Raw genomic sequence first — 51,743 nt, 5'->3', positions numbered from 1 at the left:
GCGTTCGAGCACTGCGGCACTGTGCACCGCGCGGGCCTCCCGCAGTGCCGCGGCGTGAGCGCCGTCGAGCAGTCCGCGGCGTGCGTCCTCGCGCGCCGGGACACGCCATACCGCCTCGGCGATCGTCGCGAGGACCGTGCCGGCCCGGCCCGTCACGCCGGTGGCGACCACGATGCCGGTCACGATCCCGTCGACGGGGCTCACCACGTCGACCGTGGTACCGGACGCGTCGACCCGCGCCACCGTGTCACCCTCGCGGACGGTGTCTCCGGGCCTGACCAGCCACTCCTGCACAGCGACGGCGGTCCCGTCCGCGCCCGGCATCATGAGCTCGATCATGACCACCCACCGCCTCACGCCCCCATGGACAACTCCACAATAGTCGCCGTGCGAGTGTTCCGCGGCGCACGCGCCCCGCCGCCCCGGTGGGCCACGGCCCGGCGCGGACAACGGCCGCTCACGGCACCAGCACCGCCCGCCCCCGCACCTGTCCCTTGTCGAGGCGGGCGAACGCCTCCGGCCCCTCCGCCAGGGAGTACCGCTCCACCTCGATCCGCAGCCGCCCGGCCTGCGCCAGTGCCAGCGACTCGATGAGGTCGGATTTGGTGCCGCCCAGCGATTTCCGCACCGTGGCACCCCAGGGCCATCCGGGGCCGCCCGCCGGACCCGCGGTCAGTTCGGGTGCGCCACCGCCGATCCCGACCATCCGGTAGGCACCGTTGGGGGCCACGGTCTCGACCGCGAGTTTCGCGGTGGCGTCGATCCCCACGAAATCGAAGACGGCCTCCGCGCCACGGCCGCCGGTCCGGTCGAGAATCTCGGCCGCGGTCTCCGCACCGGCGATCAGGCCCAGGTCGGCCCCGCAGGCGGCGGCCAGTTCCAGTTTGTCCTCGGCGACATCGACCGCGATCACGCGCGCACCGCTCACCGCGCGCAGGATCTGCACCGCGACATGGCCGAGGCCGCCGATACCGATGGCGACCGCCGTGGCGCCCGGACGCAGTTGCTCGCGGGCGCCGCGGATGGCGTGATAGGGGGTCAGCGCCGCGTCCGCCACCGGCGCCGCCTGCAGGAAATCCAGGTCACCGATCGGAACGAACGAATCTGCCGGAATCCGAACGTATTCCGCCATCCCGCCGTCCGGCCCCAGCCCCGGGCACGGTGGATACGCCGCGCGCCCCGCCGCGACGCAGACGTTCTGGTTGCCGCTCGCGCACTCGCGGCAGGTCCCGCAGGTCCAGAACAGGTAGACCACCCCGCGTTCGCCTACCTGACGCCCGGACACCTCGGCACCGACCGCCTCGATGGTCCCGGCGAATTCGTGCCCGAGCGTGAGCGGCTCCTCGCGCAGTTGCATGGGGAAGTTCACCAGTGTCAGGTCGGAATGACAGACTCCCGCGGCGCCGACCCGCAGGAGGAGGTCGGACGGGCCTATCTCGGGCACCGGAACCTCCCGGACCTCAACGGTTTCCGGCCCGGTGTACTGCAGAGCTCGCATCGCACATCCTTTACAGCTGTGATGTGGCGCACACTGTAACAGTTCGCTGGACATCATGTCTATTGAATGACTTAGCGTCTAATATCAGGGTGCGAGACGGGAGCGTAGCGATGAGTCCCACCGAATCCAGGCAGCCGCGCGTCGCCGTCGTGGGCGCGGGAATCTCGGGCATCTGCCTGGGAATCTTCCTGCGGCGCGCCGGTTTTCACGACTTCACCATCTTCGAGAAGGCGTCCGGCTTCGGCGGGACCTGGCGCGACAACAGCTATCCCGGGCTGGTCTGCGACGTGCCGTCGCGGTACTACCAGTTCAGCTTCGCCAAGAATCCGGACTGGACGCGGCTCTACGCCACCGGGCCACAGATCAACAGCTATCTCACCGATGTGGCACGCGCCCACGACCTGCACCGCCACACCCGGTGGAACAGCGAGGTCACCGCCGCCGAATTCGACGGCCGCGCATGGCATCTCACCACCGCGGCGGGCGCGCGCGAGCGTTTCGACTTCGTGGTCTGCGCGACCGGGTTCCTGCATCGCCCGCGGACGCCGGATATCCCGGGCCTGGACACGTTCGCCGGCGCCGCGTTCCACTCCGCCCGCTGGGATCACGCTATCGACCTGGGCGGCAAGCGAATCGGGGTGATCGGGACCGGTTCGACCGGCACCCAGCTGGTGCGCGCGCTGGCCGGGCAGGTGCCGCGGGTGGTGTTGTTCCAGCGTAGCGCCCAATGGATCCTGCCCACGGTGAACCGGCCGTTCACCCGGTTGTCCCGCGTGCTGTATCGGCGATGGCCGGTCCTGAACACCCTCTCGTACCGGCTCAACGCGATGACCTTCGCGCTGTTCTCCCGGGGGCTGGTGCGTCCGGGGCCGGTGCGCCGAGTCATCACCGCGATCTGCGCGGCACACCTGCGCACGGTGCGGGATCCGGACCTGCGGCGGGCCCTCACCCCGGACTATCCGCCGATGTGCAAGCGGCTGGTGGTCTCGGACGGCTTCTACGCCGCGGTCCAGCGTCCCGATGTCGACCTGGTCACCGCGGCCATCGATCACGTCGATCCGCGCGGCGTCGTCACCGCCGACGGCCGCCGTCACGACCTCGACATCCTGGTGCTGGCAACGGGATTCGACTCACACGCCTATATGCGTCCGATGTCGATCACCGGCACCGGCGGCCACACCCTCGATCGCAGCTGGGCCGAGGGGCCGCACGCGTTCGAGGCCATGATGCTGCCGGAATTCCCCAACCTGTTCATGCTCATCGGACCGCACAGCCCGGTCGCCAACCACCCGCTCACCGCCGTCGCGGAGGCGCAGTCCCGCCGGATCGTCGGCTGGCTGCGCCGGTGGTGCGACGGCGATTTCACCACCGTCGAGCCGACCGCCGCCGCCACGGCGGCCTACAACGAGCGCCTGCGCGCGGCCATGCCCGGCACCGTCTGGGCAGCCGGTTGCCACAGCTGGTATCTGGGGCGCAACGGGGTCCCGGAGGTGTGGCCGTCCAGCCCGGCGCGCTTCGACGAACTCATGCGGCGCACTCCCGATCTCGCCGACTATCACCTCGACCGCCGGGTCGTGACCCGGTAGTACCACCTGGATTCCGCCGCAACACAATACAATCCGAAACCCGCAAACCCCCTTTTCGGTATACCCTCGCATCGGCAACCGCAGAGCACGAAAATAGTATGAACAGTTCATCGAGTCCCGAAGCGCGGCTCGCCGGTTACGCCGGGCAGTCCGGCGAGAGCCCAGCGACTCCGGAGAGCGCCATGACCGACGACACACGGAGCACACCGCCGCCGCATACCGGCGGCGTCCGGCCACCGTACGTATTCCTCGACCCCGCTCCTCGACCCGCCGAGGTCGACAGCGAGGTCGCCGTCGCCACCGATCGGCTGGTCCGGCACCTGTTCGATGTCGGGCTGCAGCTGCACACGCTGCAGGCGGTGTTCGACAATCCGGGCACCACCAGGGCCGAGATCCGCGCCGCCGGCGCGGCGGTGGGCGCGATCATCGATGATCTCGATCTGCTCATCCGAGACGCGGGCCTGGCCATGCTCAGCTTCACCACCGAACGCATCCCGACCCACAGCTCCCAGCGCCGCAGGCAGGGCGCACGACGTCCGCGCGGGTGACCTAACCGAGCACTCGGTCAGTGTTGTTATCTTCCCGTGATACGATTCGGCCATGTCGACACCCGGGCGTCCGCGCGGTGCGGCCCGTAAGGAGCGGATCCTGGACGTCGCACTGAAGACGTTCGCCGACAACGGTTTCCGCGGCGCCTCCATAGCCGAGATCGCCGAACGCTGTGGCCTCTCGCAACCGGGGCTGCTGCACCACTTCCCCACCAAGGCCGCGCTGCTGACCGCCGTGCTCGAGCACCGCGATCGCGTCGATCTGGAGCGGCTCGGCTTCGACGAGCAACTGCGCGGACCGGCCGCGCTCGACCGGCTGGCGCGGCTGGTCGAGTACAACGTGCACGTCCCCGGTCTGGTCCAGCTGTTCACCGTGGTCAGCGGCGAAGCCGTGACCGCCGACCACCCCGCGCACGGCTGGGCCGTCGACCGCTATCGCCGCCTGCAGCAGTGGCTGGTGCGGGCCCTCGACGGCGGCATCGCGGCGGGCACCGTCGCCGCCGGGGTCGACACCGCCGCGGTCGCGCGACAGGTGACGGCGATGATGGACGGGTTGCAGCTGCAGTGGCTGCTGGATCCCGAAAACGTCGATATGGCAGCGCTTTTCCGCGACTACATCGATGAGCTCATCGTGCGTGTATCGGCAGCACCCGTCGGCTGAGGGTGTTCTTCACCACCACTGAGGGTTCTCGGGCTCGCCCGGGCACCCGGCGACTCACTAGTGTCGACACTCGTCGCCGACGCGGCCCGTCGGCACGTGCGCAGATGAGGAGTTGCAGTGGGTTCGTTGTTCGCGGTGTTCCTGCCGCTCGCCCTGGCCCTGGTGATGTTCGGCCTCGGGCTCACCTTGACGGTGGACGATTTCGCGCGGGTGCTGCGCTATCCGAAGGCGGCCGCGGTGGCCCTGGTGTGCCAGATGCTGCTGCTGCCCGCGGTCTGCCTGGGCCTGATCTACCTGTTCGGGCTCGACGGCGCGGTGGCGGCGGGCATGCTGCTGCTGGCCGCCTCGCCCGGCGGACCGTCGGCGAACCTGTTCAGCCACATCGCCGGGGGCAATGTGGCGCTCAACATCACGCTCACCGCGGTCAATTCGGTACTGGCCGTGTTCACCCTGCCGCTGGTGGTCGGGCTCTCCTACACGCTGTTCCTCGACGGGGACGCCGGGATCGGATTGCGGCCGGATAAGTTCGCGCAGGTCTTCGCGATCGTGCTGATACCCGTCGCACTCGGCATGTGGGTGCACCACCGGTTCCCGGACTGGTCGCGGCGGGCGCGGGGCGCGGTGAAGGTGCTGTCGATCGTGGTGCTGGCGCTGGTGGTGGTCGCGGCCGTGGCCCGCGATTTCGACACTCTCACCGACAATGTCGGCGCGCTGGCGGCGGTGTGCCTGCTGCTGGCCACGGTCGGCATTCTGGTGGGCTTCTACGTATCGCGGCTGTTCGGCATCGAGGCCGATCAGGCGGTCGCCGCGGCCATGGAGATCGGCATCCACAACGGCGCGCTGGCCATCGCGGTGGCGACCTCGGTCCTGCACAACTCGGCGATGGCGGTGCCACCGGCGGTCTACGGCGTCCTGATGAACGTGCCCGCCGCGGTGGCCGCGGCGCTGTTCGCCCGGCGCGCCCGCGCCGCCGGGCTGGAGACGACCGCGGCCTGATACCGGCCCCGAACGCGCGACACGCCGCCCGCCACCCCGGATTTCAGCAATCGTCCAGCTACGCTTGCTGGAATGCGACAGTCGAATCGCCGACACGCGCTGGCGGCCTGTGCCGCCGCGGTAGCGACCCTGGTCCTGCCGGGGCTGGTGTCGGCCGCGCCCGCCGACCGGGCCGGCGGCTCGTGGCGGCTCGGTGACGACTTCCTCTGGGGTGTGGCAGCGTCCGGCTTCCAGTCCGAAGGCTCTGCGCCCGACAGCAACTGGACCCGATACATCGAATCCGGCGCGGTCGACGAGTACCAGAATTCGGTGCGCTTCCTCGACTTCTACGAGGACGACATCAAGCACGCCGCCGCGCTCGGCGTGAAGGTGTTCCGGATGAGCATCGAATGGGCCCGAGTACAGCCCGAACCCGGCCCCGACGGGTGGGACGAGCAGGCATTCGTCAAGTACGACAAGATGATCAGGCGGATCCACGCCTACGGCATGACGCCGATGATCACCCTCGACCACTGGGTGTACCCGGGCTGGGCGGCCGACCGCGGCGGCTGGCTCGACCCGGCCATGGTCGAGGACTGGCTGACCAACGCGCGCAAGGTCGTCAACCGCTTCGCCACATACGATCCGATCTGGGTGACGATCAACGAACCCCTCGCCTACGTCGGCGCCGAGCGCCGCATCGGCGCCATCACCTCCAACGAGGAGGCGGATCTCATGGTGGACCGACTCGCCCAGGCGCACAACGACATCTACGACACGATCCACAACAATCAGCCGGACGCCCTGGTCACCAGCAATGTCGGCTTCGTGTCCGGCAAGGAGGCCGAGGTCAACCACGGGTTCGTCGACAAGGTGCGCGACAAGCTCGACTTCGTCGGCGTCGACTACTATTTCGGTCCCGACGACCAGACCGCCGCCACCGGCACCTCGGCCGGAGCGCCGCAGATGTGGGAGCTGCCGCAGCAAACCGAGGGCATCTATTACGCCCTGCGGCACTACCACGAGTATCTCGGCGGCAAACCAATTTACGTGGTGGAGAGCGGAATGCCCACCGACAACGGAACCGACGGTCCCTGCCGGAAACGGAACGAACCGCCGATCGAGGCCACGGGCGACCAGCCCTACTGCCGCGCCGACCATCTGCGTGACACCCTCTACTGGATCCAGCGCGCCAAGGCCGACGGCATGAACGTCATGGGCTACAACTACTGGAGCCTCACCGACAACTACGAATGGGGAAGTTACGCACCGCGTTTCGGCCTGTACACCGTGAACGTGGAGAGCGATCCCACGCTGACCCGAACCCCGACCGGCGCGGTCGACGCCTACGTCTCGCTCATCCAGAACGGCGGCGTCGCCTCGGATTACATCCCCACCCGGCTCCCGACCGAGTGTTCCCAGGTGGATCCGCCCGCGAGCTGCGACCGGCCGGTGACCGTCGACCCGCGGGCGACCGGATCCTGACCCTTCTCTCGACCACGCTGCGGCACACAGGATTCCCACATGTGGGGACGCCGGGACCGGACGAACCGATCGGGAACTCCCGTAGGGTTCGGCGTCGCCCCGGTAGCTGCGCCGAAGTTTGGGCGCCGACCGGGCGGGGTAAGTAGCGAAACGCTGCATGTCACATGAAGGAAAAGGTTCTACATTGATCAACGCCAAAAAGTCGCTCGCGGTGTGCGCGGCCGCCCTCGGAATCACCGCCGGTACGGCTGTCTTCCTGCCCGGAACGGCCTCCGCGGCGGACTACCGCGGCCAGTGCGGTGAGGGCTTCAAGGTGATCGACCAGCACCGGCTCGACCAGGGAAAGCACAAGGGCACGATCTTCCTCACCTACGACGGCCGGACGAACTGCGTGGTCACCGTCCGTGATCAGCCGGGTGAGGAAATCCCGATGGCCGCCGCCGTGCGCCAGCATTCGGACCATGACGCGGTGGTCATCAACGACGGCCGCAAGTTCTCGGAGTACGCGTTCGCGAAGGTCGAGGCCGAGGGCAAGTGCATCGATTGGGGCGGCAGCATCGAGGACGACCTCTGGCAGACCACCAAGCCGGGCCAGCACTGCGGTAACTGACGGCTCGCGTGCGGGCGGTGTGCGGGTTCGACCCCGCACGCCGCCCGCACTGCGCTGCGCCCTTCGTCAGCCCCTTATGCGGGCAACTCGAGCCCCGCCGCCAGCACCGGCCACGACTTGATCAGCGCGTCGTGCCAGTAGCCCCACGAGTGCGTGCCCGTGGGCGGGAAATCGTAAGTCGCCGGGATGCCCAGCGAATCCAGCTTGCCCTGCATGTTGTGGCTGCAGTAGTTGACCGCCGCCTCGATGACGCCGCCGATGGTGAGCTGGTTGGCCCAGCCGCCGACGCCCGGCAGGGTATACGGGCCGTCGAGGCCGTCCCACTGTCCGGGCAGCCCGGATCCGCTGGAGATGAACAGATTCAGCCCGCGCAGCTGGTCGGCGTGCACGTACGGGTCGTTCTCGGCCCACATCGGGTCGTTCTGGGGGCCGTACATGTTCTCGGTGTTGCCGCCGCCCCACAGGTTGACCGCCAGGTTCACGAAGGTGTAGCCGGTGGGATCGGAGATCTGCGCGCAGCCGCTGTAGGCCGCGACCGACTTGTACAGGCCCGGTTTGGCGATGGGCAGCTGCAGGACCGAGGTGCCCGAGGTGGACAGGCCCGCAATGGCATTGAGGCCGTTGGTGCCCAGCGCGCCGTCGATCAGCGGCGGCAGTTCCTCGGTGAAGAACGTCTTCCACTTGTTCACGCCCAGTACGGGATCCGGCGCGCGCCAGTCGGTGTAGTAGCTCCACTTGCCGCCGACCGGCTGGACCACGTTGACGTCCTTGTCGGCCAGGAACCGCAGCGTATCCGGGGCGCGCTGATCCCAGGTGGCGCTGTCCTCGCCGCCGCCGGCGCCGTTGAGCAGGTACAGCACCGGACGCGGTACCGACGCGTCCCGCGGGCGCTGCACGTCGACGGGGAAGGTCTGGTTCATGGCCGCCGAATAGACGTACAGGCGGATATTGCGATCGTCCTGAACGGTGGCCCTGGTGATGTAGGAGCCGTCAGCGGCGCGCGGGTCGGCGAGCAGGCTCTTCGAGGTGATGACGGGGTCGCCGGTGTCGGCGGCCGCCGGGCTCGCCACCACCGCCGTCGACAGCACCGCGAAAGTCATTGCGGCGACAGCCGTTCCGATCCGATTCCGTACCGCCACGTGCACCTCCGTAGCCGATTCCACCGCACCGGGCATTTCCACCCTGAATGGACTGTAATTCAGCAGCTACCGTTTGGCGACCCGATCGAGGTGCGCGTCGAATCTTCGCGCTCCGTACCCGAACTCCATCGGCCGCCACTCCCGCCACAAAGAAGACCGCCGAGTATGATCAGGCAAGTCTTCAGCAACGTCCGGGTTCGGAAGCGATGGGAGGCGGGTATGAGTCGGCTGCCGCGCTACGCGGCGATGCTGGCGGTGGCGGGCCCGCTGCCTGCCGCGGACGACGGGTGGGCCCGCGAAACCAAGTTCGACGGCATCCGCGCCATCGGATATATCGAAGACTCGCTGCGCCTGGTGTCTCGCAACGACAAGGACATCACCGCGGCCTGGCCGGAGCTGGCCGGTCTGGCGCCCGCCGCGCCGCGCTTCGTCGTCGACGGGGAGATCGTGGCCGTCGGCGCCGAGGGCCGCACCAGTTTCGAGGCGCTGCAGCCGCGCATGCACCTGCGCAACCAGGCCAGGATCCGCGCGCTCGCCGCGGCCGACCCGGTCACCTACATGATCTTCGACCTGCTCCACATCGGCGACCGGCCGCTGATCGACCTGCCGTACCGGCAGCGCCGCGAACTGCTGGAGGGGCTCGGGCTGGCAGGCCCGCACTGGCGGGTGCCGCCGCGGCTGCCGGGCACCGGCGCCGAGGCCCTGGCCGAATCGCGGCGGCGCGGGCTGGAGGGCATCGTGTGCAAGCGGCTCGACAGCCGCTACCTGCCCGGACGGCGCAGCGACCTGTGGACCAAGGTGAAGAACGTCCGCGAACAGGAGGTGGTGATCGTCGGCTGGCGCCCCGGCACCGGCCGCCGCACCGGCCGGATCGGCTCGCTACTGCTCGGAATCCACGACGACACCGGGAAACTCGTCTCTTGCGGCAGTGTCGGCACCGGCTTCACCGAGGCCGTGCTCGACGACCTCGCCGCCGACCTGCGCCCGCTGCGACGTTCCGCGCCGACGGTGAAAGCCGATGTCCCCGACGCGGTCTGGGTCTCCCCCGAACTCGTCGGCGAGGTCGCCTTCACCGAATGGACCGGCGACGGCCGCCTCCGCCACCCCTCCTGGCGCGGCCTGCGCCCCGACAAATCCCCGGACCAGGTCACCCGCGAACCCCAGCCGGACATCCCCTGATCGTTCGCGCCGGTTCAGACGCGGCGCATGACCGAGACGACCTTGCCCAGGACGACCGCGCGGTCGCCGTCGATGGTGTCGTAGGCCGGGTTGCGGGGCTCGAGGTAGACGTGGCCGTTGCGGCGGCGGTAGACCTTCACCGTGGCCTCCTCGTCGATCATGGCGGCCACGATATCTCCCGAATGGGCCTCGTGCTGGCGGCGCACCACCACGATGTCGCCGTCGCAGATCGCGGCGTCGATCATCGAATCGCCCCGCACCCGCAGGCCGAAAACCGTTCCGCGCCCGACGAGTTGGCGCGACAGCGTGAGGACGTCGTCGGTGTGCTCCTCGGCCAGGATCGGGGTGCCCGCGGCGATATCGCCGACCACCGGCACCGACACCGACTCCTCCTCGCGCGCGGGCGGCGCCTCGGCCCGCAGGAACAACCGCACGTCGATGGGCCGCGACATGCTGTCACTGCGGCGCAGGAATCCCCTGTCCTCCAACGCTTTCAGATGTTTCGACACCGACGACGTGGACCGCAGGCCGACGGCCTCCCCGATCTCCCGGGTACTCGGCGGATACCCGTGCCGCACCACCCAGTCACGAATGGTCGCCAGAATCCGCTGCTGCCGCGGCGGCAGTGTCGAGGTATCGAGGTGCTCGAACGCATCGTCGTATCCGGTCACGGGGAAATCGTAGAGGTTGCCAGTCGACCCCCTCGCACCCCCGCCCGCATCCCACCATCCGTTCGTCGGTCCCGTGATCTGAAATCCAACACACCCCTTCACGTCTTGGACATTCGATCATTGGGAGAACCAGGAGGAATTACCTACGAGCCCGGCTATAAGCGTTGAGCCCAGCTATAAGCGTTATCACCCGGTGGATATTTCGCCTACCGCCGAATTGGACACGGCGATCCCGACAATCGAGCTAGGGAGTACGCCTCGTGATCCATACGCACCCGCCGACCTATCCACCGCCGTGTGGCGGAAGATCAGCAAGAGTTCCGGAGGCCTCGACTGCGTGGAGGTCGCCTTCCCGCCGGGCGGCGTGGTCGGCGTCCGGGGCTCCAAGAATGCGGCAGGTCCGGCGCTGCTTTCTCTCCTGCCGACTGGGATCGGTGGCGCTAGGCGCCCATCGATACCTGCCAGAGCTGGGTCGCCCGGTCGGTGTCGCAGCCCTGGATGGTGACCGCGCCTCGTGCGCCGAGAGCCGTGATGCAGTCGTTGGAGCTGCCGCTGTGGATATAGTAGTAGCCCGCGCGACTGGAGTCGGCCAGCCACCAGGTCCCGGCGGCGCGGTGATCGTACGAGTCGAGGACCACTGTGCCGTCATCGTTCGTCAACACCGATTCGGCATCGAGCTGATTCGAGATCTTGTACAACGCCCAGCCGAGTTTGGTTTTCAGGCCGATCGGCTCCACACGCCAGCATTGCCCGAGGATTTGCCCGGCCTTATTGGTCAGAATCTTGGACCCCGCGCTGAAATCCCCGTTCGCTACATCGAGGACGGATTCCTGGTCACCGGCGGAGTATCCGTAGGAGCTGATTCGCTGGGCGCGGGCGGGGCAGCCGGTGTCTTCCGCGGACCTTTGCGAAGTGGTTGTCGATTCGGAAATCGACGGCGCCGGCAACGGAGCTCCGGAGGAGCCCGGTGCGGCGCTCACCGGGCTACCTTCGGACCCGGTGCGCGGCATCAACCATGCGGCCACCGCGATGACGACGCCCACCATCGCCGCGATCGCGCTGATCGTGGTCCACCGGCGCATCGCATCCGAATGCTGTTGCGGCGGAGTGAGTTCCCGGTCGATGCTGCGGGATTTCGGCTGGGCCATCGGCAGTCTCCCTCGGCTCACACGACCGATGCCCCGTCGACCGTGCGTGGCAAAACCGACATCAAATGCTACTGTATGCAACCTTTTTCGCGTACTGGCCGTGCAATAGATCACTCGATTCCCGCATCCATGGCGTACCTACCGGTACGTCGCGCTGGTTTCGACCTGCCACACAGTTGTATCGGCCTTACAGGAAGATCTTTGGTGGTACGGGCGGAATTCGATAATTCTCTCGACCCAGCGCTTGATGCCGCCTATCGGATCATCGAGCAACGGCCGAGGATTACTCGCTTGTCCGTCCGCCGATTCGGCGCCGCAACGCACGCAGCAACTTCGTTCGACGTGTGAGCGGAAGGACGTGTGAGCGGCACGCTCCGACCCTAGTGCCCGGGGCACCATAACCAGGGTTTTGCCCGCCTTTGCCAGGGGGCGGGACACTGTCGGCACTGCCGTCGTGGCAGCCGAATGTCCCCGACGTGAACCGACGACCATGGCCTATGTTTTCGACAATGCGGCGACCGAGACCGAGGATCGGTTCCGGGTGTTGGAGGCCGTGTACGACGCCGTGAGCATCGAGCGGCTGCGGGAGTTCGGCGTCGGGCGCGGGTGGCGGTGCCTGGAGGTGGGCGGCGGTGGGGGCTCGATGGCGCGGTGGCTGGCGCAGCAGGTGGGGCCGACCGGCCAGGTCGTGGCCACCGATATCGATCCGTCCCGCATGCGGCACACCGACGACGGTGTCGAGGTGCTGCGGCACGACATCACCACCGACGAACTCCCCTCCGCCACATACGATCTCGTGCACGCGAGGCTGGTCCTGCTGCATCTGCCGGGACGCCTGCACGCGCTCGACCGGATCCGCCACACCCTGAAACCGGGCGGCGTCCTGGTGCTCGACGAATTCGACTGCTCCTATCTCCCGCTGCTCGCGGCTCCCGGCCCGGGCGATGCCGCGCTGTACGCGAGGGTCACCGACGGCATCCACCAGCTGATCTACGCGCGCGGCGGTGATCCGGACTGGGGGCGGCACGCCCTGTCGGCCATGCGCCGGGCCGGATTCGTCGATCTCGCGCAGCGCTCGCACAGCGAGTCCTGGACGGGCGGCTCGCTCGGCGCGAAACTGCACCGCGCCAACACCGTTCAGGTGCGCCGCGAACTCGTGGCGCGCGGTCTCGCCACCGCCGAGGAGATCCGGCGGTTCCTGACCTTGCTCGAGGATCCGGACCTGGTCATGAACTCGTATCTGATGCACACGATTCGGGGCCGCAGACCCTGACCCGCGACCCTCAGTTCACGCAGGGAATATCGGACCCGATGCTCGTGGTCATCGGTTTCCCGGAGTCGGGGGGCGGATCGCCCGCCGCGGAGGTCGACGAGCCGGTGGCGGAGCTGCCGGATGTCGTGGACGAACCGGACGTCCCGGACGATGTCGTGCCGCTACTCAATTCGTCGGGCATGGTGAAATCGCTGCCGATCACGATCTTCACGTGCCCGGACTGCACGGTCTTGGAGGGGGCGGTGGGCAGCCCGCCGAGCATATCCGCCGCCTGGGTGGCGTCGACATCGGCGCCGGTCCCGTAGTAGACCACCGAACTGGACCCGTCCCCGTAGGCGGCATTGCCGATCTCGCCCTTGGCGAATCCCTTCTCCGACAATGCCGTCGACACCTTGCCCGCCATCCCCGTGGGCCCGCCGGAGTTCACGACGTCCACGGTGCTGGTCGGCGTCGTGGTGGGTTCGGCCGGTTGCGGGGCCTGCATGCCGAATGCCGCGCGCACGGTCTTCTTGATCAGCGCCGGGTCGACGATGTTCACTTCCTGGCCGTTGACGGTCTGGTACCCCTTCACCGGCAGGGTCTGGAATTCGATCGGGATGGAGCCCGCCTTGCCCATCGTCTGGGCGAAGTCGATGAGATTCCAGCCCTGCGACAGCACGATGTCGTCCTGCGCCATCTGGATCAGCTGCTGCAGCTTGCCGACATTGGTCATGGTGCCGGAGTCCTTGAGCTGCTTGGCGACCGAGGTGAGGAACGCCTGCTGGCGATGGGTCCGGTCGAGGTCGCCGTTCTGCAGGCCGTGCCGCTGCCGCACGAACGACAGCGCATTGGCGGCGTCGAGATGCTGGGGCCCGGCCGGGAACACAGCGCCGGAGTAGTACTCGTCGTCGACGGGCGCGTTGAGGCAGACGTCGACGCCGCCGAGAATATTGGCGATGTCGTAGAAGCCGATCAGCGAGACCTCGGCGAAGCGGTTGATCGGCACCCCGGTGAGCTGCTTGACCGTCTGCACGATGGATTCGCGCCCGGCCTCGCGCCCCTTGCGCTCCAGCTCGACCTTGTCCGACACGCCCTGGTTCTCGAGCTTCTGTTCGACGTGCGCCTTCTTCAGCCCGTACGCCTCCTTGATCTTGGCGTGGTCGTAGCCGGGGATCCCGCTGACGGCGACGTAGTCGTCGCGCGGGATGGAGAAGGCGGTGATCTTCTTCAGATCCTTCGGAATGTGCACCAGGATCAGCGAATTGGCGTTGTAGCCGCCCTCGGTGCCGTCCCCGGCGTGCAACTGGTCGAGGATGTTCTTGGGCAGGTCGTTGCCGTTCTGGTCCTTGCGGGTGTCCAGGCCGATCAGCAGCAGGTTCATATCGCCGTCCAGTGCCGCGGCGTCCTCGGCGCTGATCGCATTGGACCGTGTGAAGCCGGAATCGAGGCTGCGCTCGGTGTAGTAGGCGAATCCGGTGCCCGACACCACGATCACGGCGGTCGCGGCGGCCAGCAGCCGGCCACCGATCCGTGCCGCCCGGCCCGCCTTGCTGTGGCGTTGCTGCGCCCGGCGGGTGCGCCGATTCTCCGGTGCGGGAACGTACCGGTCGGTTGGGCTGTCGGCATTGCCCGTCGGCTCGCCGCTTCTGCGCCGAGGCGCTCCCGCGGCCGCCATCGCCGCCTCATCGGCGTCGGTACGGCGGCCCTTCCGCCTCCGCCCGTGACCGGCACCGGCAGCCTCCCCCTCGGGGCCACGCGCCGCACTTCCCGCTGCGCCTGCACGGGCCGAATCCTCGTCGCCGATATCGAGTACGGGGTATCCGGCACCGCGGACACGTCCCCGGCGCGCCGGACCGCTCTCGGCACGGGCGTCCCGCACCGGGCGCTCGTCATCCGCCCGCTCCGCATCTCCGCGACGGGACGGACGCTCCCCCTCGGCGCGGCTACGACGGGCCGGTGGCCTGGGGTCGGCACCCTCCGCGCGCGGACGGCGAACCGGCGCACCCGATTCCGCGGCGCCACGTCGCCGGTTCCCGCCGTCCGTCCGCGCACCGCCGGGACCCGATTCCGGCGGCTCGTCCCGCCGACGACGAATCCCGCCCTCGCGCTCCTCGCGCCGAGCATGCGCGGGCGGTTGACCGGACCGATCGGCGGCGTCCGGCTGCACACGCCCCGTATGCCGGGCATGGCGACCACCGCGGCGCGGATCGGGCACCACCGGGAACTGATCGGTATCGTCGTTCATCTCGCCGTACAGTTTCACATCACCGTGCTGTGGGGAAGCTGAGAATGCGCGTCGTCAGGGCTGTGATCTTGCACCACAACCGCGGACATCCTGCACCATGACCACGACGAATACACAATCCACTGCGTGTTTACCCGTCCGGCGCGCCGCCCAATCCCACCATCGCACAGAGGCTGTCGAGTTGGCGCTCGAATACCTCGGCCCGGTCGGCGAAGGTGCGCGCTCCGTACATGTCGAAGACGTCGAAGCTCACCGCCCCGAACAGGCCCGTCCACACCGCGATTCCCCGCACCAGCACCCAATCGGGCAGTCGCAGCTCGAATTCCCCGCGGATGCGCACCAAATCCGCTGCCATGGCGTCCGATACCGGCGGCACCGGGTCCGGCGCGGTGAGAAGGTCCGCGCGATAGGCGCTTTCGAGGACCGTCAGCAAAGAGCCGATCACCCGGGTACCCGGCGCCACCGTCTGCTCCGCGGGCGCCTCGTAGCCGGGTACCGGCGTGCCGAACAGCAGCCCGTAGCGGGCGGGCTCGGCCAGCGCCCAGTTCCGCACGGCGCGTCCGACGACCCGCAACTGCGTGGCGGGATCGGCGGGTGCGGCGGCGAGTTCGGCGTCGACCGCGTCGGCGAGTTCGGTGTAGCCGTCGACGACGAGCAGGGTGAGCAGTTCGTCGCGGCTGCGGACGTACCGGTAGACGGCCGAGGAGACCACGCCGAGATCGCGCGCTACCGCCCGCAGCGACAGCGCGGCGGCGCCGTGCACCGCGAGATGTTCGCGCCCGATGCGCACGATGTCTTCCATGGTGCGGGCGCGGGCTCGCGCCCGCGGCGTCGTGGAGGCCATTCCCCCACCTTGCCATATCGAGAGCACCGCTCGCGAACTCGGACCGGTTATGGGGTACCGCGCGACACAGCTACCCGTACTCGGGAGTAATGTTGCAGACGTCACCGGCGACCTCGAGCAAGGAGCTGCACATGGCCGAGCCCGATACCGATTTCGACGTCCTCATCGTGGGGTCGGGGTTCGGCGGCAGCGTCACCGCGCTGCGACTGGTGGAGAAGGGCTATCGCGTCGGCGTACTCGAGGCCGGGCGGCGATTCGCCGACGACCAGCTACCCGAGACCAGCTGGGACCTGCGCAAATTCCTGTGGGCGCCGAAGCTGGGCTGCTACGGCATCCAGCGCATCCACCTGCTGCGCGATGTGCTGATCCTCGGCGGCGCCGGGGTGGGCGGCGGCTCGCTCAACTACGCCAACACGCTCTACGTGCCGCCGGACCCGTTCTTCAACGACGCGCAGTGGCGCGACATCACCGATTGGCGCGCCGAGCTCACGCCCTACTACGCGCAGGCCACCAAGATGCTCGGGGTGGTGCGCAATCCGCACATGACCCCGGCCGACGAGGTCTTCCGGCAGGTGGCCGACGACATGGGCGTGGGCGACACGTTCGTGCAGACGCCGGTCGGGGTGTTCTTCGGCGAGGCCGGAGAGACCGTGTCCGATCCGTACTTCGGCGGCGTCGGCCCCGATCGCACCGGCTGCATCGAATGCGGTGAATGCATGACCGGCTGCCGGCACGGCGCCAAGAACACCCTCGTGAAGAACTACCTGTACCTGGCGGAAAAGGCCGGGGCGCAGGTGATTCCGATGACGACGGTCACCGCGGTGCGGCCGCTGAACGGCGGCTCGTGGCAGGTCGACACCGAGCGCACGGGCGCCTGGCTCCGCAAGTCACCGAAGTCGTTCACCGCCGGTCAGGTGGTGCTCGCGGCGGGCACCCGCGGCACCCAGCAGCTGCTGTTCGCCATGCGCGACAAGGGGATTCTGCCCGGGCTGTCGCCGCGGCTGGGCGAGTTGACCCGGACCAATTCCGAGTCGATCGTCGGGGCCGCGACCCGCAAGGTCGACCCGGACCGCGATTTCACCCGCGGCGTCGCCATCACCTCCTCCATCCATCCCACCGCCGACACGCATATCGAACCGGTGCGCTACGGCAAGGGTTCCAATGCCATGGGTCTGTTGCAGACGCTCATGGTCGACGGCGGCGGGCGCATTCCGCGCTGGCTGCGGTTCCTGCTGGAGGTGCTGCGCCACCCGGTGCGGCTGGTGTCGATGCTGAGCGTGAAGAACTGGAGCGAGCGCACCGTTATCTCGCTGGTGATGCAGCACCTGGACAACTCGATCACCACCTACACCAAGCGGAGCCTGTTCGGGCGCAAGCTCACCTCGAAACAGGGCCACGGCGAACCCAATCCGACCTGGATCCCGGCGGGCAACGACGTCACCCGGCGGGTGGCCGACAAGATCGGCGGCACCGCGGGCGGCAGCTGGGGCGAGATCTTCAACATTCCGCTCACGGCGCACTTCCTCGGCGGCGCCGCCATCGGAGCCGATCCGGAGCACGGCGTGCTGGACCCCTACCACCGCGTCTACGGCTACCCGACCCTCAGCGTCGTCGACGGCGCCGCGGTCTCGGCCAACCTCGGCGTCAACCCGTCGCTCACCATCACCGCCCAGGCCGAGCGCGCCGCATCCCTGTGGCCCAACAAGGGCGAAATCGACTCCCGCCCGCCCCAGCACTCCCCCTACGAACGCATCGCCCCGGTGGCCCCGCGCAATCCGGTCGTCCCCGCCGACGCCCCCGCCGCCCTGGTCCTCCCGATCGTCGAAATCCGCCGCGACACAGCCTGATCGGCGCCCACCACCCCCCGCGATTGCGCATCGCGCCGACATGCATTCGATGCAACGATGCACGCTGCGCCGGACCGGTGCTGAGACATCCTGTCGCACAACACCAGCCACACTTCCGACCCCGCCCGCTCCCTGTCTCGGTGCGGCGGTGCGTGGAAGTCTTCGGCTCGAATCGGTCGGCGATCCATGACAATCCCACCGCCGCGCCCCGCGCACGACCGTCCCCTACCGGTCGGCAGAACTCCAATTCCCGCACCCCGCACGCGTTCTCGCACTCGCTGCAAGTGCTGCAGCCGGTGCGGGAATCAACCCCGGGTGCGTGAAGGTGGGCGGGTTGGTGTCAGGTTCTCGCACCCCGGGCGTGTTGATGCACTCGGTGCAAGTGGTGCGGAATCAATGGCGAAGTGCGGGAAGTGGGCCGGAGGCGGTCAGTGGGCGGAGATGTGGGCGAAGCCCATGGGGGATGTGGGCGGGGGTGTGGTGGAGGTGGTGGGGCGGAATTCCTGGAGGGCGGTGAGGACGTCGGTGTGGCGGGCGGCGTAGCAGCGGACCTGCGGCAGCGCGTGGCCCACCTCGCTGCGTTCGAGGGGTTCGGCGTCGAGGTAGCCGACCGCGTCGAGGCCGATGCGCAGTCCCTCGGCGATGCGCCGGATGGCGGCGGACTTGCGGCCCCAGCCGACCTCGACGGCGGCGAAGGCGGCGTCCAGGCCGTGCCGGTGCAATTTCTCGGTGGTCCACGCCCATTCGCCGCGGCTGGCCACCGCGTGCACCACGCCGCGCCGCGCCAGCGTGCGCAGCGCCCGGACCGCGTCCGGCCGCAGCGCCCCGCTCGTGGAATCGCAGACCACGCCGTCCCACAGCGTGTTGTCCACTTCCCAGACAAGACATTTCACAGCCGGTGATGTCATCTCGCCCCTACGGTCGACTCTCTCCTGCACAAACCCCGCCGCGCCCGAACGGCCACACAGCAACGATCCGGACAACGCCCGCCGGACGACCGCGCGTCTGCCGGGCCTGTTCTCGCGCCAGCACATCGTAGGGCCGTCGGGCGCGGACTACCAGTCCCGGCAATACTGCGGCCGGAGCGGCCCGGCCCGGCAACTCATCCGGCCGCGAGACGGAACGGCGCTACAGGTACGGCGACACCTGCTGCACCGCCTCGACCGGATGCCCGGCCTGAATGGGTGCGCCGATCGAGGCCAGCCGCCAGATCCCGTCCTCGCGATACACCTTCGCCACCACCATCGCGGTCTGCGGGCCACCGCCGCGCAGGCTGCCCCGCGCCAGTTCGGCGTTGCTGGTGCCGTCGATCATGCGCCAGTAGCCGTTGCGGATTCGTTCGAAGGTGTGCCCGGCGTAGGAGGTGACCACGAAGACGACCGTGGACACCTCCTGTGACAGGCGGGCCAGGTCGACGGTGATCACCTCGTCGTCGCCCTTGCCCTCACCGGTCATATTGTCTCCGGAGTGCCGCACCGCGCCGTCCTTGGAGGCCAGCTGCTGATGGAAGGCCACATCGCGGATGTTGCGCCCCACGAACAGCAGCGCCGAGGCGTCCAGGTCGATCTCGAGCTCACGCAGCCCGCGCGGACCGTGCACCTTGACCGGATCCCAGCCGACCGCCATCTTCACCAGCGACAGCTCACCCTTGCGGATCTCGTTGAGCGCCACCTCCTGGCCCGGGTCGAGCACGGCCGGGCCGATATAGGCCGGTTCGGGTTCCGCGCCGCGCAGGTGCACCCCGTGCGCGGTGACCAGGTCGCGGAATCCGCCCGGATATCCCTCCCCCTGCACCCGCAGCTGCCAGTCCGCGCCCGCGCGGTCCAGATCGAAGGCGATCGCCGTCGCCGTCGGGCCCAGGGCGTCGATCACGAACTCGTACACCGGATTTCCGGCGTCGTCCTCGATGCGGACCTGTGGCGGGGCGAAATCGCCGAAGTTCGTCTGCGGGTCGTCGAGCGAGAGGACCACCCGCACGTGTTCGATGTCGGTGGGTAGCTCGCGCAGCCCGATCGCCAGCGTCGACTGGCCGGGCACCAGGCGCATGCCGGGGACCGTGGGCTGGTTGTAGAAGATGAGGTCGTTCTCGCCGCGCACCCGGCCGGCCGAGTTGAGCAGTAACGCCGCGACATCCACCGATTCGCCGTGTCGAACCGATACGACGATGTCGTCGACCCTCAAGCGGTCGACCTGCCCCTTGGTCAGCTGTGCGGCCACCCGTCCTACTCTACGTGGCCGGAACCCGCGCGGCGCCAGGTCGATCTTCCGGGCCTGTCCGCATCCGGCTCGGCGGCAAGCGAATTGCACCGCCCGCGCGGCGACCGGGTAGCGTGGCGAGCGCGGGGACAGGCACGATCGGTCAGGGAGTTGCGAGTGCGGGACAGCGTCGGGCGAGTCGGTGGGGCGCTCCTGTTCGCGGGTGCTCTGACCGCGGCGGGCTGCGGCACCGCCGACGAATCCCCGCCGGTCGCGGTGGGTCCGCCCGCCACGACGGCACCCGCCGAGGCCGCGGCGAAGCCCACGCCGACCTCGACGGCACGGCCGATCGCGGCCACCCCGACGGTCGACCAGTTCGCCGACAGCCCGCTCGTGGAGCGCACCGAGTGGACCGACGATCCCGACGGCCGCCGCCTGCACGTGTATCCGACTCCGGCCGGGCGTGCCGACACCTTCCCGGCCGCCCTGGACCGGGCGTGGGGCGAGGTGATCGCCCAGTCCCCCGACGCCGACAGTCCCGGGATGTACGACCAGTTCAAATGCCATTGGGACTGGGCCCGCCTGGTCGCCCCGAACAAGCCGAGCTGGAATCTGGAGCCGTGGCGTCCCGCGCTCGACTACCAGGGCACCGTGCAGGCGCGCTGCAATCCCGGCGGCCCCGACCCGGCGGGCAACTGAGCCCGCAAGTCAGCGCATGCTCTCTCGATCACCGCGCAGGCCGGGATTCATCGCGCCCCGATGCCGCGGGCCGGCAGCATGAGCACGCCCAGCAGCCACCCGACCAGGGCGGCGGCGATCGGCAACCCGGTCCACAGTTCCACCACGGGGGGCATGCTGCCCGCCGCGGCGGCGGCCACCCCGACGTACAGGCCCCAGGTGAACAGCGCGGCGGCACCGGCGAACCCCCAGTAGGCGGCCGGGCGGTCCGCCGCCGGATCCAGGCACAGCGCCAGCAGATCCACGCCGACGGCCGCGACGGCGAAGGCGACGAGAATGCTCACGTTGCGCCCGTCGGTCTCGGCACCGGACATCGCCACCGCGGGCAGCATGGTCAGCAGCGCCGCGCCGAACGGCAGCCGCCAGCGCCGCGCCGCGAACAGCAGCGGTAGCAGCAGTACCGCGGTGCTGATCACCACGGCCGCCGCCAGCGCGCGCACCTGCGGCCCGCCCGGCTGCGAGAGCACCTCCACGATCCGTACCGCGGAGTAGGCGGCCGCGTTCCCGTAGCCCAGGAACAGCACCACCAGTGCGGCGGCCGCACCGCAGGCCAGCAACGCGGGCCACAGCAGCCGCAGCGGCGGCGCCGCGCCGATGTCGGCGCGCGACATCGCCGAGCGCACCGGCGTGGTGACCAGGACGAAGACCGACGCGGCCAGCCCGAGGTGGGCGGGACCGAACTGGACGTCCACGACCTCGGCGGTGCCGTGGAACGCGATGTGCCACACCAGGTCCCCCGCCACCGACAGCACGGCGCCGATCAGCGCGGGCAAGGCGGCGCGATAGCCCAGCGGCACGGCGGCGGCCCCGCGCAGGCCGCCGCGGACACCGCGCCGCACCAACAGCAGGGTCCACCCCGCGAGCGCCAGGAATCCGGTGTAGAACACCGCCTGCCAGGGAGTGGAGAACGGCTCCGGCTCGGGCACGCTCGCATGTGCCCAGGCGTCGAGCAGCAGCCCGCCGACCAGCCACACCGACAGCGCCGCCGTGACGGCATCGTCGCGCGCGGTCGCGGGCAGTCCGCCCTGGCGCGGGTCGCCGAGGACCGCCAGCACCCTCGCCCCCACGCTCGAGTTACTCACCGCGCACACGGTACCGAGCCCGATTGCGCAGCGCAGCCCACTTCTTTCGACAGTGTCGACAGGCCCCTACGACGGCCGTCGAGCGATGTCGCACCGGCGCGCATGGCACCGCGCCGCAAGCACCCGCACCCAGGTGGCGGTGAGGCCCGTCAGAGTTCGCGGGTGTCGCCCAGGTCCGCCGACAGCCAGTGCTCCGGGCGCATGTAGACCACGGACTGCGGACCGAGGCTCTCGGCGAATTTCAGGTAGCCGGGGACATTCTCCGGAGCCAGATAGCGGCGCACCATCGCCTCGTGCAGCTCGTCGGTGGACTCGGCGATCCGGGTGACCGGACCCTCCGCCGTCACATACCTGACGGTCGGTTCCACGCGCTCGACCATCAGGCTGAACCGCCCGGCGGCCTTGATCAGGTCCATCTTCTTCGATGTCGGCCCGGTCAGCAGCCACAACTCGCCGCCGGGGGTGTAGTCGTACCAGATCGGCACGTTGAGTGGCCCGCGGTCGGGGCCCGCGGAGACCGACAGCGCACCGATATGCGCCTCGGTCAGGAACTCTTCACGTTCTCGCGGAGTCAGCGCCATGGCCTCACCGTACTCCCCGGTACCGACACCCTCGCGCCATCGTCTCCCCGGGCCCGCCGGATACCCGGGCGAAACTCGTTGTCCGCGAGAATCTTCGAACACCTCATGAAAAGTGCGTATCGTTGGTGGCGTCGGAGCGTACGACCCGAAGGGAGCGTCGCGTTGCGGTCACCTGCGCCATGGTCTGCCCTCGCCGGGCCACCGGCGGTCCGGGAACCGTCGCCGACGTTCTCCCCCGAGGCGGTCCGAGCCCTGTTCCCCGCCCTCACCGAGACCGCCGACGTCTACCTCGACAGCGCGTCGACCACCCAGAAACCGCGGCCGGTGATCGAGGCGATCCACCGCTACCACAGCAGCCGCACCGCCAATGCCGGGCGCGGCACCTACCCGTGGTCCACGGGCCTGACCCGCGCGCTCGACACTGTGCGTGAGCGCACCGCCGAATTCCTCGGCGCCACACCGCAAGAGGTGGTCTTCACGGCGGGCGCCACCGCCGGACTCAATGCCGTGGCACTGGCGTGGGGGCTGGCCACGCTCGAGGACGGCGACGAAATCCTCTACAGTCCACGCGATCACGCGTCCAACGTCTATCCGTGGATCCAGCTGCGGGCCACCCTCGCCAGATTCGGCCGCCGCCTGCACCTGGTCCCCTACCGGATCACCCCGCTCGGCGAGGCCGATATCGACGACATCGCCGCCAAGCTGACGCCGCGCACCCGGCTGATCACCGTCAGCCACCTGCATCACGTCTTCGGCGCGCGCACCACCCTCGAGGAGCTCCGCGGGCGTCTCGATCCCCGGGTGCTGCTGTGTTTCGACTGCAGCCAGAGCGCCGGGCACCTGCCCGTCGACGTCACCGACCTCGGCGCCGATTTCGCGGTCTTGTCGGCGCACAAGATGTTCGGCGCGCCCGGCACCGGCGTGCTCTATTGCCATCGCCGCGTGCACGACCGGCTGGGCACCTTCCTGCCCGGCGGCAATTCCGGCGTCGCGCCGTCGGGTTCGGGTCTGCTGCCGACCCGCATGCCCGAACAGCTGGAGGGCGGCACCCACAACATCCCCGGCATCCTCGCCCTCGGCGCGGCCCTGGAATTCCTGGGCGAGATCGGGCCCGACGCGGTCGCCGCGCACAACCTGGATCTGACGCAACGCCTGATCGCCGGCCTGCGCCCGCTGCCCGGCCTGGAATTCCTGCCCGGGCCCGCGCACGCGCCGTGCGAAACCGGTTACGGCATCGTCTCGTTCACCCTCGACGGAATCTCGGCCACCGATCTAGGATTCGTGCTCGCCGAGTACGGCTTCCTGGTCCGCACCGGCGCACACTGCGTTCCCGACCCTACGAGCACTCCGAAAGAAACTGCCGCAGAAGATGATTCGGTACGGGTGAGCACTCACCTGTACAACACCGCCGACGAGATCGACCGGTTCGTGCGGTGTCTCGCCACCATTGCCACGGAGGTCCGATGAGTACCGATCAGGCGCCACCTCGCTACGACCGGCGCGCCGCCTCCCGCGTTCTGGCCGGACTGGCCCGGCCCGGGTTGTTCGACGATCCCCCGCCACCGGAGCCGAACCATATCGAATACACCTGCGCGCCTTTACGTTCCGAACCCGGCAGCCACCTCACCCTGTCCCAGCGCCTGTACCTGGAGCGGTTCATGCGCCCGTGCCGGGCCGACCAGGTCACCAGCGCCACGCACCGCATCGCCTGGACCGACTCCGACGGCATCCCCAATACCGGCCACTTCCACTCCGGCGGCCTCGGCCCGATCGTGCCCATCGCCATGCGCGAGACGGTGCTGCGGGTGTGGCACGGACTGGAGGTCGAAACCGCTCTGGCCGAACGCATTTCGGCGGTCCCGCCGCGGGATCGGGCGGTACTGGCCGGAACCACCACCGACCACGAGCCGATCGACATCTTCCGGGTCGGCATCGAGGCCTGCGGCCGCGCGCTGGCCCAGCACGCGCTACTCGCCCGCTGGACCCCGTATCGCACCGCCGACGAATTCGCCTGCGGGATGCGGGATTCCGGCATCTTCGGCGCGGTGGCGACGCGCTGGTTCTGGGAGCTGCAGGCCTCCACCTACCGGCGCGGCATGATCCCGGTGACCTTCGCGGTGCAGCCCGACGGCACCGTCCGCTACACCGCCGACACGGTCGCGACCCTGCGGGCGATGAAGGACACCACCATCTCCGAGGCACACACCGTCATGCGCCGCGCCACCACCTCCGAGGGCCTGTCGACGGAGGCGGCCATCGACAAGTACCACGACGAACTGGACCTGATCTCCCGGCAATACGCGCTGCTGCCGCCGGGCACCCGCCCGGCCTGCCTGGCCGCCATGCCGCACCATGTCGAGGGCGAGCACTACAGCATCCTGCCGGTGGTCGTCGAACGTTTCGTGGAATTGTTCCGCACGGCCGTGGTGCGGCTGACGGTGGCCGAGGTGCCCGGCGAAACCGAGCCCGGCACGGGCGATCTGGCGGCCGAGGACCAGGTCTTCTACGTGCCCGACATGAACTGCAAGCACTGCGTGCGCACCATCACCGGCGTACTGGAGTCGATGCAGATCCGGGTGCACGACATCGACCTGATCAGCAAGCGGGTCGTCGCCGAATTCCGCAGCCCCCGCAATCGCCACCGGGCGTTCGAGGCGCTGCGCGACGGCGGCTACAACCCGGTGCGCACCCGTCCCGCCATGGAGTCCACCCGGCCCGCGGAACCCGCGGTATGACCGGGCCCGTCCCCGCGCTACCGGCCAAGATCCACCCGCTGGTACGCGCCTTCCTCGATGCCCCCGGCGCCGCCGAGGACGCGCTGATCCGCTTCGGCTCCCCCGCCCACCTGGTCTTCCCGCAGGTGTACGCGGAGAACCTGCAGCGGCTGCGGGCGGTCCTGGACCGGCGGCTGCCGCGGCACCGAATCTGCTACGCCCACAAGGTGAACCGTTCCCGGGCGTTCCTGCGCACCGCCGAGCACGCCGGTATCGCGATCGACGTGGCGTCCGCGCGGGAGCTGACCTCGGCGGTCGACGCCGGGTTCGGCCCGATGCGCATCGAGGTCACCGGCCCCAAGGGCGAGGCGTTCCTGCGCGAGCTGATCGACGCCGCGGTGACGGTCAATGTCGACAATCTGTGGGAGTTGCGCCGCATCGCCGAGCTGGCCGGGGAACGGGCGAGGGTGCCGGTGCTGCTGCGCATGTCGGGGTTCGAGGCGAGCGCCGTGAGCAGATTCGGCATCGCGCTGGCCGAGGCCGAACAGGCCCTGCGGGTGCTGTCGGCGCACCGCAGCCGGATCACGTTGCGCGGCTTCGCCTTCCACCTGGATTCCGGCGAACCGGGTGAGCGCGTGCGCGCCGTGGAGGCCTGCCTGGACCTGGTCGAACGCGCCTACGGTTACGGGCTGGCGCCCACGGTGCTCGATATCGGCGGCGGATTCCGCCAGGTGTTCACCGCCGACCCCGACCGATTCGACGCCTACGTGGCGGCGCTGCGGGAGTCGCTGCTCGGCCGCGGCGAGCCGATGGCCTGGGGTGGCAACACCTTCGGATTCCATCTCGACGACACCGGCGTGCACGGCACCCCCGTCTTCCACAAGTACGCCAATACGGTCCCCGCGACCCGGATGCTCGACGATCTGCTGGATGCCCCGCTGGAGGCGCACGGCGGCCGCACGATCGCCCAGGTCGCGGCCGAGAACATGCTGGAGCTGTGGCTGGAGCCGGGCAAGGCGCTGGTCGACCATGCCGGAATCACCGTGGCCCGTGTCGAATTCGTCAAACAGGCCGCCGACGGCAGCGTGCTGGTCAATCTCGACCTCAGCCGCGACACCGTCACCCCGGCCGATCAGGAGGTGATGGTGGACCCGATCGTCGTGCCCAGCGTCGCGCACCGGGAGGCCGTCACCGCGACCGACCCGGTCGGGGTCTTCTTCGCCGGAAGGTTGTGCCTGGAACGCGATCTGGTCACCAACCACAAGGTGTGGCTGGACGGGCGGCCACGCCCCGGCGACCTGGTGGTATTCCCCAATACCGCCGCCTACCACACCGACCTGTCGGCGGCCACGGCCTCGATGCATCCGCTGCCGCCGAAGCTGGCCGTCGCCCACCGCTCCGGCGCGTTCCAGGTCTGCCGCGATGTGGATTACGAGCCCGCGCTCACCACCGGCCTCACACCGCGGCCCGCCGCCCCGCGCCCCCACAGGATGGCGTGATGGCCTACGACCACATCACCGACCTCATCGGCAACACCCCGCTGCTGCGACTGGATCCGGCCGTACACGGGCTGGCCAACGTGCAGCTGTACGCGAAACTGGAGTCCCACAACCCGTTCGGCTCGGTGAAGGACCGCGTCGCGTGGGGCATGATCCGCGACGAGCTCGACACCGTCGCCGCCCGCGGGCAGACCTTCATCGAGGCGTCGTCCGGCAATACCGCCAAGGCGCTGCGCATCCTGGGCGCACTGCACGGGGTCGGGCTGCGCGCGGTCACCAACCGGATCAAGGTGGGCGAGGTGCGCGATCTGCTACAGCTGTTCGGCACCGAGATCGAGGAACTGCCGGGGCTGTCGGAGTGCCCGGACCCCACGACCCCCAACGACGTGTACTCGGTGATCGAGTCGACGATGGCGAAAAACCCTAGCGCCTACCATCATCCGTCGCAGTACACCAACGAGAAGAACGTCGAGGCGCACTACCACGGCACCGGCCGCGAGATCCACGAGGATCTCGCCCGCGACGGCGTGCACCGCATCGACTATCTCGTCGGCGGCCTGGGCACCACCGGCTCGACCCGCGGCGCGGCCTCCTATCTGCGCAAGCACAATCCGGAACTGCGGGCGCTGGCGGTGGTGTCGGAGCGTTCGGACTTCATCCCCGGCATCCGTTCGGAGACCGAGATGTGGGAGGTGGGCCTGTTCCAGCCCGACTTCTACGATCGCATCCTGCCCGTCGAATCCGGCCGCGCCATCGACGCCACCCTGGAACTGGCCACCGGCTACGGCGTCCTCGCCGGTCCGACCAGCGGCGCCAGCTATGCCGCGGCGGTGGATTTCCTCGGCGCCCTGGACTATTCGACGATCGCCACCGATACCCCGACGGTGGCGGTGATCATCGTCTGCGACCGGCTCGAGCCGTACCTGTCCTATATCAAGAAGCGCCGCCCGGACCTGTTCGGGCGCGGCGGTTCCGCCGCCGAGCCACCGACGAGACAGGAACTGGCGGCGGTCCCGGCGCTGTCGCCGCAGGCGCTGGCCGAGCTGGACGCCACGGCACGGCCGACGATCGTGGACACCCGCGGCGCGATGGCCTACCGGATCGGGCACGTGCCGGGCGCGCTGAACATCCGCGACGACCAACTCGACGAGATGCTGGCGCAGGGGGTGCCGTTCTCTCGTTCGCGCCCACTGGTTTTCGTGTGCCCGGTCGGCGAGGTGTCGCAGCGGTTCGCGGCACTGGCCCGCCGCGCGGGCTACGACGCCGCGAGCCTGGACGGCGGCATCGTCGCCTGGCGCGACGCGGGCCTGGACATGGAGGCCGCGCCCCGCTGATCCTCACTGGTCGCGGCGCACGACCCCGCTCTGCCGGATGTGCTCGGTCATCGCCTCGGCGATGGGCGCCACCGGCGGCGGGGCGGGCGTCGCACCGGTGCGGGCGTCGTGCGAGATGCGCATCAGCAGCGCGACGATGACGTAGTTGGCCAGCAGCGACGATCCGCCGTAGGACATGAACGGCGTGGTGAGGCCGGTCAGCGGAATCAGTTTCGTGACGCCGCCGACCACCACGAACAGCTGCCAGCCCAGCGAGAACGCCAGCCCGCCGCCCAGTAGCTTGCCGAAGGAGTCCCGGGTGGCCAGGGCCGCGGTGAAGCCGCGCAGCGTGAGGATGGTGAACAGCAGGATCACCGCCGTCAGGCCGATCAGCCCCAGCTCCTCGCCGATGGTGGAGATGATGAAGTCGGTCTTGGCGAACGGCACCTCCTGCGGGCGGCCCGCCCCCAGTCCCGTGCCCGACAGCCCGCCGGTGCCGAGCCCGAACAGCGCCTGCGCGATCTGGTAGCCGTTGGTGTAATAAGTGTCCATCGGGTCCTGCCACACCCGAACCCGCACCCGCACATGGCCGAACAGGTTGTAGGCGATCACCGCGCCCAGCGCGAACATCCCGATGCCGATCAGCAGCCAGGAGGAGCGCCGGGTCGCGATGTACAGCATGGCCAGGACGGTGCCGAACACCAGCAGCGAGAATCCCAGGTTCTTCTCGTACACCAGCACCAGCACCGAGACGAACGTCACCAGCAGCAGCGGTCCCAGATCGCGCAGCCGCGGCACCGTCATGCCCAGGAAGTGTTTCCCGGCGGCGCCGAACAGGTCCCGGTTGGTGACCAGGAATCCGGCGACGAACACCAGCAGCAGTACCTTCGCGAACTCGCCCGGCTGAATCGAGAACCCGGAGAACATGATCCAGCTCTTGCCGCCGTTGACCTCACTGAATCGCGACGGCAGCACGGCGGGAATCAGCAGCAGCACCAGGCCCGCGAGCCCGCAGGTGTAGGCGTAGCGGGCGGGCTGGGCGTGGTGGCGCACGACCAGGAGCACCAGTGCGAACAGCGCGATTCCGCCCGCGGTCCAGATCAATTGGTGGGCGGCGTCGGGTGCGGGCGCGGGTTTGCCCAGCGCCACCGCGGTGGCCGCCTCGGCCCGGTCGAGCCGGTCGATGAGCACCAGGCCCAGCCCGTTGAGCACCGTCACGCACGGCAGCAGCACCGGGTCGGCCCGCGGCGCCAGTTGCCGCACCGCCAGGTGGGCCAGCAGCACCAGGCCCGCGAACACGATCAGCGCCCAGCGCATCGATCCACCGCCCTCGCCGCCCGCGGCCGCCGACATGCCCAGCGCGGCGATCACCACCAGCGCGACCGCGGCCGCGCAGAGCACCAGTTCGGCGCGGCGCGGATTGCGGCGGCCGATCGGCCCGGATATCGCACCGATAGGTCCCGACGAGGAACTCTCTCGAAACGCGCTCACGTCAACCAGTATGCGTCCGAATGTGAAACGGGCGTTGACGGCGCCGGGGCGCTCAGCGCCTGTCGAGCGCCTGGAGCAGCAGATCCTTGATCTCGGCCACGTTCTCCTCGATGGAGCGCACGCGGGCGTTGGTCTCGCCGATCTTCCCGGCCAGCCGCTCCTCGATCCCGTCGATATGCGCCGTCAGCCGCTGCTCCACGCCGTCGATCGTCTTGTCGAGCACGGCGATGCGCTCGCGCGTCTGCTGGCCCAGCACATTGACCATCGACAGCACCGCCTTGTAATCCGCGCGATCGGCCTCCAGCGCGGCGATGCGGGCTTCGAGTTCGGCGAGGGTGGCGGACATCCAGCGATCTTACAGCGTGTCTGAGCCATGTTGGCCGGTCAGACACCGCCCTTCTCGGGCGTCCGCGATTCACGCCGCTGTCGTGGCGTGTCCGTCGGTTCCCGCGTCTTCCGGGCTGGTTTCACCGGCACCTGCAGGGTGCCGGTCAGCGCCTTCCCGTCGGCGAGCATTGGTTACCCGGCCTCCTGCTTGGGGGTCCGGGGATCGTGAAGAGTCTTGATGGCGGATCAACGGCCATGCCGCGAGGTTGACCGCCGCATTATGGTCACGGTCAGCGCGAAATCCGCACCCGCAGACGAATACTCGATCCGCCAGAGTGAGCCCGTGATTGATGATCCCGCATGTCGAGCAGCGTTTGCTCGACGGGTACCACCGGTCAGCGGTGACAACAGCGCCGTTGCGCCACTGCTGTTTGTAGCGTAAAAGGCGTGCGAAGTCGGCCCATCCGGCATCACCGATCGCGCGCGCCAGGCGGTGATTGCGGAGCATGCCCGCCACGTGCAGGTCTTCGATGACGAGCCGGTCGTGGGTTTTGACCAGTCGGTTCGCTACCTGGTGCAGGAAGTGACGGCGAATATTGGCAACGTGGTGGTGATGGCGTGCCAGCCGAGCGGCGGCATCCTTGCGGTTGCGGGATCCTTTCCGTTTGCGGGACAACGATTTCGCCAGCCGCCGCTGCCGCGCCAGCCCGGCAGCAAGTGGTTTGGGCGGGTTATCGATACGAGTGACCTCGGATCCGTCCAAGGTCGCGGTGACCAAGAATGCCGATAATCCACGGTCGACCCCCACCCACGGGCCATCACCCGCAGGTGGCCGATGCTGACGGGCGGAGTGCAGTTCTGCGGCCTCCGTGGTGACGCTGATCTGCCAGCGGCCCGCGCGAAAGACGACAGTGGCAAAGAGGATCTTCGCGCGTCCTTTGCCGAGCATCCGCCGCAGATGACGAGTGTCCTGCCGGACCCGGACGGTTCCAAGGCACGGCAGGGTCACCGATCGTTGAATGCCATTCTCACCGACCCGAATCCCCGCGCGACCGGACTTCGACGTCTTGTTTCGCAGACGAAACGACGGAATGGTGGCGTGTTTCCTCTTGAGGCGGGGGAACCCGACTTTCTTACCACTGCGTTTGCCGGTGCGGGAGTCGGAGAACGCAGTCAGGGCGCGACCGCAGTCGACGGCGCCCTCCTCGAATACCTGCTGGGACACTTCGTCCCGCCATGCCAATCCGGTTACCTCGATCTCGGCAACGCCGTCCTCGTTCACGGCAATCACTCGTCCGGCAGCTTCGGTCTTCTTCCATCCGTTGAAGGCGTTGATCAAGCTGAACCCAGTCCAAGGCACGGGATGCCCAGGATCGGTCTTACGCTGACCGAGTGCGGTTTTCACGAAGTCCAGGGACTTGTTGAACGCGAACCGCGACGCACCGGCATGCCGCGCCAGCGCCCGCTGCTGCTCGACGGTGGGGTCGAGGCAGTATCGGAAGGTGGTGTGGCGGCTCATCGCCAGCGAGTGTGACACAGGCCACTGACAACAATGATCGGTCGGCGACGTCGGTAGCCATCACCAACACTCGAGGGTCCAGATGAGATCCCGGGCGGTGGGTCGCCCGTACTCTAGGTGACTCGCCGCGGACGCCAACCGATTGCGCTGGTCGCGACGCCTGCTGGCACGATGGGCGGGTGCATATCGCAGCGGGATTGGTGATCCTGGTCGCTGTCGCTGTCGCGCTGGCGGCGCTGGCGAGGCGGCTGGGTATGGCCGAACCTCTGGCGCTCACCATCGCCGGGGTGATCGCCTCGTATCTGCCGTTCATCCCGCAGGTCGATATCAATCCGGAGCTGGTGCTGCTCGGGCTGCTGCCGCCGCTGCTGTATACGGCGGCCATCAACACCTCGCTGATCGAGTTCCGGCCGAAGAAGTTGTCGATCACCCTGCTGTCGGTGGGGCTGGTGCTGTTCACCACATTCGCGGTGGCCGTGGTGGTCTGGTGGCTGCTGGGGGTGCCGTTCGCGGCGGCGGTGGCGATCGGCGCGGTCGTCGCCCCGCCGGATGCGGTGGCCGCCACGGCGGTGGCGCGGCGGGTCGGCATGCCGCGGCGCATCGTGACGCTGCTCGAGGGCGAGTCGCTGTTCAACGACGCCACCGCGCTGGTGTCGCTGCGCACTGCGATCGCCGCGATGGCCGGGAGTTTCAGTATCTGGCAGGCGGGCGGCGACTTCCTCTACGCGGCCGGCGGCGGCGCGCTCATCGGTGTGGTGGCGGCCGGGGTGCTGGCGGTGCTGCGCCGCCGCATCACCGATCCGGTGCTCGATACCAGCCTGTCGCTGCTGGCGCCGTTCGCGGCGTATCTGCCCGCCGAGGCCGCGCACGCCTCGGGCGTGATGTCGGTGGTGGTGTGCGGCCTGATCCTGGGCCAGGGCGCGCCGGTGTGGCAGACCGCGGCCTCGCGCATCGCCGAGCGCACCAACTGGCGCACCATCCAATTCCTGCTGGAGAGCGCGGTTTTCCTGCTGATCGGGCTGCAGGTGCGCCATATCGTCGAGGACGCCTGGAACAGCGGCCTCGACCGCGGCACGATCGTGCTCACGTGTGCGGCGGTGCTGGCGACCGTGGTCGTGGTGCGCCCGGTCTGGGTGTTCCCGGCGACCTACTTCGCGTGGTTCGTCGAATCCCGCGGTGTTCAACGGCGGCGTACGCGGCGCCCTCCGTGGTTACGCAGGCTGCCGCCTCCGGGCGCGTCGCTCCCGCCGGGCGGGAAACCGAAGCCCGCCTGGACCGGCCCAGCGGTGGTGTCGTGGTCGGGCATGCGCGGCGTGGTCACCCTCGCCGCGGCGCTGCTGCTGCCGGAGGACACGCCGCAGCTGGCGACGCTGAAGCTGCTGGCGCTGGTGGTGGTCGGCGGAACCCTGCTGCTGCAGGGCATTTCGCTGCCCGCGCTGGTGCGGGTGCTGCGGCTGCGCGGGCCCAGCCGCGCCGAGGACGCGCTGCAGGAGGCGAATCTGCTGCAGCAGGCCACCGCCGCGGGGCTCGAGGCGCTGGAATCGGAGATCGCCCCCGAGACCCCGCCGGAGATCGTGACGGCGCTGCGCGACCGGGTCTCGCGCCGCGCCTTCGCCGCCTGGGAGCAGCTGGGCCGGTCGGAATCGGTGCGCGTGACCCCGAGCGGCGAATACCGCCGGCTGCGGCTGGCGATGCTGCGCGCCGAACGCGAAACCGTGCTGCGCGTACGGGATTCGGGCACGGTCGACCACGAGGTGCTCGAGCACGTGATGGCGGTGCTGGATATGGAGGAGTCGACCATCGACCGGATCGTCGAGGCCGACAGCGATTCCAGCGCCCCGCTGCGCGCCCCGGCCGTCGGCGACTGCGACCACCTGCGCGCCGCCCCGCACACCTGCATCCCCGACACCCCCGACGTCTGCTCGGAATGCGTCGCCGAGGGCCTCACCTGGGTCCACCTGCGCATGTGCCTGTCGTGCGGCCACGTCGCCTGCTGCGACTCCTCCCCCGGCAACCACGCCACCAACCACTTCCGCGACACCGGCCACCCGGTCATGCGCAGCGTCGAACCCGGCGAGAAATGGCGCTGGTGCTACATCGACGAACTCCTCGGCTGACGCACTCCATGCATTCGCGCACCCCGTGCATATTCCCGCACGCCCTGCAAGGCCCCGCAATGAGTGCGGGAACATGCACGGGGTGCGCGAATGCAGGCACCAGGCCATTGCCTGAGCCGACCGGCTAGGCAGCATGGTGTGGGCGGCCGGTATTGCCGCACTCCTTGCATGTTCACGCATACCTTGCAGGGCGCTGTAGTGGGTGCGGGAACGTGCACGGGGTGCGGGAAACGCGGTGTGCGGATGGGCGGGGCGGTGGTGCTCCGGGCCTGGGGCGCGGGGCGTTAGGGTTGAGCGCGTGCATTCTGGTCAGGACTCCGGCGAACCGCGCATCTGGGGCGGGACCACGCTCACCGAGCGCCGGGAGGCGCGGCGCACCGCGCTGCTCGAGGCGGCCCTGGACCTGATCGGCGAGGCCGGGGCGGGCGCGGTCACCATGCGCGCGGTGTGCCGCAAGGCCAATCTCACCGATCGCTACTTCTACGAGAGCTTCACCGGGCGCGACGATCTGCTCGATGTGCTCTACCGCCAGGTGGCCGACGAATTCCTGACCCCGATGACCGCGTTCGCCGCCCTCGACAGCCCGGTCCGCGACCGCCAGCTGGCGCAGGTGCTGGTGGACAAGGTGCTCGAGGATCCGCGCAAGTCGCGGCTGTTTCTGGTGGAGCCGTATTCGAGCACCGGCCTGGGCCAGACCACGATCGCGGTGATGCCCACCTTCACCCGGCTCATCCAGGATCACCTGTTCACCCACATCGACGACCCGATGCGCCGCCGTCTGGCCGCGGTCACCATGGCGTCGGGCAATGCGGGCATGTTCTCGGCGTGGCTCAACGGATCGCTGAAGGTGACCCGCGAGCAGATCATCGAGCATCTGGTCGCGGTGATCACGGCCTACCGGTCCATGTACCGCGACTGACCCCGCCCACCCACGCTCCCCGGCACAACGCCCGTCATATCCGGCGCGCTCACCTCCTTGCCCCGGGCGAGCCGACCTCCTTGTCTCCGGCGCGCCCACCCACCTGTATTTCCGGCGCGCCCACCCTCCTTATTTCCGGCGTGCCCACCCACTTGTATTTCCGGCGTGCTTTTGGCCGGAATCGACCGTGAGATTCCGGGCCAAAAGCACCCTGGAAGTACAGGTGGGCCATAGACTGAAGGCAGCTGCCGTCACTTGAGAGGTCCGCCGTCATGCCCCTGTTCAATCCCCAGACCGAGACCTTCGCCGAGTTCGATCCGAAGACGCGGGAGCTGCTGCGGTCGGTGGTCGAGTTCTTCGAGACCAAGGGCAAGCGGGCGCTGTGCCGGGATGCGCACGCGGGGGTCTGGTACGACGACTGGATGCGGTTCCTGGCGGACTCGCGGATCCTCGCGTACTTCGCCACGCCGCGCGCGCACGCGCAGGGCGATCCGGACAAGCGCTGGGACACCGCGTTCATCTCGAAGTTCAACGAGATCACCGGCTTCTACGGCTCGCAGTACTGGTACGCGTGGGGCGTGTCGACGCTGGGACTGGCCGTCATCTGGCAGAGCGGCAACGACAAGGCCCACCAGCGCGCGGCCGAGGAACTGGATCGCGGCGGCATCATCGGCTTCGGCCTGTCGGAGAAGGAGCACGGCGCCGATATCTACGCCACCGACATGCTGCTCACCCCGGACGGCAGCGGCGGATTCACCGCGACCGGCGGCAAGTACTACATCGGCAACGGCAATGTCGCCCGCATCGTGCCGGTGATCGGCCGCCGCACCGATCTCGCGGGCCCCGAGGCGTATGTGTGGTTCGTCGCCGACAGTGCCCATCCGAACTACAAGCTGGTCAAGAACGTCATCCACGGCCAGAACTTCGTCAGTGCCTTCGATCTCGAGAACTACCCGGTCGCCGCCGACGACATCCTGCACACGGGCCGCCGCGCCTTCGATGTCGCACTGGCGGCGGTGAATTGCGGCAAGTTCAATATCGGCATGGTCGCGATCGGGATGGTCGAGCACTGCTTCCACGAGACGATCAACCAGGCGTCGAACAAGATCCTGTTCGGTCATCCGGTCACCGAATTCGGGCAGGTGCGGCAGCTGCTCGTCGACAACTACCTGCGCCTGACCGCGATGCAGCTCTATCACGCCCGCGCAATCGACTACATGCGCTGTTCCACGCCCGAGGACCGCCGGTTCGTCATGTTCAATTCGATCGCCAAGATGAAGGTGACCCGCGAGGCCGAGCGCGCGCTGAACGAGCTGCTGGATGTCATCTCCGCCAAGGGTTTCGAGAAGGACAGCTACTTCACCATCGCCCGCGCCACCATCGCCTCGATGCCGCGGCTGGAGGGCACCGCGCACGTCAACATGGCACTCACCCTGAAGTTCATGCCGAACTTCCTGTTCAATCCCGTTGCCCTGCCGCCGGTTCCGGTGCGCCGCGATCCGGGCGACGACGAATCGCTGTTCCGGCAGCCCGGCGCCGCGGGCCTGGGGAAGGTCCGCTTCACCGACTGGCGTCCGGCGTTCGAGGAGTGGAAGCACCTGCCGAACGTCGCGCTGTTCCTCGAGCAGGCCGAGAAGTTCGTCCAGCTCCCCGTGCAGGCCCCGCCCACCGAGGCGCAGCTGGCCGACCTGGATTTCCAACTGGCGGTGGGTGAACTGTTCACGATGCTGCCCTACACCCAGCTCATCCTCGAGCAGGCCAGCCTCTCGGGCACCGACGCCGGAACCATCGATGCCGTCTTCGAGATCTTCGTCCGCGACTTCTCCGGGTACGCCCTGTCTTTGTACTCGAAGTCGTCTTCCACTGCGGCCCAACAGCATTGGTCTATGGATGTGATCACGAAACCCATCCCCGATCCGGACCGCGCCGACCGTATCTACACCGAGGTCCTCTCGCACGCGAACACGTACGAAATGAACCCCTGATCTCAGGGGGCCGTCACACCGCGCCGATCGCGTCCCTCGTTGCCGAGCAACAGAATCGCCGCCAGCACGAAGGCGGCATACATTCCGCTCGCCACGACGAATGCCCGCTGTGTCGCCTCCGTCGACAGCAGGGCCGCCGCACCGTCGGTGCCCGGTCGCGCCGTCAGCACGCTGGCCACCACGGCGATGCCGACGGCGCCGCCGACCGTGCGGCACACCGTGAGCAGGCCCGAGATCAACCCCGTATCGGACTGATTCACGCCCGCGACGACGACGATGCTGACGGTGATGAACCACAGCGGCGTCGCGACGGCCACCAGCACCGCGGGCGCGACGACGTGCAGCCACACCCCGTCCGCGGCGACGCCCGCGGCCACCAGCAGCATGCCGCTGCCGCCGAGGACGCCGCCGAGGACGACCGCCCAGCGGGCCCCGAGCGCGGCCAGGATCGTCGGGACCAGCAGCGCGGAGAGTATCCCCACCGATGTCACCGGCAGCATCAGCAGGCCGGTCCGCAGCGCCGAATAGCCCAGCGCGGTCTGCATATACAGCGACAGCAGATGGAACAGTGCATAGAATCCCGCGCATCCGACCGCGGCCACCAGGCTCGCCCCGATCACCGTGCGCGAGGCGATCAGCGGCAGCGGCACGAGGGGTTCGGCCGCGATGAACGCCTCGTGCACGGCGGCATAGAGCAGCAGCGCGGCCGCGGCGGCCAGCAGGCTCAGCACGCGCACCGATCCCCATGCGTGCGTGTCGGTTTCGGCGATCGCGTAGACGGTGACGGTCACGCCGAGCGTCACGAGGAGGGCGCCGACCACATCGAAGGAGCCGGGCCGCCGCTCGGATCGGCCGACGCGGACGACCCAGGGTGTCAGCGCCAGCACCACCAGTCCGATCGGCACGGTGACCAGGAAGACCCACCGCCAGCCCGGTCCGTCGGAGAGCAGGCCGCCGAGGGTGACTCCCAGCGACGTGCTGATGGCTCCGGTGGCACTCCAGATCGTGATCGCCTTGGCCCGGCCCGCGCCGGCGGGGAAGATGTCGGTGATCAACGCCAGTGTCATGGGGGCCAGCACCGCGGCCGCGAGACCCTGGAAAGCGCGTGCGGCGACGAGGAATTCGATGTCGAGGGCGATACCGCAGGCGGCCGAGGCGACGGTGAACACGCCGAGGCCGATCATGAATGTCCGGCGGTGGCCGAAGTTGTCGCCGAGCCGCCCGCCCACGAGCATGAATCCGCCGAAGGTGATCAGATACGCGACGATCACCCAGGCGATGTTCTCCTTCGTCGCGCCGTGGAGGCCGTCGCGGATGGCGGGCAGCGCGGCGTTGACGATGGTGATGTCCACCAGTTCGATGAGGCTGGCCAGACAGACCAGAACCAAGGCCCAGACCTGCCTCGGAGTCCAGCGGACCGAGACGGCCGCGTGCGCGGCATCTGTTCGAGTATCCACGAGAAATTCCCTTCCTCAACCCTCGCGCCGCCACCGCTGCGCCAGCTGTTCGACGGTCGCCTCGTCGAATTCGGCCGCCACACCCGGCAGGTCGTGCGATATCAGGCCCGCGGCGAGGCCGTAGCGGTGCCAATCCCCTTGCGCCCCAGCGGCTCGTGCCTCGCTCATCGCCTCGTCGAGGCTCAGCGTTCGGCCGTGGTCGCGGCGGGCGTCGAGCAGGCCGAGCAGGCGAGCGCGACCGCGCGAGGACAGGCCCGTGAGCAGTCCTCCGGGTTCGAGATCGACGCCCTCCCGCCACTCCCCCGCTCGCCATACGTCCGAAACATCCTGGGCGCCAGTGGGATCGAGCATTCGCGGGCCTGCGGCCCCGCCGAGTACATACAGGTCGCGCAGCAGATCGGCGGGCTCGTCGGGGCAATGGACGAACGAGATCATGCGGTTGGTCATGCCCAGCTCGGAGCGCAGCTGGCCGGGCCTGCGCGGTCCGGAGCCGGAGGCGCCCTTGTCGACCGCGAGCTGCATTGTCAGCGGGATGTCGCCGCTGCCCGGCGCGCGCCGCACGAGCAGGCACCGCGCGGGCCGGCCCTCGGACATGAGGATGTGCAGCCGCATCCGGTCGGTGGTCGCCTTGACCCACGGGTACTGCCACAGCTGATGGGAGCGAACGGCATCCAGTTCGGTGTCGAACACCGCGGCGACGGCCAGGTTCCGTGCGCTCAGGAAGCGTTCGATCGTCGGCATCCGGCCGGTGACCAGCGCCTCGGGCTTCACCACCAGCAGCGCGGTGTCGTAGAGCAGATCCGGCAGCGTGTAGCCGGGATCGGGTGCGAGCGCCAGCGCGGTCCGGGCCAGCGGATCGCGCGCGTAGACCGCGGCCTTGCGCGGCAGCCCGGTCAGCTTCCGCCAGCGCTCGGTACCCGAAACTTGTTCCACGGCAGTCGGTCTCGTGTTCATGCCGCGAGCAGTCTGCGCGACAGTTCGCCGAGCCGGTCGGCTTCCATCCCGTAGTGCGCCAGCACGTCCAGCTGTGCCCCGTTGACGATCGGCGCGTCGGGCAGGCCGAGATTGCGGAACACCACGGAGGTTCCGCGGTTGAGCAGCGCGCCCGCGCACGCCTCGCCGAGGCCGCCGTGCACGCTGTGTTCCTCGAGCACGATCAGCACGCGCACGCTGTCGGCCACGTCGAACAGCGTGGCGGTATCGAGGGGCCGGACCGTGGGCATGCTGATCACCGCGGCGTCGATACCGTCGCGAGCCAGCAGCCGCGCGGTGGCCAGGGCGATGGCCACCGCCTCGCCCGTGGCGAGGAAGCCGATATCGTGCCCGCCGCGCAGGCGGGTCGCGCGGCCGAGCGCGACCGCCGACGGGCCATCGGGGTGCACGCAGTCGAGTTTCCGCTTGCCGAGGCGGATGTAGACGGGCTCGTCGACGGCGGCGGCGCGCCGGATCGCGGCTTCGGCTTCGCAGTTGTCGGCCGGTGCGATCACCGCGATCCCCGGCATGGCGCGCAGCGCCGCGTAGTCGGCGATGGAGTGGTGGGAGGCGCCGAGGGGCCCGTAGCTGATACCCGCGCTGATCCCGATGAGGCGCACGGGGTTGGCGCCGTAGCTCACGTCGACTTTGATCTGTTCCAGCGAGCGGGCGGTCAGAAAGCAGGCCGGGGAGATCACGAACGGCTTCTTGCCGCAGGCCGCGAGGCCCGCGGCGACGCCGACCAGATTCTGTTCGGCGATACCGACTTCGACCATGCGGTCGGGGAATTCGGCGGCGAACGGCGCGAGCTTGCCCGAGATGCGGGAATCCGCGGTGAGCACCCTGATGTCGGGATCGGAGGCGGCCAGATCGCGCAGGGTGGCGTCGAGCACCTCCAGGTTGGCGATCCCCCGGGGTACGACGGTGTCGAGAGTGTCGGTCATCTGTTGTTCCTGAGCTCGGCGATACGCGCCCGGATGTCCTGCTGCGCGATGCGGTATTCGTCGTCGGAGGGCACCCGGTGGTGCCAGCGGATGTCGTGTTCCATATAGGAGATGCCGCTGCCCTTGACGGTGTCGGCGATGATCATCGTGGGGCGTCCGGCGGTCGCGGGTACTGTCGAGAGCGCCTCGTCGATCGCCGCGATGCTGTGCCCGTCGATCTCGCGGACCGACCATCCGAAACTCGCGAACTTCTCGGCCAGCGGCTCGGAGTTCATGATTTCCGCTGTGCTGCCCGCGATCTGGTAGCGATTGCGGTCGACGATGGCGACGAGATTGTCGAGCCGGTAGTGGGCCGCGCACATCGCCGCCTCCCATACCGATCCCTCGGCGAGTTCGCCGTCGCCGAGGAGGACGAAGGTGCGGTAGTCGAGCCGATCCTGCTTTCCGGCGAGCGAAATCCCCACGGCGAGTGACAATCCGTGGCCGAGAGCTCCGGTGGACTGCTCGATTCCCGGCACCTTGCGGGTGACGTGCCCGATGAGGTCGGAGCCGAAGCGCAGATATGTGCCGAGTTCCGCGCGCCCGAGGTATCCGGCGCCGGCGAGGACGACGTAGAGCGCCTCGACCGCGTGCCCTTTGCTCTGGATGTAGCGGTCGCGCGGCGGATCGTCGACGGTGTCCGGCGTGATGCGCAGGATGCGTTCGTAGAGCACCGTCAAAATGTCTACGCAGGACAGGCTTCCGGCCATGTGCCCGTTTCCCGCGGAGCGGATGAGGTCGATGATCTCGAGCCGGTACCGTGCCGCTTTCACGGCGATTTCGACATTATCGGCGAGGACGATTTCGGCCGACATCAGACTCCCTTTCTGAGACCGAGGTGAACATCGCGCAGGAGCCTGGCGTCGTCGGTGAGGAGGCGGTGCCGGATCAGGAAGTCCAGCACGACGAGATTGCAGTCCGGTTTGAATCGGTCCGATGTCGTCACCGTATCCAGCAGCGCGTCCGCGGGATGCAGCTCGAATTCGGCGACCTCGCCGTCGGCCGGGTGCGGGACGAAGTCGATCGGCATCTCGAGGTCGAAGATGTGGTCGATATCCCGGAGAATGCAGCCGTCGTGTTCCATGAACATCGTCACGGCGCTGACCTCGCGCATGGAGTTCGCGAGGAAGGCGTCGATTCCGGCCTCCTCCCGCACCTCGCGGCGCGCCGTGGTCGCGGGTGTGACCGAGGCGGCGACGCCGCCCGCGGCGAGCTGATCCAGGCGGCCGGGGAAGGTCGGCTTGTCCGGGGACCGGCGGCCGATCCACATCAGGAGATCGGCGCCGGTCCGCACGTATCCGTTGACGTGCGCGCCGACGTTGATGGTGCCGAAGATCCTGGTCACGGCGCGTTCCATCTGCAGGACCACCGGACCGCCCGGGTAGGGCACGACGTCGTACAGCTCGCCGCGCCACCCGGCCACCAGCCCCCGGTCGCGCCAGCGGCCCGCGAGATCGGCGAGGACCGCGGTGCGTTGTGGCGGTGTGCGCAGGTCCGGATCCAACTCCACCAGTTCCGCGGATACGGCGAACTCCGGCTCGCCGCGCAGGACGCCGAGCATGCCGAGGTTGATCCAGCCGAGGTGGAACCCGCCCGCTACGAATGGGACGTAGTCGCGCAGGTTCCGGGTATTGCATATCGCGCCCCAGTCGTACATCCGGTACCGCCCTCAGCTGCCGGAGCCGTCGATATCGGAGATCCGACGACCGGCCGGATCGTAGTAGAACAGCATTTGCCGCCCGTCCTTCATGGTTTCGTAGAGCCGCAGCAGTTCCGGATTCCGTGCCAGTCGATGCTTTTCCGATCGCAGGATCTCCCGCAGGACGGTGAGGGTTTCCTCGAGGTCGTGATTGGTCACGTGGTAGTCGTGCATGTCGACGTAGGACAGATCCTGCACGCCCATATTGAATTTCAGCTGCAGCTTGTCACCGGCTTCGCTGGAGCGCGCCGTCAAGCGGTCGCGCAACGCGGCCAGCGAGGGCGGCGCCACGAAGACACCGACGACCTGTTCGGGGAAGGCGCGCCGCAGGTTGAGATACAGCTGCGGGGTGTAGTCGAACAGCAGGTCGGTGCCCGCGGCGATGGCGTCGAGCAACGGCTGCCGCGGGGTGCCGCTGTAGTAGCCCGGCTGCGGGTTGACCCACTGCGCGAATTCGCCGCCCTCCACCATTTCCCGGAATCGGCGCCGCGAGACGAACTCGAAGAAATCGTCGTCGTCGACTCCGGAGGCCGGGTCGGGGGCGCGACGGGCGCGGGTGGTGATGTTCTTGATGTAGCCGATATCGGGATCGGCCTTGCGCCACTTCGTGATCAGCGTGCTCTTGCCCGTGCCGCCGGGGCCCGACAGCACGAGGAACACGCTCGTCGAGCGACCGTCGAGTTCGGTGTTCATGGTCGCCGCCACGGTGGCCGGGGGAATGATCGTCATTGCTGTCTCCTGAATCGGGTGACCGTTCCGCGAGTGCCGTCCACCTGTACGTGTTCGCGGTCGAGCAGAATCCTGGTGACGTCCTTGATTCCGACGACGGTCGGAATGCCCAGCTCACGGGCGACGATAGCCGAATGCGACAGCACCGACCCGCGTTCCACGATCAGCCCGCGCGCGGTGGTCAGCAGCGGCGTCCAGCCCGGGTCGGTCCGGACGGTGCACAGGATGTCGCCCGCCACCGAGGACACGTCGCCGGAGGCCGGGAGCACCCGTACCGGCGCGTCCACGACGCCGCCGCAACATCCGAGACCACGCAGCACGAGGGCATCGGGATCGGTGTCGTCCCCGGCGGACTGCGTCGCGGCGGACGCCACGATCGGCTGCAGGTAGGGCGTCCCGTGGGTCTCGAAGCGGTCCGGCACACTCGCCGCCTCGTTGCGTGCGAATTCGGCTTTGCGGAGCCGGACCGTGCCCGCCAGATCCGTCGACGCGGCCCGCGCCTCGAGGTACTGGTCGATCTCGTCGACGGTCAGGAACAGGATGTCGCGTTCGTCGGCGAGGACGCCCTGTTCGGCCAGGCGACGGCCGATCGTCGCGTACAGGTCCCGGACCAGGGCGAAGGCCAGCGTCCGGCGGAAGCGCAGCGATTCGCGCGCCTTGATCGCGGTGCGGGTCGCCCGCACCTCGACGCCCGCGAATCGGCGCCGCCACCACGGCATCCGCGCCGTGAGGTCGGCCAGCGCGCGGTCGTGCCGGGCGCGGTCGCCCGCGAGGTTCCCGGCCGGGCCGGGCTGCTCGAGGTAGTTCCTGATCATCTCGACGACGAACCAGGGCCGGTGGCGTACGGGGACGGATTCGAGTTTGAGTTCGCCGACGCACCGGTCGCCGTATCGGCGGACGTAATCGTCTATCCTGCGGGCGAATGCGGGGTATTCGACGCCGAGCGCGGTGCGCGCCGCGGCGGGGTCGGCGGCGGTGAGGACCGCGCGCAGGCCGTCGTCGGCGCGGGCCTCGTCGGCGAGGGCGAGCAGGATGCGGGTCGGTTCCATGGATTCGATACCGTCGATGGCGCACAGCAGATCGGCGAGCCGCGTGTCGACCTCGGCCTCCGGATAGCGCGCCACCAGCACGCGGCGCAGGTGCCCGGAGTACATCATCACGCGAAAGTCGTTGATATTCGGGATATCCCAGTGACTCATCAGCTCCGAGTACAGGAATCGCAGGGTGTCGTGCGCCTCGGACACCGTCATCGCGGGGACGCTGTCGCGGTCCACGAGGTCGTAGATGTGCTGGAAGTAGTCCAGGAAGCGGAGGATCTCGCGGTCGAGTGTCACGTAGCGCGCGGCGATACCCGCTGCGACGCGCAGGTTCTCGATCACCGCGCGCGGAGTGCGGCGCCGGCGGGCGAGCCTGCTGCCGTCGATATCGGTGTGCCACATCACCTTCGAGTAGTTCTCGGTGCTGCGCTCGTATCCGGGCAGCAGCGCGAACAGGCTGAGCCAGTTGTTCATCTGGTAGAAGATGCGCCCGTGCACGAAGGCGAGCAGATTGTCGGCGGCGGGCCCGAACTCGGCGCGCCTGCGCTCCGACACTCCCAGGAAACCGGCGAGCTGTTTGTACACACCGGAATACACGCGGGCGGAGAAGGAGAACGTCAGCGGCGTGGTGACGCCGTTGTAGCTCTCCTGGATGTTCGAGTTGTCGAAGACCAGCGCCGGTGCGCGTGGATCGTCGTAGGCGGCGGTGATCGGCCGTGCCTGCAGGATGTAGAGGGTGCCGCCCGCATAGCTCCATTCGATATCCATCGGGCGGCCGTGCAGTGCGGCGATTCGCGTTCCCGCCGAGCAGATCTCGTCCACCTGGGCCGGAGTGAGGGCACGCCGCTCGCGCAGCGGTGCGGGGACCGCCTGCTCGGCGACGCCGCCGCCGCTCGCGCGCACGACCCGGATGTCCTTGTCGGCCAGGGTCGCCGAGCGTTCCGCGCCGCCGGACCAGGTGTATTCGTCGGTGTCGCAGAGCCCGGAGACGATGCCCTCGCCCAGCCCGTAGGCCGCGGTGACCAGATATTCGTCGCGGGTGCCGGAGCGGGGGTTCGCTGTGAACAGCACGCCCGACACGTCGGCGTCGACCATCTGCTGGATGACGACCGCGACCCGGGACCCCGTCACCGAGCGGCCGATTCGGGCGGAGTAGCTCAGTACCCGCTCGCCGAACGCCGAGGCCCAGGTACGCCGGACACTGTCGAGGACCGCGGCGCTGTCCTGGTACAGGTGGCTGTCGAGCTGCCCGGCGAACGAGTGCGCGGTGGAATCCTCGTCGAGCATGGAGCTGCGTACCGCGAAGGGGCCCGCGCCGATCGTGGGTAGTGCCGCGGCGATCCGCTCGGCGAGGCCGGGCGCGAGTTCGGCGGCGGTGATGGCCGCGCGGACCTGTGCCGCGGATTCCGAAATCTCCTGTGCCGCATCGTCGGTGCGCGATTCCAGCGCCAATGCCAGGCCGCCCAGGGCGGTGCGCACCGAGGGCCGGCGCAGATGGTGGTCGAAGGCCCGCGCGTCGAGCACCACGAACGCGGGCACCTCGATACCGGCCGAGACCAGCGCCGCCAGGCCCGCGGCCTTGCCGCCGATATCGGCCGCATCGGCGAGAGTGTTTCCGGGCCACAGGGATTCGGCGACCGTCGCGGTCATCCTCGACTCCTCACGTACAGGACCAGCGCGGCCAGGGCGGCGTTCAGCTGGGTGGTCAGAAGTAGCGTCAGGCCCGCCCAGGCGCGGGAGCCGCGCGGCGGCCGCCCGGCGACACCGGGCCACCACCGCAGCATCAGCAGGACCACGGTGAGCGCGCAGAGCACTCCGAGCAGCGGATAGGACAGCGGCAACGCATCGGACGTGCCCGCGAGCACGGCCGCGGCGGCGGACGCGGCGAGGATTGCCGACAGCCACAGGCGAATCGCCGACGGCGACACACCCGGCGCGAGCCAGTCCGGGCGCCCCGCCTTGCGGCTGAGCACCCAGAACAGATAGCCCGCCCACAGGCCGCCGACCAGCCCCGCCACCGCCGTCGCGGGGACCGCGCCGCCCCCGGTCCGCCGCCACAGCAGGTACGGATAGAACAGGATCATCGCGACCGCGACCTCGCTCAGCAGCCAGACACCGAGCGCACCGGCGAAGCGCCGATCCGCGGCATTGCCGAGCCCGCTCCAGAGCGCGGTCGCGGCAACATATATCGCGAGTGTCCCGTCGGCGACCGCGTTGGCCGCCGCCGTGACCACGACAAGGACCGCCGCGCCGAGCAGCATGCCCCGGGCACCGAACGCGGGCGACGGATCCCCGGCCGCATCGCCGAGATCGTCTGCGAGACGGTGGATCAGCAGCATCGCCGCCACCGCGCCCGCACCGCCCGCCCAGGCGAGTGGATGCGCCTGCCGATCGGCGCACGCCCCGTACACCAGGTACGAGCAGACGACGATCGACACCGCGGCGACCGCCTGGGTCGGCGGAAACCTGCGCGCGAGATACCGCGGGACAGCCCGCACGTACTCAGCCATCGACATCACTGGTCAGCAGCGAGTCCATCCCGATCAGGTCGAGCACCTCGACGACCGGTATCAGCTGCTCCTCCATCTCGGCGGTGCTCGCGGCGCTGCTCAGCCGCGCGAAGACGTCGTTGACCACGCGCACCACCGCGCGCAGTGACTGATTGGCGTAGATGACCATCGAGAACCCGCCGCGCTCGAGTTCGTCGACGCTGGCCGAGTAGTAGGTGGTCGGCACCGCCACCAGCGGCAACGGATCGCTCTGCCGGTTCCATTCGGCGGCGAATTCCAGTACCTCGTCCGGGGATTCGGATTTCGAGTGGATGAGCAGCGCGTCGGCACCGGCCTGCGCGTACCGCGCGCCCCGCTCCAGCGCGTCGGCCATGCCGGTCTCCGCGATCAGCGATTCCACGCGCGCGATCACGACGAAGTCCGGTGAGACCTGCACGCTCTTGGCGGCCCTGATCTTCTGCGCGAACTCGGCGATCGGGGCCAGCTGCTGTCCGCCGCTGAAACTGTTGCGTTTGGGAAACTGCTTGTCCTCCATGCAGATTCCGGCGATGCCGCGGCGCTCGTATTCGCGGGTGGCGCGCATGACCACGTTGACGTCGCCGAATCCGGTATCGCAGTCGGCGATCGTCGGCAGCGGCGTCGCGGCATCGATCACCGCGGTGGCCTGGAGAAATTCGGTCATCGTCAGGATGCTGGCGTCGGGTAGCGCGTGGGCCGCCGAGATGGACAGCCCGCTGCCCCACAGGGCGTCGAAGCCGTGCCTGCTCGCCAGCAGTGCCGACAGCCCGTCACCCACTCCGACGACGCGCGCCAGCCGGTCGCCGGCGAGGAGTTTGCGCAGTTGTGCGGACTTGGAGCCGTGTCCGTTCGTGTGTGTCATGCAATGGCCTTCCAGGGTTTCGGTCGCTGCCGCGCCAGGGGTGTATTGGCATGTGCCCAGTAGGACACCGAACGCCGCAGCGGCAGCTCCGGATCGCTCACGACGTGATCGGGTTCGAGCGGGGTGCGGATCTGCATGTAGGGATGGAAATGCGAGAGCAGTTCCAGGACCCGCACCTGCCGCGGACTCATGTGCTGGCGGGCGAACGGCCACAGGAATCGTTCCCACCGCCGCGGATCGATGATCTTCGGCTGCTCGAGGGCCGGAATACCGCGGTCCGCGCGCCATTGGTTCAGTGCCTCGACCATGATCGTCAGGGCGTCGGGGAAGGTCATCGCGCTCGCGCCGCCCGCGATGGTGCGCACCCCCGACGGGCCCGCCCGCACCACCTGCGCCACCAGGGTGGCGAGGTCGTCGACGGGGATGACATCGAAACGGCTGTCGGCGAATCCGACCACAGCGGGCACGGCACTGCTCGCCATACCGCGCAGGATCGTGTACATGCCGGAGTACCGGGCCGCGCGCCCGTCGGCGCGCCGCCCGATGATCAGCGGAGGGCGAATCACCGTGGCGCGCCCCGTGATTTCGCGGGTCATGCGTTCGGCGGCGGCCTTGGACCACTCGTAGTGATTGCGATAGTCGCCCGGGTCGCCGGACTCGATATCGCCGCGCAGGCCCAGCGCGTACGCCGTGGATATCTGGATCAGATGGGTCCGGTCGCCGATGAGCGGGCACAGGGCCAGCACGGAATCGACGTTCGCCCGCCATGCCTCGGCCGGGCTCATCGTCCAGCGGGTGTCGGCGGCGGCGTTGACGATGACATCCCAGGGGCCCGCGAGCGTCGCGGGCGCGGGGTCGCGGCTCATATCCCAGTGCACGGTGGCGCCGGTGGCGTCCGCGCGGCCGCGGCTCGCGGCGACCACGGTCATGCCGTGCGCCCGCAGCGTCTCCACCACTTCGTAGCCGACCAGACCCGAAGCGCCCGTGACCAATACCCGCATCGTCAGCCCTGCCGGTCTCGGGACTCGGCGAGGACCGTCAACGCGCCCGTGCGCAGCAGGCGGCGGCACAGCAGGCGCTGGACCTTGCCGCTGGCGGTCTTGGGCATCGCGCCCGGCGCGATCAGTCCGGCGAAGACGGGACGCACGCCGATCTCCTCGGCGACCGTCCGGCGGATCCGCGCGCACACCGCGCCGAGGTCGTCGCCGATCCCGGGATCGACCTCGCAGACGACGCCGAGCCCCTCCCGACCGTCCTCGAGCTGGAAGGCCGCGCTGCAGTGTTTGCGCACCGCCGGGTGCGCGGACTCCGCGGCCAGTTCGAGGTCGTGGGCGTGGTAGTTGACGCCGCGGACGATGATCACGTCCTTGAGGCGTCCGACGACCACCAGCTGGCCCTCGATCAGCACACCGAGATCCCCCGACCGCAGATACGGGGCGCGCTCGGGATCGCCGAGGATGCGCGCGCCGAACACGGCCTCGGAATCCTCGCCGCGGCGCCAATAGCCCGAGGCCACACTGTCGCCCGCGATCCAGATCTCCCCCACCCGGCCCGGCTCGGCGGGCGCGCGGGTCACGGGATCGATGATGTGGACGTCGAATTCGGGAGCGGGTATCCCGCTGGAGACCAGCGTGCGGCCGCCCGGCCCGGCGGCTGTCGGCGACACCCTGCCCTCCCCGAGATCATCGGCGTCGATCTCGAATGTGACCGGGGCGGTGGCGGGTTCGGCCGCCGACACCATCAATGTCGCCTCGGCCAGCCCATAGCACGGCAGGAACGCCTCGCGGCGGAAGCCGCCGGCGGCGAAGGTGGCGGTGAAGCGGTCGATCGTCTCTGCGAGCACGGGTTCGGCACCGTTGAACGCCACCGTCCACGACGACAGGTCGAGACGATCGCGGGTGGCGGCCGGGATGCGGTGCACGCACAGGTCGTAGGCGAAATTCGGTCCGCCGCTGGTGGTCGCGCGAGATTCGGAGATGCCCTCCAGCCAGCGACCCGGACGCTTGAGGATCGAGAAGGGGGAGGCCAGCACGGTGGGGAAGCCCACGAACAGCGGCTGGAAGATCCCGCCGATCAACCCCATATCGTGATACGGCGGTAGCCAGCTGAACATCCGGCTGTCGCGGGTGTGGCCGAACGCCGCCGCGATGGCGGCGGAATTGGCGATCAGGTTCCGTGAGGTGAGGACCACGCCCCGCGGCCGGGCGGTCGAGCCGGAGGTGTATTGCAGCAGCAGCGGCTCGTCCAGCCCGCCCATTTGCGGCTGCCATCCGGGGGCGGGGTCGGCGTCGGGGGCGAGCCAGGTCGCGAAGCGCAGGCTGCTTCCCGCCGCACCGGCGATCCGGCGCCGCAGGCCGTCCTCGGTGATGACCGCGGCCACGTCGGCGTCGGCGGCGATGGCCTCGAGCCGGGGCAGGCTGCGATGGGGTTTGAGCAGATTCGGCGGCGGCGCGGCGACGGCGACCACCCCGGCGTAGAAGCAGGCGAACATCGCCGCGACGAGGTCGACGCCGGGTGGCAGCAGGATCATCACCCGCTCCCCCGGGCGCACCGATTCCGCGATCACCTTCGCCAATCCTGTTGCCCGCCCGTGTAATCGGCCGTAGGTGAGGGTCTCGGCGTCGCGGTCGTCGTGGAGGAAGGTGAGCGCGGTACTGTCGGGTTCGGTGGCGGCCCAGCCTGCGAGTGCCGCACCGAAGTTGTTCAGTTCCCGGCCGTCGCGCGGTGCGTTCGCCGGGCCGCGACCGGCCGCCAGGCGGCGCACCAGGGCCTCCACGTCGGCGACGTTCTCGATCGCGAGCAGCTCGCGCTCGTCGGCGCAGGCCATGTCGAATTCGGATTCGAGCACGCCGGTCAGTTCCATCAGCCGCAGCGAGTCGTATCCGAGCTCGCCGACGAGATGGGTCAGCGCATCGACCTCCCCGCCGCCCCGGACGGGGGCGAGGTCCGAGATCAGTTCCCGCACCCGGCGCCGCATATCGGCCTCCTCGTGCATCTGTCGTCCTTCCGTTCAGGTGGCGAAGTGTTCCCAGGCGTAGCTGCGCAAACCGCTTCGGCGGCGCAGCTTTTCGAGATCGCCCGCCATGCGGACGCTCGGATAGAACCCGGTCGGCGTCCGGAAGCTCGCCATGACGATCGGCATCGCCGCTTCCGTTGCGTGGCAGGCCTCATCGGCCAATATCCGCGCGGCATCGGCGTCGGCGCGGGTCGCCTCCCACGCGGTCGGCATCCGTTCGAGCAGAACGGCGTGCGGTTCGATATCGCGTGCGATGCGCACCAGCAGCGCCGCGTCCTCGGGTGAGCCGAGGTGGCCCGCCAGCATCGCCGACACGTACGCGGTGTTCAGGACCGTGTCGAAGCAACTGTCGACACAGGTCGCCCAGTCGCCCGCGGCGTAGGTGGAGCCCATGTCCTCGACGGAGTGCTGCAGCACCATGACGTGTGCCCACGCCGCCCGCGTCCCTTCCTCGGCCAGGGCATGAATACTTACGCTGCGCATGCCCGCACCCTCTCGTCGAGCTCCGGCCGATCGAGCGCGGGAACGACCACGCCCTCCGCGACGGCATCCAACACCGTTGCCGCCGAGGCGGTTTCGAGCGCTTCCGGAACCAGCTCGGCCGGATCGCACGGCACGGCGCGGCGGCCGCCGACGAGCGTCCAGGTCGTCGCGCCGAGCTCGAGCCGCTCCAGGCCGTCGGCCGCCCGCAGCTCGACCACGCCCGGTTCGCCGAGCGCGGAAAGACCTGCCGCGGAAAGGATCTCGCGCAGCTGCCGCTCGTCGGAACAGCCGAACGCGCGCCGCGCCAGGCCGCGATCGAGACCGGCGCGCACGGCGCGGGCCACTATCCATTTCTCGCCGATGAACAGCTCCCCCGACGCGCGGGCCAGCACCTCCACCAGCGCGCGGCCCGCCCGCCGCCACGCCGCCGCGCTCGGCAGCCCCGCCGCGCCGATGGTGCGCGCGGCGAAGATCTTCAGCACCAGACTTTCCACGGCGCCGCGCACCAGGGCCGCCGCGGCGACCGGCGTGGCGGCCGGATCGACGATGTCGGGGAACGCCGGATCGAGCGGACTCGCGTTGAGCCAGCGGCCGATGCGCCGCTGCAGGGTCATCGCCGGTGCGCATCCCAGCGCGCACCAGCCCGCCGCGAGCCGCACCCGTTCGCCGGGCAGCGCCGCCATCGTCGCGGCCGGATCCCCGGCGTTGTAGTACTGCAGGTCGACGCTGGTGTCGCCGAGGAAGAACAGCATCGGCGCATCGGAGGATCGGCGGTCGCACAGGACGATGACGTCGATATCGCTGCCGCTGTTGCCCAGCCCGGCGGCGAGCGAGCCCACCACATATCCCCGGCCCTCGTCGAGCAGTGCCCCGAGCAGTTCGCGCAGCTCGCCGACCGAGGCCCCGACCCGGGCGAGCGCGTCCTCGACAGCGACCGCGGTCCGGGCCCGCGGCCATGCGACGGTCTCATGCGAGGTCATGGACGCCTCCCGCCGCGACGCGGCTCTCGATCTCGCGCAGCATCGTCGTGGAGTTGTCGCGCAGTGCGGTGGCCGCGACGGGATTGAGCATGTCGGCCAGCAGCGGGATGCCGATCTCGAACTCGACGCGGAAGTCGACACGCACCAGCCCGTCGCCGCCGTCCTCGACGCGCCAGTAGCCGAGGAAGATCTCGAGATCGCCGTCGATCTGCTCGAATCGCAGTGTGCGCGTGGCGTTGTCGATTTCCTCGCGCTCGGTCCATTCGAGGATCGACCCCTTCAGCCACACCCGCCAGGCGCTGAGCCGGTGCCCGCCGGGACCGGCATCGTCGAGCAGGGTGACCTCCTCGACGTTCTTCATGAACGCCGGGTAGGCGGTGATGTTCTTGATGGCCGCCCACACCTCGTCGATCGGCGAGGTCATCGTGTGGGTGACATGGACTTGCTGCATCGGATATGTCCTTCGTCCTCGGGGAGGTGGTCGGGGCGGTGCTCGCCTACGCGGTGGGGTCGAAACTCATCCGATAGCCGAGATGCAGTGCGCCGACGGCCTCGTCGCAGGACATCAGGTTCGGCGGATGATGGTGCACCGCAAGCGAATCGATCGCGGCGGCGGAGGCCGGATCGCCGGCCGTGAACAGGCTCGCTCCCAGGACCGGGGTCAGCGCCGCGACCACCCGATCGCGGGCGGCGCTCAGGCCCGCGCGCAACGCCATGGCGGCGGCCAGCCCGTTGCGCTCCCCCATCGTCGTGGTCTCCCATTCCCGGGCGAGCTGCCGGCAGGCGGAGCCGAGCAGATACAGCTCGCGCGCGGCGCCGCCGATCCCC

At 69.2% G+C, this 51,743-nt stretch carries 48 protein-coding genes; 19 read left to right on the top strand and 29 right to left on the bottom strand.

What is annotated here, in order from left to right:
• Positions 1-339 (bottom strand): lipoyl domain-containing protein (locus NM1_RS34920; protein ID WP_218022184.1); only part of this gene is annotated, 339 nt, incomplete at its 3' end.
• 118 nt (positions 340-457) lie between these two features.
• Positions 458-1,498: an NAD(P)-dependent alcohol dehydrogenase gene (locus NM1_RS34915; RefSeq protein WP_068030256.1), complete on the bottom strand. Its 1,041-nt coding sequence runs from the start codon at positions 1,496-1,498 to the stop codon at positions 458-460.
• Positions 1,499-1,608: 110 nt separating this feature from the next.
• Between NM1_RS34915 and NM1_RS34910 the strand changes: the two genes are divergently transcribed.
• The 6 genes from NM1_RS34910 to NM1_RS34885 all read left to right on the top strand — a co-directional run bounded on the left by NM1_RS34910 (position 1,609) and on the right by NM1_RS34885 (position 7,363).
• The gene (locus NM1_RS34910) at positions 1,609-3,084 is read left to right on the top strand and encodes a flavin-containing monooxygenase (RefSeq protein ID WP_068030253.1); all 1,476 of its coding nucleotides are present in this window, start codon (positions 1,609-1,611) and stop codon (positions 3,082-3,084) included.
• 182 nt (positions 3,085-3,266) lie between these two features.
• Entirely contained in the window at positions 3,267-3,632 is a 366-nt protein-coding gene (locus NM1_RS34905; protein WP_068030251.1) for a hypothetical protein, read from the top strand.
• 52 nt (positions 3,633-3,684) lie between these two features.
• Positions 3,685-4,293, top strand: coding sequence for a TetR/AcrR family transcriptional regulator (locus NM1_RS34900; RefSeq protein ID WP_068030250.1), 609 nt, complete (start codon positions 3,685-3,687; stop codon positions 4,291-4,293).
• Positions 4,294-4,410: 117 nt separating this feature from the next.
• Positions 4,411-5,289 carry a bile acid:sodium symporter family protein gene (locus NM1_RS34895; RefSeq protein ID WP_068030247.1) on the top strand — a complete coding sequence of 293 codons (879 nt, stop codon included), beginning with the start codon at positions 4,411-4,413 and terminating at the stop codon, positions 5,287-5,289.
• A gap of 72 nt (positions 5,290-5,361) precedes the next feature.
• Positions 5,362-6,753, top strand: coding sequence for a family 1 glycosylhydrolase (locus NM1_RS34890; RefSeq protein WP_084520333.1), 1,392 nt, complete (start codon positions 5,362-5,364; stop codon positions 6,751-6,753).
• A gap of 184 nt (positions 6,754-6,937) precedes the next feature.
• The gene (locus NM1_RS34885; protein ID WP_084520332.1) at positions 6,938-7,363 is read left to right on the top strand and encodes a hypothetical protein; all 426 of its coding nucleotides are present in this window, start codon (positions 6,938-6,940) and stop codon (positions 7,361-7,363) included.
• Between the two features lie 74 nt (positions 7,364-7,437).
• Here the strand turns inward: NM1_RS34885 and NM1_RS34880 are convergent, their stop codons facing one another.
• A complete protein-coding gene (locus NM1_RS34880) occupies positions 7,438-8,463 on the bottom strand; it encodes an alpha/beta hydrolase (RefSeq protein ID WP_068030264.1) in 1,026 nt (341 codons plus the stop codon).
• A 258-nt stretch (positions 8,464-8,721) separates the two neighbouring features.
• Between NM1_RS34880 and ligD the strand changes: the two genes are divergently transcribed.
• Positions 8,722-9,681, top strand: coding sequence for a non-homologous end-joining DNA ligase (gene ligD, locus NM1_RS34875; RefSeq protein ID WP_068030242.1), 960 nt, complete (start codon positions 8,722-8,724; stop codon positions 9,679-9,681).
• A gap of 14 nt (positions 9,682-9,695) precedes the next feature.
• Here the strand turns inward: ligD and lexA are convergent, their stop codons facing one another.
• A complete protein-coding gene (gene lexA / locus NM1_RS34870) occupies positions 9,696-10,352 on the bottom strand; it encodes a transcriptional repressor LexA (protein ID WP_068030239.1) in 657 nt (218 codons plus the stop codon).
• A gap of 193 nt (positions 10,353-10,545) precedes the next feature.
• Between lexA and NM1_RS44535 the strand changes: the two genes are divergently transcribed.
• Entirely contained in the window at positions 10,546-10,857 is a 312-nt protein-coding gene (locus NM1_RS44535) for a DUF397 domain-containing protein (protein ID WP_307719349.1), read from the top strand.
• Here NM1_RS44535 and NM1_RS34865 read toward each other — a convergent pair.
• Positions 10,793-11,500 (bottom strand): RICIN domain-containing protein, encoded by a 708-nt coding sequence (locus tag NM1_RS34865; RefSeq protein ID WP_068030236.1) that lies wholly within the window; start codon positions 11,498-11,500, stop codon positions 10,793-10,795. The genes NM1_RS44535 and NM1_RS34865 overlap by 65 nt on opposite strands.
• Before the next feature lie 490 nt (positions 11,501-11,990).
• Between NM1_RS34865 and NM1_RS34860 the strand changes: the two genes are divergently transcribed.
• Entirely contained in the window at positions 11,991-12,773 is a 783-nt protein-coding gene (locus NM1_RS34860) for a class I SAM-dependent methyltransferase (RefSeq protein WP_068030234.1), read from the top strand.
• A gap of 10 nt (positions 12,774-12,783) precedes the next feature.
• On the opposite strand, the gene NM1_RS34855 is transcribed toward NM1_RS34860, so the two are convergent.
• A complete protein-coding gene (locus NM1_RS34855) occupies positions 12,784-14,427 on the bottom strand; it encodes an LCP family protein (protein ID WP_084520331.1) in 1,644 nt (547 codons plus the stop codon).
• Between the two features lie 45 nt (positions 14,428-14,472).
• On the opposite strand from NM1_RS34855, the gene NM1_RS34850 reads away from it, so the two are divergent.
• Positions 14,473-15,039, top strand: a complete 567-nt coding sequence (locus NM1_RS34850) for a hypothetical protein (protein ID WP_068030231.1) — start codon at positions 14,473-14,475, stop codon at positions 15,037-15,039.
• An 88-nt stretch (positions 15,040-15,127) separates the two neighbouring features.
• Here NM1_RS34850 and NM1_RS34845 read toward each other — a convergent pair whose 3' ends face one another.
• A complete protein-coding gene (locus NM1_RS34845; RefSeq protein ID WP_068030226.1) occupies positions 15,128-15,841 on the bottom strand; it encodes a TetR/AcrR family transcriptional regulator in 714 nt (237 codons plus the stop codon).
• Between the two features lie 131 nt (positions 15,842-15,972).
• On the opposite strand from NM1_RS34845, the gene NM1_RS34840 reads away from it, so the two are divergent.
• Positions 15,973-17,688 (top strand): GMC oxidoreductase, encoded by a 1,716-nt coding sequence (locus NM1_RS34840; RefSeq protein WP_068030261.1) that lies wholly within the window; start codon positions 15,973-15,975, stop codon positions 17,686-17,688.
• A 428-nt stretch (positions 17,689-18,116) separates the two neighbouring features.
• On the opposite strand, the gene NM1_RS34835 is transcribed toward NM1_RS34840, so the two are convergent.
• Positions 18,117-18,596 carry an HAD family hydrolase gene (locus NM1_RS34835; RefSeq protein WP_068030223.1) on the bottom strand — a complete coding sequence of 160 codons (480 nt, stop codon included), beginning with the start codon at positions 18,594-18,596 and terminating at the stop codon, positions 18,117-18,119.
• Between the two features lie 220 nt (positions 18,597-18,816).
• Complete coding sequence (locus NM1_RS34830; protein WP_068030220.1) at positions 18,817-19,905, bottom strand: TerD family protein; 1,089 nt, start codon at positions 19,903-19,905, stop codon at positions 18,817-18,819.
• Positions 19,906-20,061: 156 nt separating this feature from the next.
• On the opposite strand from NM1_RS34830, the gene NM1_RS34825 reads away from it, so the two are divergent.
• Positions 20,062-20,583 carry a DUF2599 domain-containing protein gene (locus tag NM1_RS34825; RefSeq protein WP_246010678.1) on the top strand — a complete coding sequence of 174 codons (522 nt, stop codon included), beginning with the start codon at positions 20,062-20,064 and terminating at the stop codon, positions 20,581-20,583.
• A gap of 47 nt (positions 20,584-20,630) precedes the next feature.
• Here NM1_RS34825 and NM1_RS34820 read toward each other — a convergent pair whose 3' ends face one another.
• Both NM1_RS34820 and NM1_RS34815 read right to left on the bottom strand, forming a co-directional pair.
• On the bottom strand, positions 20,631-21,704 hold the full coding sequence (locus NM1_RS34820) for a hypothetical protein (RefSeq protein ID WP_068030214.1): 1,074 nt from the start codon (positions 21,702-21,704) through the stop codon (positions 20,631-20,633).
• Positions 21,705-21,853: 149 nt separating this feature from the next.
• Positions 21,854-22,285 (bottom strand): pyridoxamine 5'-phosphate oxidase family protein, encoded by a 432-nt coding sequence (locus NM1_RS34815; RefSeq protein ID WP_068030211.1) that lies wholly within the window; start codon positions 22,283-22,285, stop codon positions 21,854-21,856.
• A 162-nt stretch (positions 22,286-22,447) separates the two neighbouring features.
• On the opposite strand from NM1_RS34815, the gene NM1_RS34810 reads away from it, so the two are divergent.
• From NM1_RS34810 to NM1_RS34795, 4 genes are read left to right on the top strand one after another with little or no spacing between them, the layout of a single operon-like run.
• Positions 22,448-23,752 carry an aminotransferase class V-fold PLP-dependent enzyme gene (locus NM1_RS34810; protein ID WP_246010680.1) on the top strand — a complete coding sequence of 435 codons (1,305 nt, stop codon included), beginning with the start codon at positions 22,448-22,450 and terminating at the stop codon, positions 23,750-23,752.
• A complete protein-coding gene (locus NM1_RS34805) occupies positions 23,749-25,020 on the top strand; it encodes a heavy-metal-associated domain-containing protein (RefSeq protein WP_068030209.1) in 1,272 nt (423 codons plus the stop codon). Before NM1_RS34810 ends, NM1_RS34805 begins: the two co-directional genes overlap by 4 nt.
• Positions 25,017-26,498: an alanine racemase gene (locus NM1_RS34800; protein WP_068030207.1), complete on the top strand. Its 1,482-nt coding sequence runs from the start codon at positions 25,017-25,019 to the stop codon at positions 26,496-26,498. The genes NM1_RS34805 and NM1_RS34800 overlap by 4 nt, the downstream gene beginning before the upstream one ends.
• Complete coding sequence (locus NM1_RS34795; RefSeq protein WP_068030204.1) at positions 26,498-27,832, top strand: pyridoxal-phosphate dependent enzyme; 1,335 nt, start codon at positions 26,498-26,500, stop codon at positions 27,830-27,832. Before NM1_RS34800 ends, NM1_RS34795 begins: the two co-directional genes overlap by 1 nt.
• Positions 27,833-27,835: 3 nt before the next feature.
• On the opposite strand, the gene NM1_RS34790 is transcribed toward NM1_RS34795, so the two are convergent.
• From NM1_RS34790 to NM1_RS41660, 3 genes are all read right to left on the bottom strand, one after another.
• Positions 27,836-29,302 carry an FtsW/RodA/SpoVE family cell cycle protein gene (locus NM1_RS34790; protein WP_246010682.1) on the bottom strand — a complete coding sequence of 489 codons (1,467 nt, stop codon included), beginning with the start codon at positions 29,300-29,302 and terminating at the stop codon, positions 27,836-27,838.
• Positions 29,303-29,354: 52 nt separating this feature from the next.
• A complete protein-coding gene (locus NM1_RS34785) occupies positions 29,355-29,648 on the bottom strand; it encodes a hypothetical protein (RefSeq protein WP_068030201.1) in 294 nt (97 codons plus the stop codon).
• A gap of 69 nt (positions 29,649-29,717) precedes the next feature.
• Positions 29,718-31,148: an RNA-guided endonuclease InsQ/TnpB family protein gene (locus NM1_RS41660; protein ID WP_147288808.1), complete on the bottom strand. Its 1,431-nt coding sequence runs from the start codon at positions 31,146-31,148 to the stop codon at positions 29,718-29,720.
• 179 nt (positions 31,149-31,327) lie between these two features.
• Here NM1_RS41660 and NM1_RS34775 point away from each other — a divergent pair, with 179 nt between their 5' ends.
• The 3 genes from NM1_RS34775 (at position 31,328) to NM1_RS34765 (ending at position 36,169) form a co-directional block, all read left to right on the top strand.
• On the top strand, positions 31,328-33,265 hold the full coding sequence (locus NM1_RS34775) for a Na+/H+ antiporter (RefSeq protein WP_068030195.1): 1,938 nt from the start codon (positions 31,328-31,330) through the stop codon (positions 33,263-33,265).
• 298 nt (positions 33,266-33,563) lie between these two features.
• Positions 33,564-34,184, top strand: a complete 621-nt coding sequence (locus NM1_RS34770) for a TetR/AcrR family transcriptional regulator (RefSeq protein ID WP_068030192.1) — start codon at positions 33,564-33,566, stop codon at positions 34,182-34,184.
• A gap of 272 nt (positions 34,185-34,456) precedes the next feature.
• Complete coding sequence (locus NM1_RS34765) at positions 34,457-36,169, top strand: acyl-CoA dehydrogenase family protein (RefSeq protein ID WP_068030185.1); 1,713 nt, start codon at positions 34,457-34,459, stop codon at positions 36,167-36,169.
• Between the two features lie 2 nt (positions 36,170-36,171).
• On the opposite strand, the gene NM1_RS34760 is transcribed toward NM1_RS34765, so the two are convergent.
• From NM1_RS34760 to NM1_RS43195, 15 genes are all read right to left on the bottom strand, one after another.
• Positions 36,172-37,626, bottom strand: coding sequence for an MFS transporter (locus NM1_RS34760; protein ID WP_084520326.1), 1,455 nt, complete (start codon positions 37,624-37,626; stop codon positions 36,172-36,174).
• Positions 37,627-37,641: 15 nt separating this feature from the next.
• Positions 37,642-38,559 (bottom strand): hypothetical protein, encoded by a 918-nt coding sequence (locus NM1_RS34755; RefSeq protein WP_068030182.1) that lies wholly within the window; start codon positions 38,557-38,559, stop codon positions 37,642-37,644.
• A gap of 17 nt (positions 38,560-38,576) precedes the next feature.
• Positions 38,577-39,542, bottom strand: a complete 966-nt coding sequence (locus NM1_RS34750; protein WP_068030180.1) for a transketolase family protein — start codon at positions 39,540-39,542, stop codon at positions 38,577-38,579.
• Complete coding sequence (locus NM1_RS34745) at positions 39,539-40,396, bottom strand: transketolase (RefSeq protein WP_068030178.1); 858 nt, start codon at positions 40,394-40,396, stop codon at positions 39,539-39,541. Before NM1_RS34745 ends, NM1_RS34750 begins: the two co-directional genes overlap by 4 nt.
• Complete coding sequence (locus NM1_RS34740; RefSeq protein WP_068030172.1) at positions 40,396-41,238, bottom strand: NUDIX hydrolase; 843 nt, start codon at positions 41,236-41,238, stop codon at positions 40,396-40,398. Before NM1_RS34740 ends, NM1_RS34745 begins: the two co-directional genes overlap by 1 nt.
• Positions 41,239-41,250: 12 nt before the next feature.
• Positions 41,251-42,009, bottom strand: a complete 759-nt coding sequence (locus NM1_RS34735; RefSeq protein ID WP_211339298.1) for a guanylate kinase — start codon at positions 42,007-42,009, stop codon at positions 41,251-41,253.
• The gene (locus tag NM1_RS34730; RefSeq protein ID WP_068030169.1) at positions 42,006-44,696 is read right to left on the bottom strand and encodes a PEP/pyruvate-binding domain-containing protein; all 2,691 of its coding nucleotides are present in this window, start codon (positions 44,694-44,696) and stop codon (positions 42,006-42,008) included. Before NM1_RS34730 ends, NM1_RS34735 begins: the two co-directional genes overlap by 4 nt.
• Complete coding sequence (locus NM1_RS34725) at positions 44,693-45,556, bottom strand: hypothetical protein (protein WP_147288809.1); 864 nt, start codon at positions 45,554-45,556, stop codon at positions 44,693-44,695. The genes NM1_RS34730 and NM1_RS34725 overlap by 4 nt, the downstream gene beginning before the upstream one ends.
• Positions 45,549-46,436, bottom strand: a complete 888-nt coding sequence (locus NM1_RS34720) for an isocitrate lyase/phosphoenolpyruvate mutase family protein (protein WP_068030163.1) — start codon at positions 46,434-46,436, stop codon at positions 45,549-45,551. Before NM1_RS34720 ends, NM1_RS34725 begins: the two co-directional genes overlap by 8 nt.
• Positions 46,433-47,428, bottom strand: coding sequence for an SDR family oxidoreductase (locus NM1_RS34715; protein WP_169814372.1), 996 nt, complete (start codon positions 47,426-47,428; stop codon positions 46,433-46,435). The genes NM1_RS34720 and NM1_RS34715 overlap by 4 nt, the downstream gene beginning before the upstream one ends.
• Positions 47,429-47,439: 11 nt before the next feature.
• Positions 47,440-49,431, bottom strand: coding sequence for an AMP-binding protein (locus NM1_RS34710; RefSeq protein WP_068030157.1), 1,992 nt, complete (start codon positions 49,429-49,431; stop codon positions 47,440-47,442).
• Between the two features lie 15 nt (positions 49,432-49,446).
• Entirely contained in the window at positions 49,447-49,935 is a 489-nt protein-coding gene (locus NM1_RS34705; RefSeq protein WP_147288810.1) for a hypothetical protein, read from the bottom strand.
• Complete coding sequence (locus NM1_RS34700) at positions 49,923-50,915, bottom strand: nucleotidyltransferase domain-containing protein (protein ID WP_068030153.1); 993 nt, start codon at positions 50,913-50,915, stop codon at positions 49,923-49,925. Before NM1_RS34700 ends, NM1_RS34705 begins: the two co-directional genes overlap by 13 nt.
• A complete protein-coding gene (locus NM1_RS34695; RefSeq protein WP_068030151.1) occupies positions 50,902-51,366 on the bottom strand; it encodes a type II toxin-antitoxin system RatA family toxin in 465 nt (154 codons plus the stop codon). The genes NM1_RS34700 and NM1_RS34695 overlap by 14 nt, the downstream gene beginning before the upstream one ends.
• Positions 51,367-51,412: 46 nt before the next feature.
• On the bottom strand, positions 51,413-51,743 hold a 331-nt coding region (locus NM1_RS43195), incomplete at its 5' end, for a hypothetical protein (RefSeq protein ID WP_218022183.1).

This window comes from Nocardia mexicana NBRC 108244 (assembly GCF_001613165.1).
Classification (GTDB): Bacteria; Actinomycetota; Actinomycetes; order Mycobacteriales; family Mycobacteriaceae; genus Nocardia; species Nocardia mexicana.
This window is presented reverse-complemented; position numbering and strand designations above follow the sequence as displayed.

Coding starts and splice junctions, on each gene's coding strand:
- NM1_RS34915 (WP_068030256.1), bottom strand. CDS start 1,498: ATGCGAGCTCTGCAGTACACCGGGCCGGAAACCGTTGAGGTCCGGGAG.
- NM1_RS34910 (WP_068030253.1), top strand. CDS start 1,609: ATGAGTCCCACCGAATCCAGGCAGCCGCGCGTCGCCGTCGTGGGCGCG.
- NM1_RS34905 (WP_068030251.1), top strand. CDS start 3,267: ATGACCGACGACACACGGAGCACACCGCCGCCGCATACCGGCGGCGTC.
- NM1_RS34900 (WP_068030250.1), top strand. CDS start 3,685: ATGTCGACACCCGGGCGTCCGCGCGGTGCGGCCCGTAAGGAGCGGATC.
- NM1_RS34890 (WP_084520333.1), top strand. CDS start 5,362: ATGCGACAGTCGAATCGCCGACACGCGCTGGCGGCCTGTGCCGCCGCG.
- NM1_RS34880 (WP_068030264.1), bottom strand. CDS start 8,463: ATGACTTTCGCGGTGCTGTCGACGGCGGTGGTGGCGAGCCCGGCGGCC.
- ligD (WP_068030242.1), top strand. CDS start 8,722: ATGAGTCGGCTGCCGCGCTACGCGGCGATGCTGGCGGTGGCGGGCCCG.
- NM1_RS34865 (WP_068030236.1), bottom strand. CDS start 11,500: ATGGCCCAGCCGAAATCCCGCAGCATCGACCGGGAACTCACTCCGCCG.
- NM1_RS34860 (WP_068030234.1), top strand. CDS start 11,991: ATGGCCTATGTTTTCGACAATGCGGCGACCGAGACCGAGGATCGGTTC.
- NM1_RS34855 (WP_084520331.1), bottom strand. CDS start 14,427: ATGGCGGCCGCGGGAGCGCCTCGGCGCAGAAGCGGCGAGCCGACGGGC.
- NM1_RS34845 (WP_068030226.1), bottom strand. CDS start 15,841: ATGGCCTCCACGACGCCGCGGGCGCGAGCCCGCGCCCGCACCATGGAA.
- NM1_RS34840 (WP_068030261.1), top strand. CDS start 15,973: ATGGCCGAGCCCGATACCGATTTCGACGTCCTCATCGTGGGGTCGGGG.
- NM1_RS34835 (WP_068030223.1), bottom strand. CDS start 18,596: ATGACATCACCGGCTGTGAAATGTCTTGTCTGGGAAGTGGACAACACG.
- NM1_RS34815 (WP_068030211.1), bottom strand. CDS start 22,285: ATGGCGCTGACTCCGCGAGAACGTGAAGAGTTCCTGACCGAGGCGCAT.
- NM1_RS34805 (WP_068030209.1), top strand. CDS start 23,749: ATGAGTACCGATCAGGCGCCACCTCGCTACGACCGGCGCGCCGCCTCC.
- NM1_RS34800 (WP_068030207.1), top strand. CDS start 25,017: ATGACCGGGCCCGTCCCCGCGCTACCGGCCAAGATCCACCCGCTGGTA.
- NM1_RS34795 (WP_068030204.1), top strand. CDS start 26,498: ATGGCCTACGACCACATCACCGACCTCATCGGCAACACCCCGCTGCTG.
- NM1_RS34785 (WP_068030201.1), bottom strand. CDS start 29,648: ATGTCCGCCACCCTCGCCGAACTCGAAGCCCGCATCGCCGCGCTGGAG.
- NM1_RS41660 (WP_147288808.1), bottom strand. CDS start 31,148: ATGAGCCGCCACACCACCTTCCGATACTGCCTCGACCCCACCGTCGAG.
- NM1_RS34765 (WP_068030185.1), top strand. CDS start 34,457: ATGCCCCTGTTCAATCCCCAGACCGAGACCTTCGCCGAGTTCGATCCG.
- NM1_RS34750 (WP_068030180.1), bottom strand. CDS start 39,542: ATGACCGACACTCTCGACACCGTCGTACCCCGGGGGATCGCCAACCTG.
- NM1_RS34745 (WP_068030178.1), bottom strand. CDS start 40,396: ATGTCGGCCGAAATCGTCCTCGCCGATAATGTCGAAATCGCCGTGAAA.
- NM1_RS34740 (WP_068030172.1), bottom strand. CDS start 41,238: ATGTACGACTGGGGCGCGATATGCAATACCCGGAACCTGCGCGACTAC.
- NM1_RS34735 (WP_211339298.1), bottom strand. CDS start 42,009: ATGACGATCATTCCCCCGGCCACCGTGGCGGCGACCATGAACACCGAA.
- NM1_RS34730 (WP_068030169.1), bottom strand. CDS start 44,696: ATGACCGCGACGGTCGCCGAATCCCTGTGGCCCGGAAACACTCTCGCC.
- NM1_RS34725 (WP_147288809.1), bottom strand. CDS start 45,556: ATGGCTGAGTACGTGCGGGCTGTCCCGCGGTATCTCGCGCGCAGGTTT.
- NM1_RS34720 (WP_068030163.1), bottom strand. CDS start 46,436: ATGACACACACGAACGGACACGGCTCCAAGTCCGCACAACTGCGCAAA.
- NM1_RS34710 (WP_068030157.1), bottom strand. CDS start 49,431: ATGCACGAGGAGGCCGATATGCGGCGCCGGGTGCGGGAACTGATCTCG.
- NM1_RS34705 (WP_147288810.1), bottom strand. CDS start 49,935: ATGCGCAGCGTAAGTATTCATGCCCTGGCCGAGGAAGGGACGCGGGCG.
- NM1_RS34700 (WP_068030153.1), bottom strand. CDS start 50,915: ATGACCTCGCATGAGACCGTCGCATGGCCGCGGGCCCGGACCGCGGTC.
- NM1_RS34695 (WP_068030151.1), bottom strand. CDS start 51,366: ATGCAGCAAGTCCATGTCACCCACACGATGACCTCGCCGATCGACGAG.